Below are 43,876 nucleotides of genomic sequence, written 5' to 3'. Positions count from 1 at the left end.
GGTGCGGGCTGCGAGCCCGCACCACCCCCTCCGAGATGTTCAGCGCTGACGCCGGGTCAGACGGCCAGGCCGGCCGCGCCCTCGGTCGGCAGGTCGCCGGCCTTCGCCTTGATCACGAAGACCGCCGTCACCAGGGCGACCACCGAGAACGCCACGCCCACCACGAAGGCGTGCGAGATGGCGTACGACAAAACGTCGTTGGCCCAGCTGCTGCCGAGCGGGAAGGAACCATTCTGCTGGAGGTAGAGCTTCTGCTCCGGGGTGGCGTTGGCCATGAAGTCCGCCGCCTGCTTCCCGGCCTCGGAGGTCGCCGCGTTGGCGAACACCGTGGTCAGGATCGAGAGGCCGACCGAACCGCCGATCTGCTGCACCGAGTTCAGCAGGCCGGAGGCGGCGCCGGTCTCGTGCGCGGCCACGCCGGCGACCGCCATCAGCATGACCGGGACGAAGATCAGACCCATGCCGAAGCCGAAGGTGACCGTGGGGCCGAGGACACCCGCCACGTAGCTGCTGTCCGCGTTGGTCTGGGTCAGCCACGACAGGCCCACCGTCACCAGCACCGCGCCGCCCGCCATGAACGGCTTGGGGCCGAGCTTGACCTGGAAGGTCGAGGCGAGCTGGGCCGCGATGATGATCGCGACGCTGATCGGCAGGAAGGCCACACCGGCCATCAGCGGGGAGTAGCCGAGCACGCGCTGCACGAAGAGCGTGACGTAGAAGAAGATGCCGAACATGGCCGCGGCCAGGCAGAGCATCATGATCAGGCCGCCGGTGCGGTTGCGGTCGCGGAACAGCTGCAGCGGCGTGATCGGCTGGGCGGTGCGCCGCTCGATCACCACGAAGGCGACCAGCAGCGCCGCGCCGACCGCGAGGGAGGCGATCGTGACGCCGTTGCCCCAGCCCGCCTTCGGGTCGGCGGCGTGGATGAAGCCGTAGACCAGGCTGACCAGGCCGAGCGTCGACGTCAGCGCACCGGGCAGGTCGAAGGTGCCGGGCTGGCGGTCGGACTCGTTGATGTACCGCGGCGCGGCGTAGGCGATCAGCGCGGCGATCGGCACGTTGACGAAGAAGACCCAGCGCCAGTTCAGGTACTCGGTGAGCAGGCCGCCGGCCAGCAGGCCGATCGCGGCGCCGGAACCCGCCACCGCCGAGAAGACGCCGAACGCCCGGTTGCGCTCCGGGCCTTCCTTGAAGTTGGTGGCGATCAGCGCGAAGGCCGTCGGTGAACAGATCGCACCGCCGATGCCCTGCAGCGCACGGGCGGCCAGCAGCATGCCGCCGTTCTGCGCGAAGCCGCCGAGCAGCGAGGCGAGGCCGAACAGCAGCACGCCGACGATGAACACCCGGCGGCGGCCGAGGATGTCGCCGGCCCGACCGCCGAGCAGCAGCAGGCCGCCGAAGGTCAGGGTGTAGGCGTTGATCACCCAGGACAGGTTGGTGGTGGATAAGTGCAGTGCGTCCTGGATGTGCGGCAGCGCGATGTTCACGATCGTCGCGTCGAGCACGACCATGAGCTGGGTGGCCGCGATGACGGTGAGGGTGATCCCCTTGTTCTGGTTCGCCCCACCGGATGGAGCCGTTTTGCTGAGCGTGTCTGAGATAGCCACTGTTGTTCCCCCTGCTGGCTACTGCTGTTTCGGAAGGTGCTTGCGATCCGGGTGAAGCTCGACCTGGCATCGGTCAACGGACCCGTTCACCGAATGCCGGGCGTGGCGGCCGGTCCCCGAGGCGGACGCAGCCGTTCCCGGCGGTGGACGACCGCGTCACGGCCGCCGTGGCGTCCACTCTTGCACTCCCTACTGACATCGCCGATCTCGGGTCCGCACGCGGGGAGTTGACGCAGGTCACCGGGCGCACCCCGACCGCCGCTGCCGCCACGGCGCGGATCGGGACGCGGGCGCCCGCGCCCGGCGGCGTAGGCTGAACGGTGCAGGAGGTGCCACCCGCGGGCAGCCCCCCGCATCGTCACCCAGCCTCACCGAACGGACCGCGCCGATGCCCTACGACCCCCCGACCCACTCGGTCGAGCGTTCGCTGCGCCGGGCCGGAGCGCGCGTGGTGGTCGGGCTGGACGAGGTCGGCCGCGGTGCCTGGGCCGGGCCCGTCATGGTCGGCGCGGCGATCACCGGCCTGCGCCGTCCGCCCGAGGGCCTGACCGACTCCAAGCTGCTCACCGAGCGCCGCCGCAACGCGCTCGCCCCCGTCCTCGCCGACTGGGTCACCGCGTACGCGCTCGGTTCCGCCTCCGCGCAGGAGTGCGACGAGTTGGGGATGACCGCCGCGCTGCGACTGGCCGCCGTCCGCGCGCTGGAGGCACTGCCGGTCGAGCCGGACGCGGTGATCCTGGACGGCAAGCACGACTACCTGGGCGGGCCGTGGAAGGTCCGCACGGTCATCAAGGGCGACCAGTCCTGCGTCTGCGTCGCCGCCGCCTCGGTGCTCGCCAAGGTCGAGCGCGACCGGCAGATGGCGGAACTGGGCGTCGGCCACCCGGCGTTCGCCTTCGAGGAGAACGCCGGTTACCCCTCGCCGGTGCACCGCGCCGCGCTGGAGGAACTCGGGCCGACCGAGCACCACCGGCTCTCCTGGGCCTACCTCGACGCCCTGCCGCGGTGGAGCCACCTGAAGCGGCAGCGCACCCCGGCCGAGGCCGTCGGCGAGCAGCTCTCGCTCGGATTCTGACGGCGTCCGGAGGGCCTTCGGCGGACCGGGTGTTGACGGTTCGTCAGCATTCATCCGACCGTCATCCGGACGTTGTCGCGCCCGGTCGTGTGGCACGCCACACTTCCAACTGGTGGGGTGCCCGTGCGCATCCGACCGGCATTTGATAGACATCCGGGTATGCCTGTCTTCCCCGAGGAGCCGGAGATTCACGAGACGATCCCGGGCCCCGGCGTTCCCCTTCCCCACAAGTCGGACGCACCTGCCCCCCGTATGCCTTCCGCCACCGCCGTCGCCGCGCCCGTCCCGGGTCCCCGACCCGGCCCGCCGCGCCCCGCACCGCCCCGTGCGGACCGGCCCGTTCCCGGACCCCGGCCCGCCGCCCGTCCCAAGCCCGGACCGGCGCCGCGGTCCAACCGCCCGACGGTGGAGCTGTTTTCGGTCTCCGCCGCCGATGCGCTGGACCGCGCCGACGAGGCGGTGGACGCGCTGCTCGAAGCCGGCCGGCTCCCCGGCGACGTGCTGGTCCTGACGGTCGGCGAGGCGCACCCCTGGCAGCAGCACGAGCTGAGCTTCGGCGAGGAGAGCTACTGGGGCCAGCTCGCCGACGGCGGCGACGTGTTCTACGCCGACGCCGCCGCGACCCGTCCGCTGCGGCGCGACGTGGTGGTGCTGGTGGTCAACGAGGGCCGGGCCGACCGGGTCGCCGCGGCGGCGCGCAAGGCGCTGGAGCGGGCCGCCAAGCTGCTGGTGGTCTGCGGCGAATCGGAGATCGTCGGACCGCTGTTCGCCTGATCGTCCGCCGTCTGGCCGCTGGTGGTCTGGCCGCTGGTGGTCTGGCCGTTGGGGGCCGGGTCGGTGGGGGTCTGGCCGTTCACTTGGTCTGACTGCGCTTGGCCTGACTGCTCTTGGTCGGACTGCTCTTGGCCGGCCGGTGGCCGGTCGGACCGCAGGTAGCCGGGTGGCGGGAGTTCGGTGACGGTGTGGAGCGGGCCGAGCGTCCAGGAGCCCGAGTGCGGGTTCCGGCCGCGCCGCCCGTCCCCGATCGACTGCCAGCCGGCCGGCGTGAGCGTCAGGTAGGAGCCGCAGCGCAGGCCGTGCAGTTCGGCGGCCGCGCGCAGTGCCCACATCCAGGCGCCGTCCTGCTCGGTCCAGCCCGGGCGGCCGTCGCGGCAGCGCAGCAGGACCGCGGCGCGGCTGGGCGCGGCGCGCTTCAGGTCGTGCGGAGTGATCCGGCGGAGCTGGGTGAGCAGTGCGTTGCGGTGCTCCCAGCCGTCGCCGAGCTGCGGCCGGACCGCGAAGGAGGCGGAGGCCACCACCCGCTGCTCCGGATCGAGCACCGCGACCACGGTCGTCCCGGGCTTCGGCAGGTGGCGCTGGTGCAGCTCGGTGACGAACTCGCGCGGCGCCCGCAGCAGTGGCACGCCGAGGCCGGTCCAGTCCGCCAGGGCGATCGTCCGCGAGTTGTCGCAGGGAGAAGGACCTCGGTCGATGCCGTTGATCACGGTCCTCCTTCCCGGGCCCGTGACGCCGGAGCGTACGAGCGTATGCCGAAGGCCGGGTCCGACGGACCAGGCTCTGGATACCTTCCAATTCTCAGGTCACAGCGGGTCGAGCGGCAATGATGAAATGACGAACGCCGCCCGAAAGTCGCGCTTCTGCCGGATATGTCCCGCCCCTACGGCTGGGCCGTTCGGCTGATCGGGCGGGAACCGGCGGGTGTACTGGCTGGAACTTTCAGATGTACACGATGCTACCGCCGGGTTCTTCGGGACCTGAGGAGCGGCTCGCGCGCGGATGATCAACGATTCCCCGCCGGCGCCGTTGTCGGGCTTCGGATGGTCACCCCCGCTCGGGTCCCGGGCCCAGCCCTGCGCGTGCCGGTCCTGGGTGCTCGCCCTGTCCCCGGACCGTCAGTCGGTTACTCCGACCGCCCGTCGGCGCCTACACCTCTCCCGGACCGCCAGTCGGCTGCTCCGACTGTTTGCCGGTGCTTCAGCCTCGCCCGGGTCGTCCGCCGGCTCGTCCGGCCGTCCGCCGGTGCTCACCCGCGGACCGCCAGGACGAGGGGGAGTACCGCGGTGGCACCGGCCTGCCGGAGTAGGCGGGCGGCCACGGTGAGGGTCCAGCCGGAGTCCACCAGGTCGTCGACCAGCAGCACCGGGCCGGGGTTCGCGGCGAGGGCCTCGGTCAGCGCGGGCGAGAGGGCGAGCGCGCCCGCGACCGAGCGCAGCCGCTGGGCGCTGTTGCTCCGCGGACCGTGCGGGGGCTGGCCGGTGGCGTACTCGATGCGGCCGAGCAGCGGCATCCGGCCGACCGACGCCAACTGCCCGGCCAGGCTGGCCAGGAGCTCCGGACGGGTGGCGGAGTCCAGCGCGACCACGCCGACCGGTCGGTCCAGGCGCTCGCCGTTCGACCCGGCCGGGCCCGCCCAGCCGCCCGGGCCGCGGGCCCAGTCGGCGACCACGCCGACCAGCGCGTCCAGCACCTCGCGGGGGATTGGGCCATCCGGGGCGCGCTCGTCCAGCAGGGCACGGAGCCGACCACCCCAGCCGATGTCGGAGAGCCGCCCGAGGGCGCGGCCCGGCTCGGCCTGCTGGGTGGCCGGGATCCGGCCCTTCAGCGGGATGCCCAGCGACTCCATCCCGGTCGGCCACATCCGCCTGGTGTCGAAGGAGACACCGGGCCGGCCGAGCGCGGCGCGCGCCGCGTCCAGCGCTTCGGCAGTGACCTCGGGGGAGTGCTTGGGCGGGGCGCACCGGTCGCACCGGCCGCAGGGCGTGGCCTCCGGGTCGTCGAGCTGTCGACGCAGGAACTCCATCCGGCAGCCCTCGGCTGACACGTAGTCACGCATCGCCTGCTGCTCGGCCTCGCGGGCCCGGGCGACCTTGGCGTAGCGCTCCGCGTCGTACTGCCACGGCCGACCTGTGAACTCCCAGCCGCCGCGCACCTTGCGGACCGCGCCGTCCACGTCCAGCACCTTGAGCATCGTCTCCAGCCGGGTGCGCCGGAGGTCCACCGCAGTCTCCAGCGCCGCGGTGGAGAGCGGGCGGCCGGCCTCGGCCAGCGCGTCCAGCGTGCGGCGGACCTGGTCCTCGGCGGGGAAGCCCAGCGAGGCGAAGTACCGCCAGATCGCCTCGTCCTCCCGGCCGGGGAGCAGCAGGACCTCGGCCCGGTCCACTCCGCGGCCGGCGCGGCCGACCTGCTGGTAGTAGGCGATCGGGGAACTCGGTGAGCCGAGGTGGACCACGAATCCGAGGTCCGGCTTGTCGAAGCCCATGCCGAGTGCGGAGGTCGCCACCAGTGCCTTGACCCGGTTCTCCAGCAGCGCCGACTCGGCCTCGCGGCGCTCGGCGTCCTCCGTGCGGCCGGAGTAGGAGGCGACCGGGTAGCCGCGGCCGCGCAGGAACTCGGTGACCTCCTCGGCGGCGGCGACCGTCAGTGTGTAGACGATGCCGGAGCCGGGCAGTTCGGCGAGGTGGTCGGCCAGCCAGGCCAGCCGGTGCGCCGGGTCGGGCAGCGCCATGACGGCCAGGCTGAGACTCTCCCGGTCCAGCGGGCCGCGCAGCACCAGGGCCCGCTCGTCGCCGGCACCGGTGCCGAGCTGCTCCGCGACGTCCGCAGTGACCCGGGCGTTCGCGGTCGCCGTGGTGGCCAGCACGGGGACGCCGGGGGAGAGCTCGGCCAGCATGGTGCGCAGCCGCCGGTAGTCGGGGCGGAAGTCGTGGCCCCAGTCCGAGATACAGTGCGCCTCGTCGACCACCAGCAGGCCGGTGGAGGCGGCCAGTTTGGGCAGCACCTGGTCACGGAAGTCGGGGTTGTTCAGCCGCTCCGGGCTGACCAGCAGCACATCGACCCGCCCGTCGGCGACCTCCTGCTGGATCTCCGCCCACTCCTCCGGGTTGGCCGAGTTGATGGTGCGGGCTCGAATGCCCGCGCGGGCGGCCGAGTCGACCTGATTGCGCATCAGTGCCAGCAGCGGGGAGACGATCACGGTGGGCCCCGCGCCGCGGGCGCGCAGCAGCGCCGTGGCGATGAAGTAGACGGCGGACTTGCCCCAGCCGGTCCGCTGGACCACCAGGGCCCGGCGGCCGTCGACCACGAGTGCCTCGATCGCCGTCCACTGGTCCTCGCGCAGCGCGGCGCTCGGCCCGGCGAGCTCGCGCAGCACGGATTCCGCCGCGGCTCGGACGGCGGCGCGGTCGGCGGGGGTGGTGGGGTGGAGCTCGCGCGTCTGCATGGGGTCATGGATACCGCGCGCGGCGGACAGACCGCGAATGCCGGGCTGTGGATAACTCGACGTCGGTCGGATGAAATACCATGAGAAGGCGGTATCCCGGTGAGGATTGGGCCATTTGCGGGAGCAAATGCTGAACCCCCCGGTTTATCCACAGGGAAGCGGAAATGTCGGCCGGCGGATCGCTTCCGGGGCCAGGCTTCCGGCCATGACCGCAGACGACCGCACCACCACGCCCGCCCCGCTCCCCGGCCACCTCCCGGTCCGGCTGCGCGGCCCGGCCGACATGGCCGAGATGCTCCCGTACCTGTTGGGCTTCTTCCCCGACGACAGCATCGTCGCGGTGGGCCTGCAGGGCCCCGCGCTGGACCAGGGCGGGGTGATCCGGATCGACATTCCGGACGACCCCGCGCACTGGGAGCGCGTTGCCACCGAATCCGCCCGGCTGCTGATCGAGCTCTCCGAGCAGCGAGATCGGCGCCCTGCCCAAGTCCTGCTGTACGTGTGCCGCGATCCCGCCGGGGGAGACCCGGCGCCCGAGGGCGGCCGGGCCGTGCTGACGGCGCTCAGTCCGCTGGCCGGCGCGCTCGCCCGGGCCTTCGAGGCCGAGCAGGTGATCGTCAAGGAGTCGCTGTGCGTCTCCGGCGGTCGCTGGTGGTCCTTCCTGTGCACCGGAGTCGACTGCTGTCACCCCGACGGCACTCCGGTCCGCGCGGCGCACCAACCCAGCCCGCTCGCGGTCGCGGCCACCTACGCGGGGCTCGCCCCGCGCGGCAGCCGCAAGGCGATCGTGGCCGGCCTCGCCGCGGTGGGCCCGCCGCTCGCCGAGGTCCAGCGCCGCGCCCTGGAGGACGCCGGACCGCCGTTCATCCGCGAACTCGCCGGCCCGGGCGGCCGGTACGCCGCGGTCGAGCGCACCGCCGAGCTCCTGGCCAGCGCCATGGCCGAGTTCCGCACCGGAGCACGCGAGCTCGACACCAGGCGGACGGCCCGGCTGCTGGTCGGCTTCCAGGACAAGCTCGGTCGGGACCGCGCCGCCGAGTACGCCGAACCCAACGAACTCGCCGTCGCCCAGCGGCTGTGGCGGTTCCTCATCCAGCGCTGCGTCGACCCCTTCGAGCACCTGGCCGCCCCGCCGATGACCCTGCTGGCCTGGACGTCCTGGCTGGCCGGAGACCTCGCCACCGCGCGGGTCGTGCTCGCCCGCGCCCTGGAACTGGAACCGGACTACACCCTGGCCCAACTCCTCTACGAATCCCTGAACTCCGGCCTCGCCCCGGAGGCCCTGCACCGCATCGTCCGCCGCGAACGAGCCGCCCGCCTGCGCCACCTGCCCGTCCCCCACCACCCGCCGGGCACGGACGGCGAGACCGGACCCGCGACTCCGGATGGCGACGACGCACTGGACCGATCCGACCGGCCTGACCGACCGGACCGGCCTGACCGACCGGACCGATCCGACCGGCCTGACCGGCCTGACCGGCCTGCGGTACCGACCGACCCGGCTGGACCCGCGGTGGCTGCACCTGCCGTGCCCCATACGTCCGCCGCTGCCGTGCCCGACGTGCCAGAGCCTGCGGGTCCCGACGCACCCGAACCCGCTGTGCCTGACGCACCCGAACCCGCTGTGCCTGACACGCCCGCACCGGCTGTGCCTGACACGCCCGCACCGGCTGCGCCCGAAACGCCCGCACCTGCCGTACCCGATCCGTCGGATCCGGCGAGGCCGTGCCCGCCGGGAGGCGTCGCGGCTCGTTCACCCGTGCGCAGGCTGCGCCCGCGCACGCACCTGGTCGAGCAGGCCAGGCACCGCAGCCCCCGCGCGGGGGCCAACCGACACCACCGCAACGGAGGTTGACTGTGCGTAGCCTCGACACCCGGCCGTGCGGGGAGCGGCTAGACCTCGCCGCGCGCCATCCGGATCAGCCGGTCGAGCACCTGGCCGTTGCTCACCCGGACCCCGTCGTGCTCCCACTCGTTGGTGACCCACGTCCGCACCCGGGCCACCGCGTCCGCGGTCTCCAACGAGTGCGCCGTGTCCACGTACATGTCGTCGTGGTACACCGCCGCGTACACGGGCACCCGGTTCGCCGCAAGGCGCTCCAGGTCGTACAGGTCGGGCCAGTCGGTGCGCTCGGCGAGCAGCTGCGCGGTCTCGCGCAGCGGGCGCAGCGCCGGGTCGCTCTCGAACATCCAGGGGTAGATCATCTCGCCGGTGAAAAGCACCGGGCGGTCCGCGGTGAGCGCCGCCTCGGCGTCGAACTCCGGGAACTCCTTGCGCACCCGCTCCGCCGACCAGTCGGTGGCACCGGCGTCCACCGAGCGCTGACCGTAGATCGACTCGTGCAGCACGGCGTAGAGCGGGCCCTGCGCGAAGGAGAGCTGCGCCTGCGCGCCGGCCAGGAAGGTGTCCGAGAGCTCGGGGCCGTCCGGGCCATCCACCCACGCCTCCTCCAGCAGGTAGTGCAGCGCGTAGGAGCCGCTGCCGCTGCCCAGCATCAGGCCGAGCGCCTGGAAGGCGCGGACGGTCAGCGTCCCGCCGTCCGGCAGCGTCGCGGGCCGTTCGGCGAGGTGCGCGGCGATTCGCCGTACCGTCGCCACGTCCTCGGGGAAGCGGGCGTAGTGCCCGGCGTTCTTGCGGGCGACCCGCGGGTAGGCGGCGCGGTAGACCTCGTCCGCCGAGCGGCGCAGCCCGGCCAGGCCACCGGTGACGAACGCCTCTCGCAGTCCCTCCGGGGCCAGCGAGAGGTAGGTCAGGGTGCAGAAGCCGCCGAAGCTCTGACCGAGCAGGCTCCAGGTGCCCTCGGCACCGAGCAGCTGACGGCGGATCAGCTCGGCGTCCCGGACGATCGAGTCGGCCCGGAAGTGCGCCAGGTACGCGGCCTGCTGCCGGGCGTCGCCGCGGCGGGCCAGGGTCTGCCGGGTGGCCGGGGTGGAGCGGCCGGTGCCGCGCTGGTCCAGCAGCAGCACCCGGTAGTCGTCGAGCGCCCGGGTCAGCCAACCATCGCGTCCCAGCGGCCGGTTGGCCTTGCCGCCCGGGCCGCCCTGCAGGTAGACCAGCCACGGCAGCTCGTCGTGCTCGCGACCGGCGGCCACCACCTCGCGGGCGTAGACCTTGATGTGCTCGCCGTCCGGCGCGCCGTGATCCAGCGGGACCCGGAACTGGTGGTCGGTGGTGACGATTCCGGGCAGGCGGTTGCGGGTGGACATGCAACTCCTTGGTGCGAGCTGGTCACAGGTGGGACGCGACACCGACCGCCGGGGTCACCGGTGCGGTCGTCGCCGTCCCCGCACCGTATCCTGACGGCGGACAGGAGCCGCCGGGGGGCGTCCGCCACGTGTGGAGTACCCCGATCGGCACCACGACACAGCGGGCACCGCGAGTGTCGGCCGCAGACCGCCGATCGACCGTCGGCGCGCGGCCGCATCCGACCGGAGGCCCGCCGGACAGGCGTGACCTGGGGCAGGTGTGGTGCGTTCAACCTGCGGAGCGCCGCTACCTGTACCGACACCGCCGGGCTGAACACGGCCCGGCCGACCGTGTCGGGAACCGGCCACGCGTCGTTCGACCCGGCGCGGCCGGACCTCGGGCGGCACTGGCGTCCAGGCCGGGACACCACCCCGGTCCGGGCGGAACACCGGCGGTCCGGGCCCATCCGCGTCGGAGCCGCGTGTCCTGGCGGCAGAGCAGCACTGACCGCTATCGAGCACGCTCACGGTCGGCCGAGCCCCCAGTCGCCGGCCGACCGAGGGGAGGAGAGCCCGGTGACCGACCCAAGGCCACCCCACGCAGCGTCCCATCCGCTGCCGCCCACCAACTCGCCCGCCGGCGACGCCGACGCGTTCACCGGCGCGCAGGCCTCCGCTGTGCCGCCCCGCCCTGCCACGCCTCCGAACCCGTACTCGGCCGCCCCACCCGGCGCACCGTCAGAACCCGCTCCCACCTACCGGACGCCGGGCACCGCCCCCACGGTTCCCCCCACCCCCGGCCACGGAGGCGCGCCCTACGGCACCCCCGGCACCCCGCCCTACGGCACGCCGACCGGTGGACCCCACGGCCCTGGCGGCTCTGGTGGCCCTGGCGGACCGTCACCGTACGGCACCCCGCCGTACGGCACGCCCTCCGGCGGTCCGGGCTACCCGCCGGGCGCCACCCCGCCGTACGGGACACCCGGCAGTGGCGCGGCGTACCCGCCCGGTGCTCCCACCGGCACCACGCCGCCGTACGGCACCACCGTGCCGCCCGGGGCCACCCGCCCCGGACCCGGAGCCGCGCGCGGCGGCCCGGGCGCGCCCCGCCCCGACCACGCGTCAGCTCCGTTTGGCGGCGCAGGCGTTGGTCCGGCCGGAGGCGCCTCGCTCGGTGCCGGCCCGGCCCGACCGGCGGCGCAGCCGACGCCGCCCCGTCCGCAGCCCTCCGCCGCGCACGACGTGATGTGCGTGAACGCGCCGGGCATGGCGGTCTCCGGTCCGGACGGTCAGCTGCGCGGGCAGGGGCTGCACGGCTTCTTCCGGCACGGCGTGCGCACCGTGGCCCGGATGGAGCTGAGACTGGGCGGTATGGAGCCACTGTCGCTGCAGGGCACCCTGACCTCTGCGGCCGCCGCCCGCTTCGTCGGCGCGGTGCGGGTGCCCGGCGACCTCGACCCCGATCCGGCGCTGACCGTGGAACGGCTCCGGCACGCCGACGGCGCGGAGACGGTGACGGTCCGCAACACCGGCGCCCGCCCGGCCCGGCTGCCGCTGGAGATCGCGGTCGGCACCGACCTCGGCCTGCTCACCGACATCGCGGCGGGCCGCCGCTCCGCCGACCTGCCGGGTCAGGTGCAGTCGGCCGGACTCCGTTGGGCCGGCCACGGCCGGGCGGCCAGCGTGAGCGCCCGCCCCTCGCCGCACGCGGTGCTTGCCGGAGCCGGTGTGCTCCGCTGGGACCTGGAGATCCAGCCGGGCGCCCGCTGGTCCGTAGAGCTGCGTGCCGAACTGGAGACCCCGCCCTCGACCGGCCGCCCGCCGACGGGGCGGGGCCCGGGCGTTCCGCTGCCCTGGTCCGAGCCCGAGGTCCGCGCCGACGACCGCCGCGCCGCGCGGCTGGTCAACCGTGCGCTGGACTCGCTCGGCGGCCTGCTGCTCGCCGACGCCGACCGGCCCACCGACCTCTACACCGCCTCGGGCGCGCCCTGGCGGTTCGGTCTCACCGCCGCCGACGCACTCTGGGCAGCCCGGATGGCCCTGCCGCTGGGCACCCGCCTCGCCGCCGGCACCCTCCGCGCGGCGGCCCGCCGCCAACACCTCGCCCCCGCCCCCTCCACCCGTCCGGCGGTCTCCCGCCCGACGCCGCCCGTCGGCGAGGTGCCGCCGCTCTCCGGCGACGGGGCCGGTCCCTCAGCGCCTCAACCGGGCGATCCGGCCAACGGGGTGTCAGTTCCGGCTGCCGCGAACCCGAACGGCGACGGTCCCGCCGCCACGCCGGCTTCGGTACCGGCTCCCGCACCCGCCGCCGCGCCGAGCGGTCAGACGATGGACGGGGTGATCCCCGGACCGCTGCGGCATGGCGGTCCGGAGCTCCCGGCGACCTGCACCGCCACCGAGGCGACCTTGCTGTTCGTCACCGTGCTGGCCGAGGCGTGGCGTTGGGGCCTGCCGCGTGCCGAGGTGGCCGAGCTGCTGCCCGCCGCTGAGCGCGCGCTCGGCGCGCTGAAGGCCGGCGTGGTGGAGGGACCGGACGGACCGGTGGGCTTCGTCACCGACTTCGGTCGCCCCGCCGAGGAACGGGCCGGGCGTCCGGGCGTGGCCAGGTGCGAGGTACAGGCCCAGGCGCACCGCGCGGCACTGCAGGGTGCGGACCTGCTCGAGGCGTTCGACCGGCCCGGTGCGGCGGAGTGGCGCAGCTGGGCGGCGGACCTCCGGGACCGGTTCCGCGAGGAGTTCTGGATCGACGACCTGTCCGGTGGCCGCCCGGCCGCGGCCCTGCTGGCGCAGGACCGGCCGGTGCCGGCGCTCGCCTCCACCCTGGTGCACCTCTTCGACGTCGGCCTGGCCGCCGAGGGCAAGATGCACGAGGGCCTGCTCGACCGCGAACAGGCCCGGCTGCTCGCCCAGCGCCTGGTCACCCCGGAGCTCGACTGCGGCTGGGGCCTGCGCACGCTCAGCGCCAAGTCGCCGCGGTTCAACCCGCTCGGGCATCGCAGCGGTTCGGTGCGGGTGCAGGAGACGGCCCTCGCGGTGAGCGGCCTGGTCGACGCCGGTTTCGAGCGCGAGGCCGAGATACTGCTGGAGGGCCTCCTGGAGGCGTCCGCGCACTTCGACGGCCGCCTGCCCGAGATGTACGCCGGCGAGCAGAAGGTCGCCGACTGCCCGCCGGTGCCCCACCCGGCCGCGTGCCGCCCGGCCGCGGTCTCCGCAGCCGCCGCGGTGCACCTGGTCCTCTCGCTGGCAGGCGTCCGGCCTGACGTCCCGTCAGGTCGGGTGGTGACCCGCCCGGCGAGCACCGCCCCACTCGGCGAACTCCAACTCACCGGCCTCCGAGTCGCAGGCGAACCCTTCTCGGTCCGGGTCAGCCGGATCGGCGTCGCGGTCGTGGAGGAGGCGGCACCGGCACTGCAACTCGCCGCACGCTAGCCGCCCGGGCCGGGCGCCGCGCCACCCTGCGGCCCGACCACCCGCCACCCTCCGGCCGTCGCCGCCCCACGCCAGGGTCCGACTGCGCGGCGGCCCACACCCGTCCCAGTGTCCGCCGACCCCAGCCATCCGTCCGTTCCGGCATCCGCCCGTTCCAGTGTCCGCCCGCCCCGGGGCCCGCCGACCCCCGTGTCCGTCCGCCGCCCCTCGCGTCCGCGCGTCGCCGCGCGCCTGCCCCTCGCGCCCGCCCCCTCTCGCCCCCTCTCGCTCCCTCGCGCCCCGCATCCCGCGTGCGGGAATCGCGTCCGGTGGGCCCGCAAGGCCGTGGTCTGTGATTATCGTCAGAGAGACGACTAAGATCAGCGCCATGTCGCGTTATGACCCGTCAGCCTTCCCCCCGTTCGCAGTCACGGTTGACCTGGTCGTGCTGACGGTGCGCGAGCACGCGCTGTGCGCGTTGCTGGTGAAGCGCGGCGAGGCCCCGTTCAAGGGGTACTGGGCGTTGCCGGGCGGGTTCGTGCGCCCGGACGAGGGCCTGGCGGAGGCGGCGTCCCGTGAGCTGGCGGAGGAGACCGGGCTGCGCGCGCAGTCGGCTCCCGGCCAGCCGGTGGCCGGCCAGACCCCGGCGGGTGCGCACCTGGAACAGCTGGCCACGTACGGCCACCCCCAGCGTGATCCCCGGATGCGCGTGGTGAGCGTGGCCTACCTGGTGCTCGCCCCCGACCTGCCGACCCCGCGTGCGGGCGGCGACGCCAGCAGTGCCCGCTGGGCCCCGGTGGGCGAACTGCTCAACCAGGCCCCGGTCGACGGCATGCCGCTCGCGTTCGACCACGGCCAGATCCTGGCGGAGGGCGTGGAACGCGCCAGGTCGAAGATCGAGTACTCCTCGCTGGCGACCGCCTTCTGCCCGCCCGAGTTCACCGTCGGCGAGCTGCGCCGGGTGTACGAGGCGGTCTGGGGCGTGGTGCTGGACCCCCGCAACTTCCACCGCAAGGTCACCGGTACCCCCGGCTTCCTCCTCCCCTCCGGCGGCACCACCACCCGCCAGGGCGGCCGCCCGGCCCAGCTCTTCACGGCCGGCGGCGCGACAGTCCTCAACCCCCCGATGCTCCGCCCGGAGGCCTGACCGGCACCTCGACCGGAGGCCTGACCGAAGGCCTGGGGCCCCGGGGCTGCGCCACCGCCCCCGACTGCGCTGCGGCGGACGGCTGGTGACGGTCCGTGAGATTCGCGCCAGGGACCCGGTGGTGGTGTCCCCTGTTCGGGTGAGGTCGGCGCTAACACCGCCCACGACCCATCCGGAATGCCCGGTTTCGTCGGCTCCGCACCCTACTGTGCTGGCTCAGGAACGGCGGACATCCTCCGGTCTGCGAGCGGTCGAGGGAGCGGGCGACGATGATCCAGATCACCGGACTGACCAAGGTCTACCGACGGGCGCGCCCTCCTGCGGTACTCGACCTGACGTTCGACGCTCGGCCGGGCATGGTCACGGCGTTGCTCGGCGACGAGGGCGCGGGCAAGAGCACCGCGCTGAGGCTGATGGTGGAACTGGAGCGCGGTCACGGGATCACGCTGTTCGACGGCCGCACCTACCGGCGGATCCGTCGGCCGGAGCGGGAGGTCGGACTGCTGCTGCCGTCGGGGCGTCCGGAGGCCGGGCACCCGGGGCTGCGCGCCCGTGCGCACCTGCGGATGCTGGCCGGTACCGCCGGAGTCCCGGCGAAGCGGGCTGACGAACTGCTGGAGCAGACCCGGCTGGCGGCAGTCGCCGACCACCGGATCGGCACCTTCTCACCGGGCATGCACCGCCGCCTGGCACTGGCCGCCGCCCTGCTCGGCACGCCTTCCGCGCTACTGCTGGACGCCCCGACCGAGGGCCTGTCACCACGGAACGAGGAGTGGTTCCACGCCTTCCTGCGGTCCTTCGCGGTGGCCGGCGGCACCGTCCTGCTGACCACCCGGTTCCCGCAGGAGGCCGCCACGCTCGCCGACCGGGTGGTCACCCTCGATCAGGGCCGGTTGGCGGCGGACCAGCCCGTGGTGGAGTTCCGCCGCACGCGGTTGCACCCCGAAGTCGCGGTCCGCGGCCCGCAGATGTCCCGGCTCGCGGACCTGCTGACCGGCCAGGGCGCCCAGGTCAGGCGGGACGGCGGCGCAGGTCTCGCGGTCAGCGGCATCGGCCGGACCGAGATCGGCGAACTCGCCTACCGCAACGGCATCCTGCTGCACGAACTGGCCGACAAGGTGGTGGAGCGCCCGGTCTCCTACCCGGCCACGCTCCCCGCCGGCTCCGGCCGCTCCGGCCAGGTGCGGATCCGTACGACCCGTCAGGAGCCGGACGACGCCGCCCGATCAACGGCCCCGGACCTGCGCCCGGTCACCGCCCAGCCCCGCCCCGCCGGCGTCGCCCGCCCGACCACCCCCGACCCCGACCACTACGGCGAGCCCGACCGCAACGACCGTAGCCACAACGACGAGCACCGGCCGAAGACGTCCGAGCCGCCCCACCGCCCGCTCGATCACCGTGGCCTGCAGGCCGGCCGCTGGGCCGCCGCCGCGCTGGCCCCAACCGCCACCGCCCCAACTGCCAACGCCCCGGCCGTCCCCACACCCGCGCCCGCCGCGCCCACCGCGCTCGACGCCGAGCACCTCGCCACCACCCCCACCGACGCCGAACTGCTGGCGGCAACGCCGGGCGTACCCGCCCCGCAGGCGTCGGTGCCGCAGCCCGCGAATGTCCCCGCGCCCCCGGCGCCTGCCGCCGCCGAACGCGGGGCGGGCGACCACGGTGCCTCCCGGCTGCGCGCCCTCGGTGCCGGCCACCCGAACGAGAGCGAGTGAAGACCGTGCGCGTGATGGCGTGTGAGGTGCGGCGGCTGCGCGGAGTGCGCTCGACCTGGGTGCTGCTCGTCGCGGCGCTGCTGGTGGACGCGGCGGTGGCGGCCGTGCTGGCCCGGCAGGCACCGGCAGAGGAATTGACGATCAGTCAGGCTCTGCGCAGCGTGGCGGCGGTGGTGCCGGTACTGCCGCTGCCGGTCGCGGCGCTCGCCTCGGCCGCCCTCGGCGCGCTCTGCTACGGCCATGAGCTGCGCTGGCCGGGCCTGGCCGCCTCGCGGGTGACGTTCGGTCGGCGGTTGCGCGCGCTCGCGGCGAAGGCGGCGGTGGTGGGCGTGATGTCCGCTTTGCTTGCGGTGGTCACGCTGGTGGTGGACGCGCTGGTGGTGCGGCTCGCGCTGCCCGCGGGGGTGTCGGCGGCCCCGTTGCTCGACCCGGCGGGGCTGTCCGCGGCGCTGGAGCGCGGTGGGATCGGCCGTCCGCTGCTGGGGTTCCTGGGGCTGGTGGTGGTGAGCGGTTGGGTCGGCCTGCTGGCGACCTCACTGGTCCGCAGCGCGACGGCGGGCTTCCTGCTGACCTGCGCGCTGCCCGCCGCCCTGGAGCCCACCGCCGGGCTGGTGCTGCACCGGGCGGGACGCGACTGGCCGCTCTGGGGCCGTGAGTTGATGCCCTTTCAGTACGGTCTGAACTGGGTCCGCGGCACCGCGGGCCGGGCGGCCGCCGCGCTGGACGGGGTGGTGATCGCCGCGGTGCTCGTCCCGGCCGTGCTGCTGGTGCTGGCCGCCGTCCTCGCCCAACTCCGCCGCCGCTCACTCTGACCCAACTCCGCCGCCGCTCACTCTGACCCCGGTCCCCCCGAGAGCCCCACCCCGGCCGTCCCGCCGCTCGCTCCCTCCTCAGCCGCTCCACCGCCCGCTCCCTGCCTCGGCAAAGCCCCTGGCACACCGGCGACCTCACCCCGGTCAAAGTCCCCTGGTGACGATGTGACAGTTGTGACCAATGAGCTGGATGAGACGGATGGGGCGGAAAAACCGGTAGCGATGAGCGGTGATGAGCAGAGGGCTGCGTCCGCTGTGACCGTTATGCGCATTTCTGGCTGATAAGAAGTCAATTATCCAGACACGGCCGATCACCCTTTCGTGTGCTTTTCAGGAGAATCCTCAAGGCGGCTCCGCCGATCGCCGACAAAGGAGGCGTGAGTACCCTTGCGCACCCCACCGTGACCGCCGCTCGCCAGGCCGAGTCGATCTCCGCCTCCGAGCTGGACCGTTTCCCGTACGCCGATCGCCCGGCACCGCCGGCCCCCCGCTGGGAGGGGGCGGAGAGCGAGCTCTCCCGGGTCGGTCGGAAGACCACCAGCAGCCGCGGCCGCGGCCTGCACGGCCAGCTGGTTCAGCAGCTCGGCCAGATGATCGTCTCCGGTGACCTGGGCGCCGACCGCCCGCTGGTGCCGGAGGAGATCGGCCAGCGCTTCGAGGTCTCCCGCACCGTGGTGCGCGAGTCGCTGCGGGTGCTGGAGGCGAAGGGCCTGGTCTCGGCCCGGCCGAACGTCGGCACCCGGGTCCGCCCGGTGAGCGACTGGAACCTGCTGGACCCCGACATCATCGAGTGGCGCGCCTTCGGCCCGCAGCGCGACGAGCAGCGCCGTGAACTCTTCGAACTGCGCTGGGCGATCGAGCCGCTGGCCGCCCGGCTGGCCGCGGGCCACGGCCGGGAGGACGTCCAGCACCGCCTGGTCGAGCTGACCGAGATCATGGGCCACGCGGGCAGCCAGGGTGACCTGGTCAGCTACGCGCGGGCGGACGCCGAGCTGCACGGCCTCGTGCTGCAGATGGCCGGGAACCGGATGCTGGAGCACCTGTCGGGGATCGTCACCGGCGCGCTGCAGGTCTCCGGCGGCTCCGGCGCCACCTGCGAGCGCCCGTCGGAGTCGGCGGTCAGCCTGCACGCCCGGCTGGTGGACGCCCTCGGCACCGGGGACGGCACCGCCGCCGAGGCGGCGGTCCGCGCGCTGCTCACCGTCCACCCGGACATCGAGCACGCGGTCCCGGCCCCCCGCGAGCACTGACCCGCCCGCGCCCCGCACGAACGCCGGTCCGATGGATATGGCCCTTCAGCTGCCGTCACCCGCAGCCGGGGGGCCATCGGCGCACCGACACCGGGAGGGGATAGGCCGCTCGGGGCAGCTGCCCCGGCCTCTCCGGGCGGTGTGACGGGCGCCACGACGGGCATGCGTAACACTTGAGGGGCGGCAGCGATGTGTACGGAGCGGAAGCAGCTCCGGAATACCACCACATGCCACAATGCTGTGTTGGTCTGCGGCGCTGCTGCCGTCCTGCAGACCCAGTCCCCGTCCATTCACCCGGTTCCTCGGGTGGTCGGGTCCGGGTTCGTGTCCACTCATCGTCCGAGAGGTTGTTCGTGTCGGCCAGCACATCCCGTTCGCTTCCCCCCGAGATTGCCGAGTCCGCGGCACTGCTGGCGCTCATCGAGCGGGGCAAGGCCCAGGGGCAGATCGCCGGTGACGACGTGCGCCACGCGTTCGAGGCGGACCAGATCCCGGTCACCAAGTGGAAGAACGTCATGCGCAGCCTCAACCAGGTGCTGATTGAGGAGGGGGTGGAGCTGATGGTCAGCGCGGCCGAACCGGCCGGCGCCAAGCGCAAGAGCGTCGCGGCCAAGAGCACCACCAAGCGCACCGCGACCAAGGCGGTCACCACGCGTACGCCGGTCGCCCAGACCAAGCCCCCGGTGCGGATCGCCCCCGCGGCGACCCCGGCCCCGGTGGTCGCGGCCGCGGTGACCACCGCCGAGGTGACGGTCGTGGAGACCATCGAGATCACCGAGGCGAAGGCGGCGGTCGCCAAGAAGGCCGCCCCCGCCAAGAAGGCGGTGGCCAAGAAGGCCGCCGCTCCCGCCAAGAAGGCCGTCGCCGCGAAGAAGACCGCCGCGACCGCCGCCAAGCCGGGCGGCAAGGCCGGCGAGGAGGAGGTCTCCGAGGAGGAGCTCCTCGAGGACGTGGCGCTCCCCGGTGACGTCAAGGAGGGCGAGCCCGAGGAGGACTCGGACCAGGGCTTCGTGCTCTCCGACGACGACGAGGACGACGCCCCGGCTCAGCAGGTCGCGGTCGCCGGCGCCACCGCCGACCCGGTCAAGGACTACCTGAAGCAGATCGGCAAGGTCCCGCTGCTCAACGCCGAGCAGGAGGTCGAGCTCGCGAAGCGGATCGAGGCCGGCCTGTTCGCCGAGGACAAGCTGAGCCAGGCCGACAAGCTCGCCCCCAAGCTCAAGCGCGAGCTGGAGATCATCGCCGAGGACGGCCGCCGCGCCAAGAACCACCTGCTGGAGGCCAACCTCCGCCTGGTGGTCTCGCTGGCCAAGCGCTACACCGGCCGCGGCATGCTCTTCCTGGACCTGATCCAGGAGGGCAACCTGGGTCTGATCCGTGCGGTCGAGAAGTTCGACTACACCAAGGGCTACAAGTTCTCGACCTACGCGACCTGGTGGATCCGGCAGGCGATCACCCGCGCCATGGCCGACCAGGCCCGCACCATCCGCATCCCGGTGCACATGGTCGAGGTCATCAACAAGCTCGCACGCGTGCAGCGCCAGATGCTCCAGGACCTGGGCCGCGAGCCCACCCCGGAGGAGCTGGCCAAGGAACTCGACATGACCCCCGAGAAGGTCATCGAGGTCCAGAAGTACGGCCGCGAGCCGATCTCGCTGCACACCCCGCTCGGCGAGGACGGCGACAGCGAGTTCGGTGACCTGATCGAGGACTCCGAGGCGGTCGTCCCGGCCGACGCGGTCTCCTTCACGCTGCTCCAGGAGCAGCTGCACTCGGTGCTGGACACCCTCTCCGAGCGCGAGGCCGGCGTGGTCTCGATGCGCTTCGGCCTGACGGACGGTCAGCCGAAGACCCTGGACGAGATCGGCAAGGTCTACGGCGTGACGCGTGAGCGCATCCGCCAGATCGAGTCCAAGACCATGTCGAAGCTGCGCCACCCGTCGCGGTCCCAGGTGCTGCGCGACTACCTGGACTGACCTCTCGTCACCCGGACGGGCCCCTTCGCCGACGGCGGAGGGGCCCGTTCGCGTGTGCGGGAGTCGCTCGTTGGGGTGGCGGGGTGCCGGAGATCAGGCACGCGGGGTGAGCGGCTGACTACGCTGGGCCGGTTGTCGCACCGCCGGCACACCTGACCAGCACGTCGAACCCCTGGAGATCCGGTGCCCATCCTGGACACGTTCGCGCCCCGGCTGCGCCGCCGCGCGGTCGCGCTCGTCGCCCTGGCCGCCCTGCCGTGCCCGCTGCTCGCCCTGGGCGCCGCGGCGCCGGCCGCCGCGCAGCGCCGGATCGTCGGCGGTTCAAACGCGAGCACCGGTGATCACCCGTGGATGGTGGCGCTCTCCAGCCGGCAGCAGTTCGGCTCGGCGCGGTCCGGGCAGTTCTGCGGCGGGGCGCTGGTCACCCCGACCAAGGTGGTCACCGCGGCGCACTGCTTCTACGACGAGTCGACGGCCCGCCCCACCGAGCGTCCCGGGCTGCGGGCGATCGTCGGGCGGGACGACCTGCGCGGCACCGCGGGCCGGGAGGTCGTGGTGCGCGGGGTGTGGATCGACCCGGGGTACAGCTTCACCGCCAACACCCGGGACGTGGCGGTGCTCACCTTGGCCGAGCCGTTGGACGGGCGGCCGACGCTGGAGCTGGTCGGCCCGGGGGAGAGCGAGCCGTACGCGGCGGGCACCCCGGCGACGGTGTTCGGCTGGGGCGACACCCGGGGCAACGGCAGTTACGCGAACAGCCTGCGCCAGGTGACGGTGCCGATCATCGCGGACGGCGCGTGCGGGCACGCGTACCCGGGCGGTTCGGACAGCGCCTACGACGCGCGGACCATGGTCTGCGCGGGCGAGGAACAGGGCGGCCGGGACGCGTGCCAGGGCGACAGCGGCGGTCCGCTGGTGGTGGCCGGCCGGTTGGCCGGGCTGGTGTCGTGGGGTGCGGGCTGCGCGGAGGCCGGCCATCCCGGGGTGTACACCCGGATCTCCGCGGTGGCGGAGGCGGTGCACTCGGTGTTGTGAGCCCGCGGTGAGAAATGCCACGGCCGGGCGACCCGCCCCGAGGGGAGGGTCGCCCGGCCGTCAGGCAGCTCGGCGGACGAGCGGGTTGGTCAGCGCTCGCCGTCCTCGGCGACGGCCGACGTACCGGAGAGGCGGTTGCTCTCGTCGTGTATCTCCACGGCGATCTTCTTGAGCTCGGGCTCGAACTTGCGCCCGTGGTGGGCGCAGAAGAGCAGTTCTCCGCCGCTGGAAAGGACGACGCGCAGGTAGGCCTGGGCGCCGCAACGGTCGCAGCGGTCAGCCGCGGTCAGCGGGCTCGCAGGGGTCAGAACAGTAGTCACGTCGCCTCTTCTCTAGCTCGACGAGCTGTGTACCAGGATCAACATCCAACCAGGTCGAATTCGTTCCCGCTCGTGGCTTTTCTCTTTGAGGATTCTTCTGTGTGTGTTGATGAGGACGTGCCCCGGGCAACGGTGGTTCATGCGTACCGATTCCCATGAGCCGTCCCTCACCTCGAACGCCCGATCGGGCCGGGGTGCGAGGTCCGCGTAGCATAATCCTCCGCTGGGTTGGAGCATAAGCCCCGTCCCGAACCCCGTTTGCCCGCATCACAGCAGCTCCGCCGCCCTGCCCGGCGGCCGCGATCCGCCAGGACCCGTGGTGTCGGCAGGAGATGGCAGGCTGTGGCTCGCGTCCGCGGCGCCGGTCGTGTTCGCGCAGCGCGTACAAAGCGCGCGGACCTCGGCAGCCTCGGTCTCAGTTGCTGAGAGCATGCGGGGGTGTCCGTCAACGTCATGGAGGAGTGCAGAGCGTGAGTGGAGAAAAGACCGTGCCGTCCTCTCTGGTGACCGGCGAGGGCGGTTCCGACTACACCGCGCGGCATCTGCTCGTCCTGGAGGGGCTGGAGGCGGTCCGGAAGCGCCCGGGCATGTACATCGGTTCGACGGACAGTCGCGGCCTGATGCACTGCCTCTGGGAGATCATCGACAACGCGGTGGACGAGGCGCTCGGCGGGCACTGCGACCGGATCGAGGTGCAGCTGTACCCGGACGGTTCGGTGGAGGTCCGGGACAACGGGCGCGGCATCCCGGTGGACGTGGAGCCGAAGACCGGGCTGTCCGGCGTCGAGGTGGTGATGACCAAGCTGCACGCGGGCGGCAAGTTCGGCGGCGGCTCGTACGCGGCCTCCGGCGGTCTGCACGGCGTCGGCGCCTCGGTGGTGAACGCGCTGTCCGCGCGGCTGGACGTCGAGGTGGACCGCGGCGGGACCACGCACGCGATCAGCTTCCGGCGCGGTACCCCCGGCATCTTCACCGAACTCAGCCCGGACGCGCCGTTCGAGGCCGGCAGCGGGCTGACCAAGAAGGGCAAGGCCGCGCGCGGGAAGACCGGCACCCGGATCCGGTACTGGGCGGACCGGCAGATCTTCCTGAAGGACGCCCGGCTCTCGCTGGAGTCGCTGCACAGCCGGGCCCGGCAGACCGCCTTCCTGGTGCCCGGCCTGACCATCGTGGTCCGTGACGAGCGCCTCACCGAGAGTGAGCAGGTCCAGGAGGACACCTTCCGCTTCGACGGCGGCATCAGCGAGTTCTGCGAGTTCCTCGCCCCGGACAAGCCGGTCTGCGACGTGCTGCGGCTGCGCGGCGAGGGCACCTTCAAGGAGACCGTGCCGGTGCTCGACGAGCTCGGGCACATGACCCCCACCGAGGTCACCCGCGAACTCGGGGTGGACATCGCGATGCGCTGGGGCGCCGGTTACGACACCACGCTGCGCTCCTTCGTCAACATCATCGCCACGCCCAAGGGCGGCACCCACGTCACCGGTTTCGAGCGGCAGCTCGCCAAGACCGTCAACGAGACGCTGCGGTCGGCCAAGCTGCTGCGGGTCGCCGAGGACGACGTCACCAAGGACGACGCGCTGGAGGGCCTGACCGCGGTGGTCACCGTCCGGCTCGCCGAGCCGCAGTTCGAGGGGCAGACCAAGGAGGTGCTCGGCACCTCGGCCGCCAACCGGATCGTCGCGGCCGTGCTGGCGCGGGAGTTGAAGAACTTCCTGACCTCCGCCAAGAAGGACGAGAAGCTGCAGGCCCGCGCGGTGCTGGAGAAGGTGGTCGCGGCCGCCCGGACCCGGGTCGCCGCCCGGCAGCACAAGGAGGCGCAGCGCCGGAAGACCGCGCTGGAGACCAGTTCGCTGCCGGCCAAGCTGGCCGACTGCCGCAGCGACGACGTCGACCGCAGCGAACTCTTCATCGTCGAGGGCGACTCGGCGCTCGGCACCGCCAAGCTGGCCCGCAACTCCGAGTTCCAGGCGCTGCTGCCGATCCGCGGCAAGATCCTGAACGTGCAGAAGGCCTCGGTGAGCGACATGCTCAAGAACGCCGAGTGCGCGTCGATCATCCAGGTGATAGGAGCGGGCTCCGGCCGGACCTTCGACATCGACCAGGCGCGCTACGGCAAGGTCATCTTCATGGCCGACGCCGACGTCGACGGCTCGCACATCCGGACCCTGCTGCTGACGCTGTTCCACCGCTACATGCGGCCGATGGTCGAGCAGGGCCGGGTGTTCGCCGCGGTGCCGCCGCTGCACCGGATCGAGCTGACCAACCCCAAGCGCGGGCAGGAGAAGTACCACTACACCTACTCGGACTCCGAACTGCGGCGCACGCTGCTGGAGTTCCAGGGCAAGGGGCTGCGCTGGAAGGACCCGATCCAGCGCTACAAGGGCCTCGGTGAGATGGACGCCGACCAGCTGGCGGAGACCACCATGGACCCGCGGTTCCGGATCCTGCGCCGGATCAACCTGGGCGACCTGGAGTCCGCGGAGAAGACCTTCGACCTGCTGATGGGCAACGACGTGGCACCGCGCCGGGAGTTCATCGTCGACTCGGCGGCCACCCTGGACCGGTCCCGGATCGACGCCTGACGAAGGCCGCACGACGAAGGGCTCTCCACCCACGGGTGGAGAGCCCTTCGTCGTGCGGATCAACCCTCGCTCCGAGGATCGGGAGGCGTGCGCTCCGTAGTTTTGGAGGCGTCGAGGAAACCCCGTCCTGGAGGCTCAGATGACCGCCCTGTCCAACGTGCTGATCGCCGTCGCCGTGATCGTCCTGGTGGTGGGCCGGCAGCTGCGGGCCCGCCGGCTGGACACCGAGCGCCGGTTCTGGCTGCTGCCGCTGATCCTGGCCGCCGTCGCGCTGCGCGACCCGGTGCTGATCGACCCCGACCACCGCACCGCCGCTGCCCTGATCGTGGGCGGCTCGCTGGCGACCACCCTGGCGATGGGCTGCGCCTGGGGCTGGACCATGCGGATCTGGCGCGACCGGGACGGTGCGCTGTGGACGCAGGGCAGCACTGCCACGGTGTTCGCCTGGGTGGGTGCGATCGTGATCCGGATCGGCTGGTACGGCCTGGGCACCGCGCTCCACGTCCACCAGTCCACCAGCGTGCTGATGCTCTCGCTGGCCGGGCTGCTGCTGGTCCGGTCCGTGGTGGTGTCCTGGCGCGCCGGGCGGCTGGACGGCAAGCACACGCTGGCCGCCTGACGGAGCGTCGGATCCACCGCGCCGCCGGTCCCGTCACGGGGCCGGCGGCGACCGCAGTTGAGAGAGGATCAGCCGAGTGAGCAGCTTGGAGCGTTGGACCCGATGGCCCGCGGCGGACGTCCCGATCCGGGAGCGGTTCTCCCGGGCCCGGATGCTGCTGGCGGTCGGCGGGCGGACCGCGGCGCTGGTCGCGGTGGTCCTCGGGACCTTCTCCGAGCACCGGTTCACCGGCTGGCGGGTGCTGCCGCCGCTCGGCTGGATCCTCGCCGCGGTCGGGCTGGCCGTCGGCTGGCACCTGGCCTGCCGCCACCGCCGGCTGTGGACGGTGCTCGGCTGCTCGGCCGGGCTGCTGGTGGTCGCCGGGCTGGCCTCCGAGGGCGGGGCGCACACCCTGGCCGGGATCATCTGGTGCGGCCTGGCGGTGCTGGCGGTGATCCGGCTGCCGCTGGCCGCCGGGCTGGCCGTCGCCGGCGGGGCGCTGGCCTGTTACGGCCTCGGTTCGGGCGACTCGATGCTGGTGGTGCTGGCGGTGGCCGGCGGGCTCGGGCTGCTCGGCTACCTGCTGCGGCTGGACGGCCAGGCCCGCTCGGTGCAGCGCGCGCTGCTGGCGCAGGAGCGGGCCGCGCAGGCCGCGCAGGCGGAGTCCGCGGCGCTGGCCGAACGGGCCCGGATCGCCCGGGAGATCCACGACGTGCTGGCGCACAGCCTCTCCGCGCAGCTGGTGCACCTGGAGGCGGCCCGGCTGATGCTGGACGCCGGCGCGGACCGGGCGGAGGTCCGCGAACGGGTGGTGGCGGCGCGGCGGATGGCGCAGGACGGGCTGGCCGAGACCCGGCAGGCGCTGTCCGCGCTGCGCGGCGAACTCGCCCCGGTGGCCGAGTTCGTGGCCCAGCTGGCCGCGGAGTCGGGTGCCGAGCTGGCCGTCCTCGGGGTGCCCCGGCCGCTGCCGGCCGAGGCCGGGCTGGCGGTGCGGCGCACCGCGCAGGAGGCGCTGACCAACGTCCGCAAGCACGCCCCCGGCGGCCGGGTCGCGCTCCGACTCGCCTACCGGGAAGGCGCGGTGGAGCTGGAGGTGCGCAACTCCGGTGCCCCGCGCGGCGGGGATCCCGCGCTCGCGGACAGCGGCAGCGGGTACGGTCTGCTCGGGATGCGCGAACGCGCGGAACTGCTCGGCGGCGAACTGCTGGCGGGCCCCGAGGAGGGAGGGTGGCGCGTGCTGCTGCGGGTGCCGGCATGACGGCGGATCGGATCCGGGTGGTGGTCGCCGACGACCAGACCGTGGTGCGGGAGGGCATCGTGATGCTGCTCGGCCTGCTGCCGGGGATCGAGGTGGTCGGCTCGGCCGCGGACGGCGAGGAGGCGGTCGCGCTGGTCGCCGAACGGGCCCCGGACGTGGTGCTGATGGACCTGCGGATGCCGCGCTGCGACGGGGTGGAGGCGACCCGCCGGATCCGCGCGGAGCACCCCGGCACCGAGGTGGTGGTGCTCACCACCTACGCCGACGACGACTCGCTGTTCTCCGCGCTGCAGGCCGGGGCGCGGGGATTCCTCACCAAGGACGCCGGCGCGGACGAGATCGCCCGCGCGGTGGCGGACGTCCGCTCCGGTGCGGCCGGGCTGTCCCCGCAGGTCCAACGGCGGCTGCTGGAACGGCTTTCGGGCTCCCCGGCCGCCGCGGCCGCGTCCGGCGAGGCGGCGCCGCCGAAGCCGGTCGGACGTCCGGCGCTGCCGGACGGTCTGACCCAGCGGGAGGCGGAGGTACTGGCGTTGATCGCGGCCGGGCTGTCCAACGCGGAGATCGCCGAACGGCTCTTCGTCAGTCCCGCGACGGTGAAAACGCACATCAACAACCTGTTCGCCAAAACCGCGGTGCGTGATCGCGCGCAGGCCGTGGCCTACGCGTTCCGGCACGGGATTTCCGACGGTTCGTGAATTGACGGATCCATAGCTGGTTCGAGTGAACGTATGTGTGTGGATTTCGTGGTGCGGTTTGTGACGCTCCATCATGGTTCGGTCGGAGTGACCGAAATGATGGAGTCTGGTCAGTGGCACAGCAGGAGAGATTCGACTGGTGGGCCGTTGCGGCCACCCGACCGCGGGTGGCCGCTCAACGCCGCACCGCGGAGCCGGCGGTGCCGGTGGAGCGGCCCGGGCGCGAGGTGTACCGGAGCGTCCAGCGCAGTGACGCGTTCCAGGACATCCGGCAGGGCTACCGCTCGTTCGTGTTCCCGGCCAGCGCCGGGTTCCTGAGCTGGTACCTGCTGTTCGTGGTGGCCCAGGCGTTCGCGCCGGAGCTGATGCGCCGACAGGTCGCCGGACCGATGAACGTGGCCTGGCTGCTGGGTCTGGGGCAGTTCGTCTCCACGTTCCTGCTCACCTGGCTCTACGCCCGCAACGCCCGGACGAAGCGCGACCGGGCCGCGCTGGAACTGCGCTGGGACACCCAGGACCAGCTGCGGTGAACGCGCACCCTCACCACGGCCTCGCGGTGGCGCTCTTCGCCGTCGTCGTGGCGGTCACCCTGACCATCACGATCTGGGTCGGCCGCCGCGGCCACGCCGCCGAGGACTTCTACGCCGGCGGCCGCGACTTCTCGCCGCTGCAGAACGGATTCGCCCTCTCCGGCGACTACCTGTCGGCCGCGTCCTTCCTCGGCGTCACCGGACTGATCGCGCTGTACGGCTACGACGGCGTGCTCTACAGCATCGGCTTCCTGGTCGCCTGGCTGGTGGTGCTGATGCTGGTCTCCGAACTGGTCCGCAACGCCGGCCGGTACACCCTGGCGGACGTGCTGGCGCTGCGGATGCGGCAGCGCCCGGTGCGCGCGGCGGTGGGACTGGCGTCCATGGTGGTCACGCTGATGTACCTGATCGCGCAGATGGTCGGCGCGGGCAGTCTGGTCGCCCTGCTGCTGGGCACCGACAGCGGGGCCGCCAAGGGCTGGACCATCGTCGCGGTCGGCGGCCTGATGATCGTCTACGTGACGGTCGGCGGGATGCGCGCCACCACCTGGATCCAGATCGTCAAGGCCTTCCTGCTGGTGGCGGGTTCGGTGCTGCTGACGGTGCTGGTGCTGGCCCGCTTCCACGGCGACGTGGGCGCGCTGATGAACGCCGCCGCGCAGCACAGCGGGGTCGGCCGGAAGTACCTGGAGCCCGGTCTGAAGTACGGGGCGAGCACCACCAGCCGGCTGGACTTCGTCAGCCTGGGCCTGGCGCTGGTGCTGGGCACCGCGGGCCTGCCGCACATCCTCAGCCGGTTCTACACGGTGCCCACCGCGCGGGCCGCCCGGCGCTCCACGATGTGGGCGATCGGCCTGATCGGCTGCTTCTACCTGATGGCGATCGTGCTGGGCCTGGGGGCCGGCGCGCTGGTCGGCGCGAAGGCGGTCAAGGCGGCCAACCCGGCCGGCAACACGGCGGTTCCGCTGCTCGCGCTGGACCTCGGCGGCGGTGCGGACTCGACCGCGGGCGTGCTGCTCTTCGCGGTGATCTCGGCGATCGCCTTCGCCACCATCCTCGCCGTGGTGGCCGGGCTGACGCTGGCCTCCTCGGCCGCCTTCGCCCACGACCTGTACGCGCGGGCCTGGCGCAAGCCCTCCGAGCGGCAGGTCTCCGAGCGCGAGGAGGTGATCGCGGCCCGGGTCTCCGCGGTGGTGATCGGCGCGCTCGCGGTGGTGCTCAGCCTGTTCGCGCAGAAGCTGAACGTGGCCTTCCTGGTCGGCCTGGCCTTCGCGGTGGCCGCCTCGGCCAACCTGCCGACCCTGCTGTACAGCCTGTTCTGGCGCCGTTTCACCACCCGCGGCGCGGTCTGGGCGGTCTACGGCGGGCTGGTCCCGGCGGTGGTGCTGGTGCTGTTCTCGCCGGTGGTCTCCGGTGGCCGGAACGCGGTCTTCCCCGGCCTGGACTTCCACTGGTTCCCGCTGGAGAACCCCGGCCTGGTCTCCATCCCTCTGGGCTTCCTGGCCGGCTGGCTGGGCACCGTCCTGGACCGGGAGGACGCGGACGAGGACGGCTACGCGGAGCTGGAGGTCCGCTCGCTGACCGGCGCGGGCGCGGCCTGACGGCGCGTCGGGAACAGGCCGGAGCCCCGCACCTGGCGTGCGGGGCTCCGGTGCGTCACTTCGCCTTCTGGACGTACTCGTTGGTGAAGGTCCTGCTGACGTCCACGGTGTGGCCCTTGACCGTCGGGTCGAAGGCGGACAGCACACCGAGCACCGTCTGCGGGCCGTCGGCGGGCATCAGGCCGTCCGGCGAGTAGATGCCCTTCTCGTTCTCCAGGGCCTTGGTGTACACGTCCTTGCCGACCGCGGAGTAGTAGTCGGCGGGCATCTTGTCGGTGATCTCCGCCGCGCTGTGCGTGTTGATCCACTTCAGCGTCTGGACGAAGGCGTTGACCAGCTTCTGCACCACCTCGGGGTTCTTCTTCACGTAGTCGGCGGTGAGGTAGATGCAGGACGCCGGGTAGGTGCCGCCGAGCGCGGCCTTGGCGCCCTCGACGGTGCGCATGTCGATCAGCGGCTGGGCCAGGCCCTTCTGCTGCAGCATCGAGATGGTCGGCTCGGTGGTCATGCCGGCGTCGATCTGCTTGTTCTGCATGGCCGCGACGAAGGTCGAGCCCGCGCCGACGGCGACCGAGGTGGTCTCGCCCGGCTTCAGTCCGTTCTTCTCCGCCAGGTACTGGGTGAGGAAGTTGGTGGAGGAGCCCAGGCCGGTGACGCCGAGCTTGCGGCCCTTGAAGTCGGCGGGCGACTTGACGCTGTCCGCGAGGTCGGTGCGGAGCATCTCCACCTCGCCCGGCGCCTGCAGCAGCTGCACGACCGAGACGGTCTCCTTGCCCTTGGACTGCAGGTCGATGTTGTGGTCGTAGAAGCCGCCGACCGCGTCCACCTGCCCGGCCAGCATGGCGTCCTCCGCGCCGACGCCGGCGGGCTCGTTGGACAGTTCCACGTTGAGGCCCTGGGCCTTGAAGTAGCCGAGCTGCTCGGTCAGCTTGATCGGGAGGTAGATCTGCTTGTCCAGGCCGCCGACCATGATCTTCACGGTGGCCTCGCCCGCCGCGTTGGTGGCGGCCTTCTTCGCGCCGCCACCGCCGCAGGCGGTGAGCGAGAACGACAGGACGGCGCAGGCGGAGACGGCGAGGACGGTTCTGCCCAGCTTCATTGCTGGCTCCTTCGGGTGGGGGTGGGGGAGTCCTACGGGGGTGGTGCGGGGTGGGGGAATGACGGGGGGTCAGAGTGCGGAGTCGGCGGAGAGCTGGGTGGGGCGCCAGCGCAGCACCCGCTTCTCGAACCGGGTCACCAGGAATTCGGCGAGCAGCGCCAGCACGGCGATCACCAGCGTTCCGGCGTACACGCCGTCGGCGTTGAAGTTGCCCTGGGCGGTGGCGATCAGCTGGCCCAGGCCCGCCTGGGCGCCGAGCATCTCGCCGACGATCGCGCCGATCAGTGCGAAGCCGAACGCGGCGTGCAGCGAGGCGATGATCCAGGTCATCGCGGAGGGCAGCACCACCTGGCGGGTCACCTGCCACTGCGAGGCGCCCAGGATCCGGGCGTTGGCGATCAGGTTGCGGTCCACCTCGCGGGTGCCCTGGAAGGCGTTGAAGAAGACCGAGAAGAAGACCAGCACCACGGCCAGCGCGACCTTGCCGCTCGGGCCGAGGCCGAACCAGATGATGAACATCGAGCCGAGCACGATCCGCGGGATCGAGTTGGCGGCCTTGATGAACGGCGCCGCCACCTCCGCCAGCAGGTGCACCCGGCCGAGCGCCACGCCGCAGACCACGCCCGCGGCGGTGCCGATCAGGAAGCCGAGCACGGTCTCCTGCATGGTCACGCCGATGTTCGACCAGATCGAGCCGAGCGCGGTGCCCTCGGTGAACCAGGTGTGCAGCTGCTCCCACACCCCGGACGGCGAACCGTAGGTGAAGGTGTCCAGCCAGCCCTGGTCCGCGCCGAGCTGCCAGCCGCCCAGCACCACCGCCACCAGGGCGACCTGGGCGAGCAGCACGAGCAGCCGGCGGCGGCGCAGCCGCGTCCTGGCCGAACGCAGCAGTTCGGACTCGGAGACCGACGGGGTGTCGGCGGTGGCGGTGGTCATGGTCTCGCTCCTGAGGGGGGCCGGGTGCAGGGCGGTCATCACGCGGCTCCGATCGCTTCGGTGCCGGTGGTGCGGGCGTACGCGAGCTGCACCTCGTCGCGCAGGCTGGCCCAGATCTGCTCGTACAGCTCGATGAAGCGCGGGTGGAAGCGGATCTCCTGGACCTTGCGGGGGCGGGGCAGGTCGATGGTGAAGACGTCCTTGACGGTGGCCGGGCCGACCGTGAGCACCACGACCTTGTCGGCCAGCGCGATGGCCTCCTCCAGGTCGTGGGTGACGAAGACCACCGCGGGGCGGGTGAGTTCCCACAGCGCCAGCAGCTCGTCCTGGACGATCTTGCGGGTCTCCACGTCCAGCGCCGAGAACGGCTCGTCCATCAGCAGGATCTCGGGCTCGTTGATCAGCGTCTGGGCCAGCGCCACCCGCTTGCGCATGCCACCGGAGAGCTGGTGCGGCAGGCGGTCCTCGAAGCCGGACAGGCCGACCCGGCGCAGCCAGTCGCGGGCCTTGGCCAGCGCCTCCTGCTTGGGCACGCCGCGGAACAGCGGCCCGGCGGCCACGTTGTCCAGGACCGGCTTCCACGGGAACACCGCGTCGGCCTGGAACATGAAGCCCACCCGCGGGTCGATGCCGTCCACCGGCGCGCCGTGGATCAGGGTCTGCCCCTCGCTGGCCGGCTCCAGCCCGGACACCAGCGACAGGGTGGTCGACTTGCCGCAGCCGGTCGGCCCGACCACCGCGCAGAACTCGCCCGGGGCGACCGTCAGGTCGAGGCCCCGCATCGCGGTGTACACCCCGCCGGACGGGGTGCGGAACCGCTTGGTCGCCGCCCGCAGCTCGATCGCGGGCACCGCACCTCGGTCTGTCTCGTTCACTGTCTGCACCACCTTGTGCTCCGGTCCTGCGCCCGGTCCGAGGAGAGGGGACCGGGCGGTGAGCAGAAGGTAGGGCGGCGCCTGCAACGGGCGGCAGTCTTGCGGTCATTGCGGAGGTTCATCGCGTTGCGGCGGGTTCTGCTCGTTCTGCGCACCGCCCCGGGACTGGGAAAACCGCCCGCGACCAGGCACACTCACCTGGCAGCAGACACGCGCGAAGGGGGGCGCACGCCGTACGGAGGTGGGCCCGATGGCTCGACGCACCGGCCAGGGCCGGAAACTCTGGACCCGCATCCTGGCCGGGCAGCTCGCCATCCTGGCCGTCACCAGCGGGGTCGGCTTCGTGCTGCTCGGCTACGCGCAGCGCGCCCAGCTCGACCGCGAGTACCAGCAGCGCGCCCTCGCGATCGCCCGCACCACCGCCGCCGACCCGCAGATCCGCACCGCGATGGAGTACGGCGTCGGTGACGACCTGATCCAGTCGGTGGCGGGCCGGATCGAACGGGAGACCGAGGCCAGCTACGTGGTGGTGATCGGCCTGGACCGGGTCCGGCACTCGCACCCGATGCCCGACCTGGTCGGCCGTCAGGTCGACGAGCCGCTGACCGTGCTGGACGGCGGCTACAGCACCGGCATCGACAACGGCGCGACCGGCCGCTCCGCCAACGCCAAGGCCCCGCTGCGCGGCCCCAGTGGGACCATCGTCGGCGAGGTCTCGGTCGGCATCGCGGAGAAGGACGTCCTCGGCCGGCTGCGCCGCGAACTCGCCACCATCGCGGTGTACGCCGCGCTCGCGCTCGCCGTCGGCGCCGGCGCCTCGTACCTGCTGGCCCGCCGCCTCAAGCGCACCACCTTCGGCCTGGAGCCCGCCGAGATCGCCGGCCTGCTGCAGGACCGCGAGGCGATGCTGCACGGCATCAAGGAGGGCGTCCTGGCCTTCGACCCGCAGGGCCGGGTCACCGTGGTCAACGACGAGGCCCGCCGGCTGCTCGGACTCGGCACCGCCCTCGGCTCCCCGCTCGACGAGCTGCTGCCCGACGGGCGGCTGCGCCGCGCGCTGGACGGCACCCTCGCCGGGGTCGACCTCACCGTCCTCACCGACAGCCACTGCCTGGCCGTCAACCGGATGCCCGTGGTGCTCCAGGGCCGCGCGCTCGGGGCCGTGGTCACCGTCCGGGACCGCACCGAACTGGTCGGCCTGCTCCGCGAGTTGGACTCCGTCCGGGGGCTGACCGACGCGCTCCGGGCGCAGCAGCACGAGTTCGCCAACCGGCTGCACACGCTGGCCGGACTGCTCGAACTCGGCGATCACCGGGCCGCGCTGGAGTACGCCGTGGAACTCGGGCAGGCCGCCGCCGCGCAGGCCGAGGCGGTCCGGGAGCGGATCGGCAACCCGCTGATGGCCGGGCTGGTGGTGGCGAAGTCCGCGGTCGCCGCCGAGCGCGGCGTGCGGCTGGAGCTGACCGAGGACTCCCGGCTCGGCGAGCAGCCCGGCCACCTGCGGCGGCTGCTCACCATCGCCGGGAACCTGCTGGACAACGCCGTCGAAGCGGCCGGCGGCGGCGGCAGCGTGCGACTCACCCTGGTGGAGGGCGAGCAGGAGGTCCTGCTGCGGGTCGCGGACTCGGGCCCCGGCGTCCCGGCCGGCTCCGCCGAGGCGATCTTCGAGGACGGCTGGTCGACCAGCCCCGACCGGGGCACCGCCCGGCGCGGTCTCGGTCTGGCCCTGGTGCACCGGTTGGTCCAGCGGCACGGCGGCACCATCACGGTCAGCGAGGGCCCCGGCGCGGTCTTCACCGTCCGGCTGCCGCTGCCCGACGAGGACCCGGCGCCGCTCGGCGCCGTCTTCACCGTCGCCCCGGCCCTGGACGAACGCGAGTGGGAGGTGGCGCGGTGATCCGGACCCTGGTGGTGGACGACGACTTCCGGGTGAGCGCGATCCACGCCGCGTACGTCGGCCGGGTCGAGGGCTTCGAGACGGTCGGCCAGGCCGGCTCGGTGGCGGCCGCGGCCGAGGCGGTCCGCGAGCTGCGCCCCGACCTGCTGCTGCTGGACGTCTACCTGCCCGACGGCAGCGGCCTGGACCTGCTGCGCCTGCTGGTCGCCGAGCAGCCGCGGGACGCCGCGCGACCGGACGCGCTGATGATCACCGCGGCCAACGACGTCGCCTCGGTCCGGGCGGCGATGCAACTCGGCGCCACCGGCTACCTGGTGAAGCCGTTCGGGTTCGCCGCGCTGGCGGACCGGCTCGGGGCCTACCGCGAACTGCGCGACCGGGTGGCCGCGTTGGACCCCGCCGCGGAGGCCGGCCAGGCGGAGGTCGACGCCCTGTTCAGCGCGGCCCGGCCCAGCGCCGTCCCGGCCCTCCCGGCGAAGGGCCACTCCGCGCCGACGCTCTCCCTGGTGCTCGCCGCCATGCGCGGCGCCCGCGCCGACCTGTCGGCCGCCCAGGTCGCCGAGCAGACCGGCGTCTCCCGGGCCACCGCCCAGCGCTACCTCTCCTACCTGGTCCGCGAGGGCCTGGCCCGCCTGGAGCTGCGCTACGGCACGACGGGAAGGCCGGAGCACCGGTACCGGGCGAGCTGACGCCGGGAAGCGCGCTCAGCGCACCTGACGCAGGCTCAGGACGTCCATGCGGGACGGGGTGCCCGGGGACTTGCCGCAGCTCTCCGGGCGGGGCGGCCGGCTCGCGGATTCGCCGACCGTGGCGTTCCAGCTGCGGCCGTCGGTGTGGTGGACCTCCACGGACCACCCGTCGCCGGTCGCCTGCTGGCGCAGCGTCAGGGCGTCGACCGCCGTCTCGCCGGTCAGTTCGCGCACCGCGTGCTCCGCGGCCTGCGCGGGGCGGGGCCAGTAGGAGCGGCCGCGCGCGTGCTCCAGGGCGGTGTGCCCGGCGGCGGTGGCGGCGAGCACCTCCTTGGCGGACTCCGGGGTCAGCCGGCCGTAGGCGTACCCGTACGGGAGGACCAGCATGGTGGGGGAGAAGCGGTGGCCGCCGAGGTGGGTGACCTCCCAGACCTCGCTGTGCGCGGCGGCGGCGAGGTCGGCGGCGAGCGGCCGGCCGAGCAGGGCGCAGCAGCGGTCGCGGCGACCGTTGGTGCACACCAGGGCGATCGGGCCGCCGACGTGGTCCGTGCCGAAGCCGCCGTGCTCGCCCGCGCCGAGGGCGGCGAAGTCCAGGTCGAGCAGTGGGTCGGGCGCGTCGAGCCGGGTGCGGCGCACCCAGGAGCGGCCGGGTGCGGTGTGGGCGATCAGCACTTCGTGGCCGGCGGCGGTGTCGGTGTCCGCGTGGCGGCCGGGGCGGCGGATCAGTGCGATCCGCACGCCGCTGCCCTCGGCGGCCCGGTCGAGGGCGGCGCCCAGCTCGGGGTCGAGGTGACTGCCGGTCAGGGCCTGCGCGCCCCAGGGGCCGGGCTGTTCGAGCAGCAGCCAGGTGGTGGCGGTCGCGGCGGTGGCGCTCAGCGGCTCGGTCAGCTCGGCCGACAGCGCGGTACAGGTGCTCACCCGCCCACCCTATGTCCCGGCGGGCCGGCGGCCCTCCCGGCCGGATGCCGGACGCCCGCCGGCCGTCAGTCGTGGCCGAGCAGGCGGCGGACGGCGCGGGTCGCCCGGGCGGTGGCCTGCGGGTCGTGCCAGAGCTGGAGGCCCTGGTCGGCGGCGAGGGCGGCGCCGCGCAGTTCGAAGACCAGCTGGGGCAGGTCGCTGTCGGCGGGCAACTCGCCTGCGGCGAGGGCGGCTTCGAGCTCGCCGAGGACGAAGCCGTCCCAGCGGGCGAACGCCTCGCGGACCCGGTCGCGGACGGCGCCCGGTCGGCCGTCGAACTCGGCGGCCACCGCGGCGAGGAAGCAGCCGCCGTGCCCGTCGGCGGCCATCCAGTCGAACCACGCCCGGTGGGCCCGGACGAGCCGGCCGACTCCGGGGCGGGCACCGGCCAGCGGGGCCAGCACCTCCCTCCGGAACCGGTCGACCGCTTCGTCCAGCACGGCCAGGTGGAGCTCCTCCTTGCTGCCGAACGGGCCCACCACGCCCGCCTTGCTCATGCCGAGGTCCTCGGCGAGCACCCCGATCGTGACGCCCTCCAGCCCGGTGGCCAGGGCCAGGGCGAGGGTGCGGTCGACGATCCGGGCGCGGGTGGCGGCGGCTTCGGCGGCGGACTTGCGCGGGCTCATGGACCGAGCATAACCTGACGACCGTTCGCTAATAACGATCGGTCGTTCGCTATTCCTGGCGGGCGGCCGGCCACGTCCGAAGGAGGACGGATGCGGATCCACCACCTCAACTGCGGTTCGCTGCGCACCATCGAGCACCGGGGCGAGCAGCGCCCCGCGGTCTGCCACTGCCTGCTGCTGGAGACCGACCGGGACGGCCTGGTGCTGGTCGACACCGGACTCGGCACCGCCGACGTCGCCACGCCCGACCGCACCCTCGGCCCCGAGTTCCAGGGCCGCGCCCAGCCCGTCCTCGACCTCGCCGAGACCGCGTTGCACCAGGTCAGGGCCGCCGGCCACGACCCGCGCGACGTCCGGCACATCCTGCTCACCCACCTCGACCTCGACCACGCGGGCGGCCTGCCGGACTTCCCGGACGCCAAGGTCCACGTCCTGGAGGCCGAGCAGCGCGCCGCGCTCGGCGCCCTCGGGTCGCACCCCGAGGAGCGGATCCGCTACCGGCCCGCGCACTGGGCGCACCGCCCCGACTGGGCGGTCCACCGGGTGGCCGAGGGCGAGCCCTGGTTCGGCTTCGACGCGGTGCGCCCGCTGCCCGGCCTCGCGGCGGAGCTGGCCCTGGTCCCGCTCGGCGGGCACAGCGCCGGGCACGCCGCCGTCGCGGTCCGGGACGGCGCGCGCTGGCTGCTGCACTGCGGCGACGCCTACTACTTCCACCGCGAGATCGACCCGGACCACCCGCACGGCCACCCCGGCATGGACGTGCTCCAGCGACTCACCGAGGTCGACCGCCCGCTGCGCCTGGGCAACCACGCCCGCCTGCGCGAACTCGTCCGCGACCACGGCGACGAGGTGCTGCCGTTCAGCGCCCACGACCCCTGGGAGTTCGCCCGCCTGGCGGGGGAGTAGCCCGCAGCGCACGGCGGCGGCGGGGACGCGAAACGGCGGGGGCACTCGAAGGAGTGCCCCCGCCGTCCGGGTGACGAGGCGTCACCGTGGTGACGGAGCGTCAGTTCACATCCGGCCGCCCACCGCGGCGATCGGGGTGGTGACCGGGGTGCCCGAGCCGTCGCGGCGCGGATCGCGCTCGGGCAGGGTGACCGGCTGGCCGGTCGCGCTCGCGCCGAGGGCGGGGACGGGGCCCGCCCAGGCGAAGGCCAGGCCGTCCTCGCCGCGCAGGAAGCGCTGGACCCGCACGCCGCCGGTGGCCCGGCCCTTGCGCGGGTACTGGTCGAACGGGGTGAGCTTCCAGCTGGTCTGCTCCTCGCCGTTCAGCGTGCCGGAGGCGGCGGCCACCGAGAGCACCACCGCGTCGTCGGCCGGGTCGACCGCGGTGAACGAGAGCACCCGGGCGCCGTCCGCGAGCTTGATGCCCGCCATGCCGCCGGCCGGGCGGCCCTGCGGCCGGACCTGGCCCGCCGGGTAGCGCAGCAACTGCGCGTCGGAGGTCAGGAAGACCAGGTCCTCCTCGCCGGTGCGCAGCTCGACCGCGCCGACCACGGTGTCGCCGTCCTTGAGCGCGATCACCTCGAACTCGTCCTTGTTGGCGGGCCATTCCGGCACCACCCGCTTGACGACGCCCTGCACCGTGCCGAGCGCCAGGCCCGGCGAGGACTCGTCGAGCGTGGTCAGCGCCAGCGCCCGCTCGTCCTCGTCCAGCCGGAGGAACTCGGAGACCGTGGCGCCGCCCGCGAGCGCCGCCGAACCGGGCGGCAGCGCGGGCAGGTCGATCACCGGCATCCGCAGCACCCGGCCCGCCGAGGTGACCACGCCGATGTCGCCGCGCGCGGTGGCGGGCACCGCCGAGACCACCGCGTCGTGCTTGCCGCGGGTCACCTCTCCGGTCAGCGGCTCCAGGTCGAAGGTGCGGGCCAGCAGCCCGGTGGAGGAGAGCATCACCCGGCACGGGTCGTCCGCGACCTCCAGCGGCACCGCCAGCGCGGCGGCCGGCGCGGCGCCCGCCTCCAGCAGCACGGTGCGCCGCGCGGTGCCGAACTGCTTGGACACGGCGGCCAGTTCGGCGGAGACCACGGAGCGCAGCTTGGTGTCCGAGTCGAGGATCTCGGTCAGCTCGGCGATCTCGGTGAGCAGCTTGGCCTGCTCGGCCTCCAGCTCCACCCGGTCGAAGCGGGTGAGGCGGCGCAGCGGGGTGTCCAGGATGTACGCGGTCTGCGTCTCGGAGATCCCGAACCGCTCCATCAGGCGGTCCTTGGCCTGGCCGGCGTCGTCGCTGCTGCGGATGAGCGCGATCACCTCGTCGATGTCGACCAGCGCGATCAGCAGGCCCTCGACCAGGTGCAGGCGGTCCTGGCGCTTGCGGCGGCGGAAGTCGCTGCGCCGCTTGACCACCGTGAACCGGTGGTCGACGTAGACCTCCAGCAGCTCCTTCAGACCCAGCGTCAGCGGCTGGCCGTCCACCAGCGCCACGTTGTTGATGCCGAAGGTCTCCTCCATCGGCGTCAGCTTGTAGAGCTGCTCCAGCAGCGCCTCCGGCACGAAGCCGTTCTTCACCTCGATGACCAGCCGCAGGCCGTGCTCGCGGTCGGTGAGGTCCTTGACGTCGGCGATGCCCTGCAGCTTCTTCGCGTTGACCAGGTCCTTGATCTTCGCGATCACCTTCTCCGGACCGACCGTGTACGGCAGTTCGGTGACCACGATGCCCTTGCGGCGGGCCGTCACGTCCTCGATCGAGGTGGTGGCGCGGATCTTGAAGGTGCCGCGGCCGGACTCGTACGCGTCGCGGATGCCGGACAGGCCGACGATCCGGCCGCCGGTGGGCAGGTCCGGACCCGGGACGAACCGCATCAGGGTGTCCAGGTCAGCCGTCGGGTGCTTGATCAGGTGCCGGGCGGCGGCCACCACCTCGGTCAGGTTGTGCGGCGGCATGTTGGTGGCCATGCCGACCGCGATCCCGGTCGCGCCGTTGACCAGCAGGTTCGGGAAGGCCGAGGGGAGCACCTGCGGCTCCTGCTCGGAGCCGTCGTAGTTCGGGCTGAAGTCGACGGTGTCCTCGTGGATCGACTCCACCAGCGACATCGAGGCCGCGGTCAGCCGCGACTCGGTGTAGCGCATCGCGGCCGGCGGGTCGTCGTTGCCCAGCGAGCCGAAGTTCCCGTGACCGTCGATCAGCGGCAGCCGCATCGAGAACGGCTGCGCCATGCGCACCACCGCGTCGTAGATCGACGCGTCGCCGTGCGGGTGCAGACGGCCCATCACCTCGCCGACCAGGCGCGCGCACTTGACGTGGCCGCGCTCCGGCCGCAGCCCCATCTCGTTGGCCTGGTACAGGATCCGGCGGTGCACCGGCTTCAGGCCGTCGCGGGCGTCGGGCAGCGCCCGGGAGTAGATCACCGAGTACGCGTACTCGAGGAACGAGCCCTGCATCTCGTCCACGACATCGACGTCGAGGATGCGCTCCTCGAAGTCACCGGGCGGCGGGGTGGGCGAGTTGCGGCGGGCCATCGCTGCGGTGCTCCTTGCGGTACGTATGTGGGCTGACGCGGGCGTGAACGCCCCCATTGTGGACCCTCGGGCCGACACCCCCCGCCACCCGGGCCGCTTCCGCCCCTGGCGAACGCGTCCCGTGCGCGGACACCTCACGGCGGGCCGGGGCGTTGCACCACAATGGGGACGCCAGACTCCCCCGGCCCGGACACCCCGGAACCCGACGACGGGAAGGACCCCGCATGGCCAACCCCGCCCCCTCGAGCGGCCTCGCCATCACCGAACACCGCCTGGCCAACGGCCTGCGCGTGGTGCTCTCCGAGGACCACCTGACCCCGGTCACCGCGGTCTGCCTCTGGTACGACGTGGGATCCCGGCACGAGGTCAAGGGGCGTACCGGCCTCGCCCACCTCTTCGAGCACCTGATGTTCCAGGGCTCGGCGAACGTGTCCAACAACGGCCACTTCGAACTGGTCCAGGGTGCGGGCGGCTCGCTCAACGGCACCACCAGCTTCGAGCGCACCAACTACTTCGAGACCATGCCGGCCCACCAACTGGAGCTCGCGCTCTGGCTGGAGGCCGACCGGATGGGCTCGCTGCTGGCCGCCCTGGACGACACGTCCATGGAGAACCAGCGCGACGTGGTGAAGAACGAGCGCCGCCAGCGCTACGACAACGTGCCCTACGGCACCGCGTTCGAGAAGCTCACCGCGCTGTCCTTCCCGGACGGCCACCCCTACCACCACACCCCGATCGGCTCGATGGCCGACCTGGACGCCGCCACCCTGGAGGACGCCCGGGCGTTCTTCCGGACGTACTACGCGCCCAACAACGCGGTGCTGGCGATCGTCGGCGACCTCGACCCCGAGCAGACCATCGCCTGGGTGGAGAAGTACTTCGGCACCATCCCCGCGCACGACGGCAAGCAGCCGCCGCGCGACGGCTCCCTGCCCGACACCATCGGCCGGGAGGTCCGCGAACTGGTCGAGGAGGACGTCCCCTCGCGCGCCCTGATGGCCGCCTACCGGCTGCCGCACGACGGCACCCGCGAGGCCGACGCGGCCGACCTGGCGCTCACCATCCTCGGCAGCGGCGAGTCCAGCCGGCTCTACAACCGCCTGGTGCGTCGCGACCGCACCGCCGTCGCGGCCGGCTTCGGCCTGCTCCGGCTGGCCGGCGCCCCCTCGCTCGGCTGGCTCGACGTCAAGGCCGGCGCCGGAGCCACCGTCGAGCAGATCGAGACCGCCGTCGACGAGGAGCTCGCCCGGTTCGCCGCCGAGGGCCCCACCGCGGAGGAACTCGAGCGCGCCCAGGCGCAGATCGAGCGCGAGTGGCTGGACCGGCTCACCACAGTGGCCGGCCGCGCCGACGAACTCTGCCGCTACGCCGTGCTGTTCGGCGACCCGGCGCTGGTCAACAGCGCACTGCCGAAGGTGCTGGACGTCACCGCCGACGAGGTCAAGGCGGTGGCCGCCGCCCGGCTGCGCCCCGACAACCGGGCCGTGCTGGTGTACGAGCCGACCACCGACGAGAACGACGACCAGGACGAGCAGGACGAGGAGGCGGCGGCGTGAGCGACACCCCCGTGATGGAGTTCCACCCCCAGCCGCAGCCCGGCACCCCCACCCCGTGGGCGTTCCCGGCGCCCGAACGGCTGACCCTGGCCAACGGCATGACGGTGCTTCACTGCCACCGTCCCGGCCAGCAGCTGGTCGCCGTCGACGTGGTGCTGGACGCCCCGCTGGCCGCCGAGCCCGACGGCCTGGACGGCGTCGCGTCGATCCTCGCCCGGGCGCTCAACGAGGGCACCGACACCCTCACCGCCGAGGAGTTCGCCGGTGAACTGGAGCGGGCCGGCGCCACCCTGGACTCGCACGCCGACCACCCCGGCATCCGGGTCTCGCTGGAGGTCCCGGCCTCCCGCCTGGAGCGCGGCCTGACCCTGCTCGGCGACGCGCTGCGGGTCCCGGCGCTGCCCGAGGAGGAGATCGAGCGGCTGGTCGCCAACCGCCTCGACGAGATCGTCCACGAGCAGGCCAACCCGGCCCGGCGCGCCGCCAAGGCGCTCTCCGCCACCCTGTTCCCGGCCGCCGACCGGCTCTCCCGGCCCCGGGCCGGCTCCACCGAGACGGTCAAGAAGATCGACCGGGCCGCCGTCAAGGCGTTCTACGACACCCACCTGCGGCCCGCCACCGGCACCGCCGTGGTGGTCGGCGACCTCACCGGAGTCGACCTGGCCGCGCTGCTGGAGTCCACCCTCGGCCGCTGGACCGGCGAGGCCGCCGAGCCCTCCGCGCACGCCCCGGTCACCGCCGACGACGCCGGCCGCGTGGTCATCGTCGACCGGCCCGGCTCGGTGCAGACCCAGCTGCTGATCGGCCGGATCGGCCCCGACCGGCACGACCCGCTCTGGGCCGCGCAGATCCTCGGCACCTACTGCCTGGGCGGCACCCTCACCTCCCGGCTGGACCGGGTGCTGCGCGAGGAGAAGGGCTACACCTACGGCGTGCGGGCCTTCGCCCAGCCGCTGCGCTCGGTCGCCGACGGCTCCGGCCGGGCCATGCTGGCGATCAGCGGCTCGGTCGACACCGCCTCCACCGCGCCCGCGCTGGAGGACACCTGGAAGATCCTGCGCACGCTGGCCGCCGAGGGGCTGACCGACTCCGAGCGCGAGGAGGCCGTCCAGTTCCTGGTCGGCGTCGCCCCGCTCAAGTACGAGACGGCCGGCTCGGTAGCCGCCACCCTGGCCGACCAGGTCGAGCAGTTCCTGCCGACCGACTACCAGGCCGAGTTCTACCGGCAGCTCGCCGAACTCGACACCGAGGCCGCCACCCAGGCCGTGGTCGCCGCCTTCCCGCCGGACCGGCTGGTCACCGTGCTGGTCGGCGACGCCTCGGTGATCGCCGAGCCGGTCAAGGCGCTCAACATCGGCGACGTCACCGTCATCGCCAACTGACCCACCCTGACGGGGGCCTGACGGAGCGTCCGCTCCGCCGGGCCCCCGGCTCGTTTAATGGCTTGTGCGGCTCCACCGGGCCATGGGTAGATATCCCCCGACAGCGCGAGAGACGCGCGGTCCCACGCACGCGAGAGGAGGCGGTCACCATGCGGGTCGAGCAACGACGACGCTCCCCGAGACTGCCCCTGCGCTGTGCTTATACCGCCTGAGCAGTCCTCGCCCGGCGCTGTCCTTCCGCACGGCCGTCCCGCCGTGCCCCCGCGCTTCCCCGCCGCCGCACCGGGCGTCCTCGTGCGGCACCATGAACTTAGCGACCCAGGAGGTCGATCACCCATGTCGTACACCGAGGTTCCCGGCGCCCGCGTACCCATCCGGATGTGGACCGACCCGGCCACCGTCGAGGGCCAGGCCATGCAGCAGCTGCGCAACATCAGCACGCTGCCCTGGCTGCACGGCCTCGCCGTGATGCCGGACGTCCACCTCGGAAAGGGCGCCACCGTCGGCTCCGTCATCGCCATGAAGGGCGCGGTCTGCCCGGCCGCGGTCGGCGTCGACATCGGCTGCGGGATGACCGCGGTCAAGTCCTCGCTCACCGCCAAGGACCTGCCGGACGACCTGTCCCACCTGCGCCACCGGATCGAGCGGGCCATCCCGGTCGGCCGCGGGCTGCACTCCGACCCGGTCGACCCGCTCCGCCTGCACGGCTACGGCACCGCCGGCTGGGCCGACTTCTGGCAGCGCTTCGACGGGATCGCCCCCGAGGTCCGCTGGCGGCGCGAGCGGGCCGCCCAGCAGATGGCGACGCTCGGCTCCGGCAACCACTTCATCGAGCTCTGCCTGGACGACGACGGCGCGGTCTGGCTGATGCTGCACTCCGGTTCGCGCAACATCGGCAAGGAGCTCGCCGAGCACCACATGTCGATCGCCCAGTCCCTCCCGCACAACCAGGGCCTGATCGACCGGGACCTCGCGGTCTTCATCGCGGACACCCCGCAGATGGCCGCCTACCGGTCGGACCTGTTCTGGGCGCAGGAGTACGCCAAGCACAACCGGGCGCTGATGATGGCCCTCTTCCAGGACGCGGTCCGCCGCGAACTGCCCAAGGCCAAGGCCACCTTCGGCGAGATGATCTCCTGCCACCACAACTACGTGGCCGAGGAGCGCTACGACGGCGTCGACCTGCTCGTCACCCGCAAGGGCGCGATCCGGGCCGGCTCCGGCGAGTACGGCATCATCCCCGGTTCGATGGGCACCGGCTCGTACATCGTGAAGGGCCTCGGAAACGCGGCCTCCTTCAACTCCGCCTCGCACGGCGCCGGCCGGAAGATGAGCCGGACCGCCGCCAAGAAGCGGTTCACCACCAAGGACCTGGTCGAGCAGACC

32 protein-coding genes and 1 pseudogene are annotated in these 43,876 nt (G+C 73.3%); 22 read left to right on the top strand and 11 right to left on the bottom strand.

Features of this window, described 5'->3' with window-relative positions; all coding sequences use genetic code 11:
* Positions 1-56: 56 nt before the first annotated feature.
* Positions 57-1,607 carry an MFS transporter gene (locus AB0K51_RS28930; protein ID WP_363460156.1) on the bottom strand — a complete coding sequence of 517 codons (1,551 nt, stop codon included), beginning with the start codon at positions 1,605-1,607 and terminating at the stop codon, positions 57-59.
* A 388-nt stretch (positions 1,608-1,995) separates the two neighbouring features.
* Here AB0K51_RS28930 and AB0K51_RS28925 point away from each other — a divergent pair, with 388 nt between their 5' ends.
* Both AB0K51_RS28925 and AB0K51_RS28920 read left to right on the top strand, forming a co-directional pair.
* The gene (locus AB0K51_RS28925) at positions 1,996-2,682 is read left to right on the top strand and encodes a ribonuclease HII (protein WP_363460154.1); all 687 of its coding nucleotides are present in this window, start codon (positions 1,996-1,998) and stop codon (positions 2,680-2,682) included.
* 159 nt (positions 2,683-2,841) lie between these two features.
* Positions 2,842-3,456, top strand: coding sequence for a hypothetical protein (locus AB0K51_RS28920; protein ID WP_363460152.1), 615 nt, complete (start codon positions 2,842-2,844; stop codon positions 3,454-3,456).
* Between the two features lie 209 nt (positions 3,457-3,665).
* On the opposite strand, the pseudogene AB0K51_RS28915 reads toward AB0K51_RS28920, so the two are convergent.
* Both AB0K51_RS28915 and AB0K51_RS28910 read right to left on the bottom strand, forming a co-directional pair.
* Positions 3,666-4,166, bottom strand: a pseudogene (locus tag AB0K51_RS28915) (hypothetical protein); the annotation flags it as partial.
* 539 nt (positions 4,167-4,705) lie between these two features.
* Positions 4,706-6,901, bottom strand: coding sequence for a RecQ family ATP-dependent DNA helicase (locus AB0K51_RS28910; protein ID WP_363460150.1), 2,196 nt, complete (start codon positions 6,899-6,901; stop codon positions 4,706-4,708).
* 205 nt (positions 6,902-7,106) lie between these two features.
* On the opposite strand from AB0K51_RS28910, the gene AB0K51_RS28905 reads away from it, so the two are divergent.
* Positions 7,107-8,756, top strand: a complete 1,650-nt coding sequence (locus AB0K51_RS28905; RefSeq protein ID WP_363460148.1) for a DUF4192 family protein — start codon at positions 7,107-7,109, stop codon at positions 8,754-8,756.
* A gap of 38 nt (positions 8,757-8,794) precedes the next feature.
* Here the strand turns inward: AB0K51_RS28905 and AB0K51_RS28900 are convergent, their stop codons facing one another.
* Positions 8,795-10,108, bottom strand: a complete 1,314-nt coding sequence (locus AB0K51_RS28900; protein WP_363460146.1) for an alpha/beta fold hydrolase — start codon at positions 10,106-10,108, stop codon at positions 8,795-8,797.
* 1,224 nt (positions 10,109-11,332) lie between these two features.
* On the opposite strand from AB0K51_RS28900, the gene AB0K51_RS28895 reads away from it, so the two are divergent.
* From AB0K51_RS28895 to AB0K51_RS28865, 7 genes are all read left to right on the top strand, one after another.
* Positions 11,333-13,516 carry a glycogen debranching N-terminal domain-containing protein gene (locus AB0K51_RS28895; protein ID WP_363460144.1) on the top strand — a complete coding sequence of 728 codons (2,184 nt, stop codon included), beginning with the start codon at positions 11,333-11,335 and terminating at the stop codon, positions 13,514-13,516.
* 367 nt (positions 13,517-13,883) lie between these two features.
* Positions 13,884-14,642 carry an NUDIX domain-containing protein gene (locus tag AB0K51_RS28890; protein ID WP_363460142.1) on the top strand — a complete coding sequence of 253 codons (759 nt, stop codon included), beginning with the start codon at positions 13,884-13,886 and terminating at the stop codon, positions 14,640-14,642.
* Positions 14,643-14,911: 269 nt separating this feature from the next.
* Positions 14,912-16,357: an ABC transporter ATP-binding protein gene (locus tag AB0K51_RS28885; RefSeq protein ID WP_363460140.1), complete on the top strand. Its 1,446-nt coding sequence runs from the start codon at positions 14,912-14,914 to the stop codon at positions 16,355-16,357.
* Positions 16,354-17,169 (top strand): hypothetical protein, encoded by an 816-nt coding sequence (locus AB0K51_RS28880; protein ID WP_363460138.1) that lies wholly within the window; start codon positions 16,354-16,356, stop codon positions 17,167-17,169. Before AB0K51_RS28885 ends, AB0K51_RS28880 begins: the two co-directional genes overlap by 4 nt.
* Positions 17,170-17,492: 323 nt before the next feature.
* Positions 17,493-18,419 carry an FCD domain-containing protein gene (locus AB0K51_RS28875; protein WP_363460136.1) on the top strand — a complete coding sequence of 309 codons (927 nt, stop codon included), beginning with the start codon at positions 17,493-17,495 and terminating at the stop codon, positions 18,417-18,419.
* 347 nt (positions 18,420-18,766) lie between these two features.
* Positions 18,767-20,395, top strand: a complete 1,629-nt coding sequence (locus AB0K51_RS28870) for an RNA polymerase sigma factor (protein ID WP_363460134.1) — start codon at positions 18,767-18,769, stop codon at positions 20,393-20,395.
* Between the two features lie 183 nt (positions 20,396-20,578).
* Positions 20,579-21,430: a serine protease gene (locus AB0K51_RS28865; protein ID WP_363460132.1), complete on the top strand. Its 852-nt coding sequence runs from the start codon at positions 20,579-20,581 to the stop codon at positions 21,428-21,430.
* 89 nt (positions 21,431-21,519) lie between these two features.
* On the opposite strand, the gene AB0K51_RS28860 is transcribed toward AB0K51_RS28865, so the two are convergent.
* On the bottom strand, positions 21,520-21,750 hold the full coding sequence (locus AB0K51_RS28860; RefSeq protein WP_363460131.1) for a hypothetical protein: 231 nt from the start codon (positions 21,748-21,750) through the stop codon (positions 21,520-21,522).
* A 470-nt stretch (positions 21,751-22,220) separates the two neighbouring features.
* Between AB0K51_RS28860 and AB0K51_RS28855 the strand changes: the two genes are divergently transcribed.
* The 6 genes from AB0K51_RS28855 to AB0K51_RS28830 all read left to right on the top strand — a co-directional run bounded on the left by AB0K51_RS28855 (position 22,221) and on the right by AB0K51_RS28830 (position 29,014).
* On the top strand, positions 22,221-24,332 hold the full coding sequence (locus tag AB0K51_RS28855; protein ID WP_363460129.1) for a DNA topoisomerase IV subunit B: 2,112 nt from the start codon (positions 22,221-22,223) through the stop codon (positions 24,330-24,332).
* 139 nt (positions 24,333-24,471) lie between these two features.
* Positions 24,472-24,951, top strand: coding sequence for a DUF1453 domain-containing protein (locus tag AB0K51_RS28850; protein ID WP_363460127.1), 480 nt, complete (start codon positions 24,472-24,474; stop codon positions 24,949-24,951).
* 76 nt (positions 24,952-25,027) lie between these two features.
* Positions 25,028-26,188, top strand: a complete 1,161-nt coding sequence (locus AB0K51_RS28845) for a histidine kinase (RefSeq protein ID WP_363460125.1) — start codon at positions 25,028-25,030, stop codon at positions 26,186-26,188.
* Positions 26,185-26,883 (top strand): response regulator transcription factor, encoded by a 699-nt coding sequence (locus AB0K51_RS28840; protein WP_363460123.1) that lies wholly within the window; start codon positions 26,185-26,187, stop codon positions 26,881-26,883. The genes AB0K51_RS28845 and AB0K51_RS28840 overlap by 4 nt, the downstream gene beginning before the upstream one ends.
* Positions 26,884-27,050: 167 nt before the next feature.
* Entirely contained in the window at positions 27,051-27,413 is a 363-nt protein-coding gene (locus AB0K51_RS28835) for a DUF485 domain-containing protein (RefSeq protein WP_363460121.1), read from the top strand.
* Positions 27,410-29,014, top strand: a complete 1,605-nt coding sequence (locus AB0K51_RS28830; protein WP_363460119.1) for a cation acetate symporter — start codon at positions 27,410-27,412, stop codon at positions 29,012-29,014. Before AB0K51_RS28835 ends, AB0K51_RS28830 begins: the two co-directional genes overlap by 4 nt.
* Positions 29,015-29,069: 55 nt before the next feature.
* On the opposite strand, the gene AB0K51_RS28825 is transcribed toward AB0K51_RS28830, so the two are convergent.
* The 3 genes from AB0K51_RS28825 to AB0K51_RS28815 all read right to left on the bottom strand — a co-directional run bounded on the left by AB0K51_RS28825 (position 29,070) and on the right by AB0K51_RS28815 (position 31,924).
* Positions 29,070-30,113, bottom strand: a complete 1,044-nt coding sequence (locus AB0K51_RS28825; RefSeq protein ID WP_363460117.1) for an ABC transporter substrate-binding protein — start codon at positions 30,111-30,113, stop codon at positions 29,070-29,072.
* Between the two features lie 69 nt (positions 30,114-30,182).
* Positions 30,183-31,049 carry an ABC transporter permease gene (locus AB0K51_RS28820; RefSeq protein ID WP_363460115.1) on the bottom strand — a complete coding sequence of 289 codons (867 nt, stop codon included), beginning with the start codon at positions 31,047-31,049 and terminating at the stop codon, positions 30,183-30,185.
* Between the two features lie 38 nt (positions 31,050-31,087).
* Positions 31,088-31,924, bottom strand: coding sequence for an ABC transporter ATP-binding protein (locus AB0K51_RS28815; RefSeq protein ID WP_363460113.1), 837 nt, complete (start codon positions 31,922-31,924; stop codon positions 31,088-31,090).
* Positions 31,925-32,174: 250 nt separating this feature from the next.
* Here AB0K51_RS28815 and AB0K51_RS28810 point away from each other — a divergent pair, with 250 nt between their 5' ends.
* Both AB0K51_RS28810 and AB0K51_RS28805 read left to right on the top strand, forming a co-directional pair.
* Positions 32,175-33,821, top strand: coding sequence for a sensor histidine kinase (locus AB0K51_RS28810; RefSeq protein ID WP_363460111.1), 1,647 nt, complete (start codon positions 32,175-32,177; stop codon positions 33,819-33,821).
* Positions 33,818-34,510 (top strand): response regulator, encoded by a 693-nt coding sequence (locus tag AB0K51_RS28805; RefSeq protein WP_363460109.1) that lies wholly within the window; start codon positions 33,818-33,820, stop codon positions 34,508-34,510. Before AB0K51_RS28810 ends, AB0K51_RS28805 begins: the two co-directional genes overlap by 4 nt.
* Before the next feature lie 15 nt (positions 34,511-34,525).
* On the opposite strand, the gene AB0K51_RS28800 is transcribed toward AB0K51_RS28805, so the two are convergent.
* Together AB0K51_RS28800 and AB0K51_RS28795 are read right to left on the bottom strand one after the other, a co-directional pair.
* The gene (locus tag AB0K51_RS28800; protein WP_363460107.1) at positions 34,526-35,428 is read right to left on the bottom strand and encodes a sucrase ferredoxin; all 903 of its coding nucleotides are present in this window, start codon (positions 35,426-35,428) and stop codon (positions 34,526-34,528) included.
* Positions 35,429-35,493: 65 nt separating this feature from the next.
* Entirely contained in the window at positions 35,494-36,093 is a 600-nt protein-coding gene (locus tag AB0K51_RS28795; protein WP_363460105.1) for a TetR/AcrR family transcriptional regulator, read from the bottom strand.
* 90 nt (positions 36,094-36,183) lie between these two features.
* On the opposite strand from AB0K51_RS28795, the gene AB0K51_RS28790 reads away from it, so the two are divergent.
* The gene (locus AB0K51_RS28790; protein WP_363460104.1) at positions 36,184-36,999 is read left to right on the top strand and encodes an MBL fold metallo-hydrolase; all 816 of its coding nucleotides are present in this window, start codon (positions 36,184-36,186) and stop codon (positions 36,997-36,999) included.
* Between the two features lie 105 nt (positions 37,000-37,104).
* On the opposite strand, the gene AB0K51_RS28785 is transcribed toward AB0K51_RS28790, so the two are convergent.
* The gene (locus AB0K51_RS28785; protein ID WP_363460102.1) at positions 37,105-39,552 is read right to left on the bottom strand and encodes a DNA topoisomerase IV subunit A; all 2,448 of its coding nucleotides are present in this window, start codon (positions 39,550-39,552) and stop codon (positions 37,105-37,107) included.
* A 224-nt stretch (positions 39,553-39,776) separates the two neighbouring features.
* Between AB0K51_RS28785 and AB0K51_RS28780 the strand changes: the two genes are divergently transcribed.
* The 3 genes from AB0K51_RS28780 to AB0K51_RS28770 all read left to right on the top strand — a co-directional run.
* Positions 39,777-41,108 carry a pitrilysin family protein gene (locus AB0K51_RS28780; protein WP_363460100.1) on the top strand — a complete coding sequence of 444 codons (1,332 nt, stop codon included), beginning with the start codon at positions 39,777-39,779 and terminating at the stop codon, positions 41,106-41,108.
* A 14-nt stretch (positions 41,109-41,122) separates the two neighbouring features.
* Entirely contained in the window at positions 41,123-42,490 is a 1,368-nt protein-coding gene (locus AB0K51_RS28775; RefSeq protein WP_363460158.1) for a pitrilysin family protein, read from the top strand.
* Positions 42,491-42,826: 336 nt separating this feature from the next.
* Positions 42,827-43,876 (top strand): RtcB family protein (locus tag AB0K51_RS28770; protein WP_363460098.1); only part of this gene is annotated, 1,050 nt, incomplete at its 3' end.

The organism is Kitasatospora sp. NPDC049285, from assembly GCF_040678815.1.
Lineage (GTDB): Bacteria > Actinomycetota > Actinomycetes > Streptomycetales > Streptomycetaceae > Kitasatospora.
The sequence above is the reverse complement of the archived record's forward strand: the minus strand, read 5'-3'. Positions and strand labels throughout refer to the sequence as shown.

Excerpts from the sequence above, each read along its gene's own strand:
- AB0K51_RS28925 (WP_363460154.1), top strand. The coding sequence starts at position 1,996 with ATGCCCTACGACCCCCCGACCCACTCGGTCGAGCGTTCGCTGCGCCGG.
- AB0K51_RS28920 (WP_363460152.1), top strand. The coding sequence starts at position 2,842 with ATGCCTGTCTTCCCCGAGGAGCCGGAGATTCACGAGACGATCCCGGGC.
- AB0K51_RS28910 (WP_363460150.1), bottom strand. The coding sequence starts at position 6,901 with ATGCAGACGCGCGAGCTCCACCCCACCACCCCCGCCGACCGCGCCGCC.
- AB0K51_RS28905 (WP_363460148.1), top strand. The coding sequence starts at position 7,107 with ATGACCGCAGACGACCGCACCACCACGCCCGCCCCGCTCCCCGGCCAC.
- AB0K51_RS28900 (WP_363460146.1), bottom strand. The coding sequence starts at position 10,108 with ATGTCCACCCGCAACCGCCTGCCCGGAATCGTCACCACCGACCACCAG.
- AB0K51_RS28895 (WP_363460144.1), top strand. The coding sequence starts at position 11,333 with ATGTGCGTGAACGCGCCGGGCATGGCGGTCTCCGGTCCGGACGGTCAG.
- AB0K51_RS28890 (WP_363460142.1), top strand. The coding sequence starts at position 13,884 with ATGTCGCGTTATGACCCGTCAGCCTTCCCCCCGTTCGCAGTCACGGTT.
- AB0K51_RS28885 (WP_363460140.1), top strand. The coding sequence starts at position 14,912 with ATGATCCAGATCACCGGACTGACCAAGGTCTACCGACGGGCGCGCCCT.
- AB0K51_RS28850 (WP_363460127.1), top strand. The coding sequence starts at position 24,472 with ATGACCGCCCTGTCCAACGTGCTGATCGCCGTCGCCGTGATCGTCCTG.
- AB0K51_RS28840 (WP_363460123.1), top strand. The coding sequence starts at position 26,185 with ATGACGGCGGATCGGATCCGGGTGGTGGTCGCCGACGACCAGACCGTG.
- AB0K51_RS28825 (WP_363460117.1), bottom strand. The coding sequence starts at position 30,113 with ATGAAGCTGGGCAGAACCGTCCTCGCCGTCTCCGCCTGCGCCGTCCTG.
- AB0K51_RS28820 (WP_363460115.1), bottom strand. The coding sequence starts at position 31,049 with ATGACCACCGCCACCGCCGACACCCCGTCGGTCTCCGAGTCCGAACTG.
- AB0K51_RS28810 (WP_363460111.1), top strand. The coding sequence starts at position 32,175 with ATGGCTCGACGCACCGGCCAGGGCCGGAAACTCTGGACCCGCATCCTG.
- AB0K51_RS28795 (WP_363460105.1), bottom strand. The coding sequence starts at position 36,093 with ATGAGCCCGCGCAAGTCCGCCGCCGAAGCCGCCGCCACCCGCGCCCGG.
- AB0K51_RS28790 (WP_363460104.1), top strand. The coding sequence starts at position 36,184 with ATGCGGATCCACCACCTCAACTGCGGTTCGCTGCGCACCATCGAGCAC.
- AB0K51_RS28785 (WP_363460102.1), bottom strand. The coding sequence starts at position 39,552 with ATGGCCCGCCGCAACTCGCCCACCCCGCCGCCCGGTGACTTCGAGGAG.
- AB0K51_RS28780 (WP_363460100.1), top strand. The coding sequence starts at position 39,777 with ATGGCCAACCCCGCCCCCTCGAGCGGCCTCGCCATCACCGAACACCGC.
- AB0K51_RS28775 (WP_363460158.1), top strand. The coding sequence starts at position 41,123 with ATGGAGTTCCACCCCCAGCCGCAGCCCGGCACCCCCACCCCGTGGGCG.